Raw genomic sequence first — 56227 nt, forward strand, 5'->3', positions numbered from 1 at the left:
GGTCTGCGTCGGCAGGTCGAAGGCGACCGAGAGGCCGGTCTGACCCTTGGCCAGGTTGCGCCGGTACAGCTCGTTGGACGCCTCGGCGGTCGAGTGACCGGCGTACGTCCGCATGAGCCACGGCCGGTCCTTCTGACGCTCTGTCATGGGGAACCTCAGATGTTCCGGAAGCGGTTGATGGCGTCGATGTGCTTGTCCCGCAGCTCCAGGTCGCGCACGCCCATCCCCTCCTCGGGGGCCAGGCACAGCACGCCGACCTTGCCCTGGTGGAGGTTGCGGTGGACGTCGTACGCGGCCTGGCCGGTGTCCTCCAGCGAGTACACCTTCGACAGCGTCGGGTGGATCTTGCCCTTGGCGATCAGGCGGTTGGCCTCCCACGCCTCGCGGTAGTTGGCGAAGTGCGAGCCGATGATCCGCTTCAGCGACATCCACAGGTAGCGGTTGTCGTACTCGTGCATGTAGCCCGAGGTCGAGGCGCAGGTGGTGATGGTGCCGCCCTTGCGGGTGACGTACACGCTCGCGCCGAAGGTCTCGCGGCCGGGGTGCTCGAAGACGATGTCGATGTCCTCGCCGCCGGTGAGCTCGCGGATGCGCTTGCCGAAGCGCTTCCACTCCTTCGGGTCCTGGGTCTGCTCGTCCTTCCAGAACTTGTAGCCCTCGGCGTTGCGGTCGATGATCGCCTCGGCGCCCATCGAGCGGCAGATGTCCGCCTTCTGGGGGCTGGAGACGACACAGATCGGGTTGGCGCCGCCGGCCAGCGCGAACTGGGTGGCGTACGAGCCGAGCCCGCCGCTGGCGCCCCAGATGAGGACGTTGTCGCCCTGCTTCATGCCGGCGCCGTTGCGGGAGACCAGCTGGCGGTAGGCGGTGGAGTTGACCAGGCCGGGGGCCGCCGCCTCCTCCCAGCTGAGGTGGTCCGGCTTCGGCATCAGCTGGTTGGACTTGACGAGCGCGATCTCGGCCAGGCCGCCGAAGTTGGTCTCGAAGCCCCAGATGCGCTGCTCGGGGTCGAGCATCGTGTCGTTGTGGCCGTCCGACGACTCCAGCTCGACCGAGAGGCAGTGCGCGACGACCTCGTCGCCTGGCTTCCACGAGTTGACGCCGGGGCCGGTGCGCAGCACGACGCCCGCGAGGTCGGAGCCGATGACGTGGTACGGCAGGTCGTGGCGCTTGCTGAGGTCGCTGAGCCGGCCGTAGCGCTCCAGGAAGCCGAAGGTCGACACCGGCTCGAAGATCGAGGTCCAGACCGAGTTGTAGTTCACGGAGCTGGCCATGACGGCGACGAGGGCCTCACCCGGGCCGAGCTCGGGCAGCGCCACGTCGTCGAGGTGGAGCGACTTGCGCGGGTCCTTCTCGCGGCTGGGGAGACCGGCGAACATCTCCGCCTCGTCCTTGTGCACGGTGACGGCGCGGTACGACTCGGGGAGCTTGATGTTGGCGAAGTCGGCGGACGTGGTCTCCGGCGACTGGATCGCGTCCAGGATTTCCTTCACGGGGTTGCCTCCGGCGGTGCGGCGTCTGAGGGAGACGCTGAGGGGTTACGTCGTGGAGTGCTGCTGTGGAGGTGTGCCGTCGGTTCGGCGGGTGGTGCGGTGGCTGCGCCGGGTGGGCGCGGAGGTTGCCTGTGACGCAGGCGTCCGGGCGCACAATCACGATCGCTTGCGGGGACAGCCGGCGCACGAGGAGACCTCAACGCGCCGGCCGCCCGGACAACATCAACGTATGGCACCGCGTGTCACCTGACAAGGCACTGCGTGCCAACAATTTCACTCAGATGCGATCCGCCCGTCACGCATGAGCGATGATCGATCGAAGGGTGGGACGAAAACGGACGAAGGCCGCCCTGGGGGCGGCCTTCGTCGTGCCTCGGTGTGCGGCGGGTCAGCTCTTCGTCAGCGCCTGACGGATGGTGCGCATGACCTCGTCCAGCGGCGCGTCCGTACGCGCCACGGCGATCACCACGTCCTGGGCGGTGGACGCGAGCGCCGCGGTCCCCGCCGGGGCGGAGGAGACCGTCTGCGGGGCCGGCTGCGGCGCCTGCGCCGGCCGGGCGCCTATGCCGGAGCCGAAGGTCTCCCGGACGATGGAGAAGGCGTGGTCGAGCTGCGCCTCCACATCGCCCTGGCCGCCCGCCCGCAGCCAGCGGCGCAGCACGTGGTTGTGGGCCGTGACCACCGCCGACGCCGCCACCTCGGCGAGCAGCGGGTCGTCGTTGCCGTCGTGGTGGTCGCGCTCGTCGAAGTGGCCCAGCAGATAGCGGGTGAACAGCCGTTCGTAGCGGGCCACCGAGGCGATCTCGCGCTCCCGCAGGGTGGGCACCTCGCGGGTGAGCCGGTAACGCTCCACGGAGACCGCCGGGGACGCCGCGTACATCTTCATGACTTCCTTGATGCCCCGGCAGACCGTGTCCAGCGGGTGCTCGTGCGGCGGCGCGGCGTTCAGCACCGCCTCCGCCCGCACCAGGGTGTCGTCGTGGTCGGGGAAGATCGCCTCTTCCTTGGAGCGGAAGTGGCGGAAGAACGTCCGGCGCGCGACGCCGGCGGCCGCGGCGATCTCGTCGACCGTCGTGGCCTCGTACCCCTTGGTCGCGAACAGCTCCATCGCCGCGGCGGCCAGCTCGCGGCGCATCTTGAGCCGCTGGGCGGCCGCGCGGGTGCCCGCCGTGCTCTCCGTGGTGTCGGAGGCGGACGTGGACGTGGCACGGGGTGACTTAGCGGCCTTGGACATGTCCTGAACGTACTGCATCAGCGCGGGAGTGTGCCCAGGTGGGGGAGGGTCGCCGGGGCCTCCGGAGGTGCCCGGTGGACTCAGCAGCCCTCCCCAGCCCGCGGACGGCTCAGCGTCGGGCATATTCGCGGAAGCCGCGACCCGTCTTGCGGCCGAGGCAGCCCGCCGCCACCAGGTGCTCGAGCAGTGGCGCGGGAGCCAGACCCGGGTCGCGGAACTCGCGGTGCAGCACCTTCTCGATCGCCAGGGAGACATCGAGCCCGACGACGTCGAGGAGCTCGAACGGCCCCATCGGATAGCCGCCGCCCAGCTTCATCGCGGCGTCGATGTCGTCCAGGGAGGCGTAGTGCTCCTGGACCATCTTCACCGCGTTGTTCAGGTACGGGAAGAGCAGCGCGTTCACGATGAAACCGGCCCGGTCGCCGCAGTCCACCGGGTGCTTCCTGATCTTCGCGGTGACCTCGCGGACCGTGGCGTGCACGTCGTCGGCGGTCAGGACCGTCCGGACGATCTCCACCAGCTTCATGGCGGGCGCCGGGTTGAAGAAGTGCATCCCGATGACGTCCTGCGGGCGCGAGGTGGCGCGGGCGCAGGCGACGACCGGCAGCGAGGAGGTCGTGGTGGCGAGCACCGCGCCCGGCTTGCAGATCTTGTCCAGGGTCGCGAAGAGCTGCTGCTTGATCTCCAGGTCCTCGGCGACCGCCTCGACGGCGAGGTCGACCTCGGCGAAGGAGTCGAGCGAACCGGCCGGCGTGATCCGTGCCAGCGTCTCGTCGCGGGCCTCGGCGGTCATCCGGCCCTTGTCGACCGAACGGGTGAGCGACTTGGTGATCCGGGCCTTGGCGGTGTCTGCCTTCTCCTGCGACCGGGCCGCCAGCACGACGTCGTAACCGGCCTTGGCGAAGACCTCGGCGATGCCCGAGGCCATGGTGCCGGAGCCGGCGACGCCCACCGAGCGGACCTCGCGGGTCTCCCGGCCGCTCGTGGCCGAGTCCTCCAGCGGCGTGAGCGCGTCCCGGACCACGGTGGCCGAGCCCGGCGCCTCGTACGTGTAGAAGCCGCGGCCCGACTTGCGGCCGGTCAGGCCCGCCTCGCTGAGCTGCTTGAGGATCGGGGCGGGGGCGTGCAGCCGGTCGCCCGACTCGCTGTACATCGCCTCCAGGACGGTCCGCGCGGTGTCGATCCCGACCAGGTCGAGAAGGGCCAGCGGGCCCATCGGCAGACCGCAGCCCAGCCGCATGGCGGCGTCGATGTCCTCACGGGAGGCGTACTTGGCCTCGTACATGGCCGCGGCCTGGTTGAGGTAGCCGAAGAGCAGGCCGTCGGCGACGAAACCGGGGCGGTCGCCGACCGCGACGGGCTCCTTGCCGAGGTCGAGGGCGAGGTCGGTGACGGCCTGGACGGCCTGCGGGGCGGTGAGGACCGAGGAGACGACCTCCACCAGCTTCATCGCCTGGACCGGGGTGAAGAAGTGCAGGCCGAGCACGCGCTCGGGGTGCGCCGAGTCGGCGGCGAGACGGGTGACCGACAGCGCGTTGGTACCGGTGGCGATGATCGCCTCGGGCCGGACGATGGCGTCCAGCGCCCGGAAGACCTCCTGCTTGGCCTCGTACGACTCGGGCACGACCTCGATCACGAGATCGGCGTCGGCCGCCGCGTGGAGGTCGGAGTAGGTACGGAAGCGGGCGAGGACGTCTCGGCGCTCCTCCTCGGTGATCCGCTCACGGCTCACCGCGCGGGCGGTGGAGGCTTCCAGAGCGGCGACGGCCCGGGCCGCGGCGGCGTCGCTGATGTCGATGCCGATGACCTCGCGGCCGGCCCGGGCGAGGACGTCGGCGATGCCCGTGCCCATGGTGCCGAGACCGACGACGGCGATGGTGGAGAGAGGGATGTCCATCAGGGGACTCCAGGGAGGGAAGAGTGACGACTGAGGGCGGCAATGCGGGCGCGTACAGATCGCGCGGAGGAAAAAGCGACGGGCTCTGTCCCGGAGCCACGTCGAAAACTGCCGAACCGACAAACTCGATCCCACAACGGCTGCGTCACCAGGCCGTTGTGAGTGGTGCGGGGGGTGCCCCGCTCACCTGAGATTAACCGGCGAGTAACGAGCGCGCCAGTCCCGGGAAGTTCAGAAAATGTGATCTGGATCGCGGATACGCTGAACGCCATGGATATCGCCCAGGACCCCGAATTCTGCTCGATGATCGATCGATTGCGGAACGAGATCCCCGGCGACTCCGAAACGTTCGAAGAACTCCTCGCGGGTGAGGACCCCGGCGATTTCGCGCGCGTTCTCACCGCGCCCGGACAGCCGCTCTGGGCCCGGGAGATCGCCGCCTTCCGGCTCGGCCTCGCGGGGGACCCGCGCGCCTTCGAAGCCCTCGTCCTCCTGCTCAACCACCGCGACCCGGAGCGCTGTGTCTCCGCCGCCTACGCGCTGGCGCGGCTCGGCGACCCTCGTACGGCCCGGGCCGCCGCGGCCCTCGCCACCAACGAACTCCGCGCCGCCTACGCCCTCTTGCCGGTCCGGCTGCTCACCGAACTGCGCGCCCCCGAGTCCGTACCGGCGCTGATCACCGTCCTGGAGCGGCGGTTGAAGGCCGACGATCCGCACTGGCGGGTCGGCCTCGCTTGCGTCGAGGGCCTGGGCGCGCTCGGCGACGGACGCGCCAGGGACGCACTGGAGGCGGCCCTTCCGCACCCCCGTCTCGGCGCGGCCGCCCGACAGGCCCTCACCCGGCTCGACGGATCCTGACCGACCACCGGGGCCGTGTCCGCGACGTCTCTTAAGAGCTCTCCTCCTCCAGTGCCGGGACGAGCGCGAGCGCCCCGGCCGAGACGGGCTCCTCCTCCCGTTCCGGGACGAGCGCGAACGCCTCGATCTCGATCAGCAGCTCCGGCCGGACCAGCGCGGAGACCTGGACCGCCGAGCTCGCCGGCAGCGGGGCCCCGCCGAAGGCGGCGTCACGCGCCGCCCGGACCGCCGGGAGGTGGGCGACGTCGGTGACGAAGTACGTCAGCTTCACCACGTCCTCGAAGCCGGCGCCGGCCGAGGCGAGACAGCGGCGCAGGTTCTCGAAGACCTGACGGGCCTGCGCTCCCGGGTCGTCCTGCCCGACGACCGCACCCGAGGCGTCGAGGGAGCACTGGCCGGATATCGCGACGAACCGGCCGGTGCCCCACACGACGTGGCTGTACTGGGGGCTCGGGGCGACCCCCGCCGGGGCGGGCACGTGGGAGAGATGCGTACTCATGTCCGACATCCTCGCCCACGCCACTGACAGTCCCGTCACCGGCGGGTCCCGAAGCGTCCGCTCAGCCGCCGTGCCCGAGGAGCCGGTGCAGAAGGGCGCCGCGCGCCGAGGCGCCGTCGTGGGCCGGGGCCACCTCGGAGGCCGGTCCACCGTCACGGGCCGATCCGCCGTCCCGCGCCGATCCACCGTCACGGGCCGCCGGGGTCGTCGCCTCCTTCACGGGCTTCGGCTCCGGGAGCGCCTCGCAGACCGCGTCCGCCTCCGCCCCGGCGGCCGCGCGCGGTACGCGCCCCGTGGAGAAGTAGGCCGCCAGATGCGCGTCCAGGCAGTCGTTCCCGCCCAGCGACACGCCGTGGTTCCCGCCGCCCTGCTCGACCACCAGGCTGGAGCCGCGCACCATCCGGTGCAGCGCCACACCCCCTTCGTACGGGGTCGCGGCATCGTCCGTCGCCTGCAGGATCAGCATCGGCGGCACCGCGTCGTTCGAGACGTCGAGCGGGGTCAGCGGCTTCACCTTCCAGAACGCGCACGGAGCGTTGTACCAGGCGTTGTTCCAGGCGGAGAACGGCGCCTTCGCGTGCACCTCCCAGTTGTCCTTGCGCCAGACGTTCCAGTCCCGCGGCCAGGCCGCGTCCCGGCACTGCACGCTGGTGTAGACGGAGTAGCCGTTGTCGGCCGCGGCGTCCGGCGCCGCCAGGTCCTCGTACGCCTCGGTCAGCGGGCCCGCGTCCTTCTCGTTGACGTACGCCGAGAACGCCGCGGCCAGCCTCGGCCAGTAGCCGTTGTAGTAGCCGCCGGGCAGGAAGGTGTCCTCGAGCTCGCCCGGGCCGACCTTGTCGCCGGCCGGCTCCCGGCTCACCGCGTCGCGCATCCGGTACCAGGCGGCCTCGACCACCGCGGGGTCCGTGCCCAGCCTGTACGTGGCGTCCTGGCGGGCCACCCAGGCCATGAAGTCCTTGTGCCGGGCGTCGAAGGCGTAGTCCTGCGCGATGTTGTCCTCGTACCAGACGCCCCGCGGATTGACGACGGAGTCGAGGGCGAACCGGCCCACCCGCTGCGGGTACAGCCGGGCGTAGACCGCGCCGAGGTACGTGCCGTAGGAGTAGCCCAGATAGTGGATCCGGGGCGCGCCGACCGCCTCGCGGATCGCGTCCAGGTCTCGTGCCGTGCTGACCGTGTCGATGTACGGCAGGACGTCGAGGTACTTCTTCCCACACGCCGCCGCGAAGGACCGTGCCCGCTCGACGTTGCTGGTCTCCCCCTCGACGCCGAGCGGCACGGAGTCCGGCCGTACGGGGTCGAAGTGGCCGGGCCGGCAGTCGAGAGCGGGCTCGCTCCGGCCGACCCCGCGCGGGTCGAAGCCGATCACGTCGTAACGCGCCGCCACCTTCGCGGGCAGCGAGGCCGCCACGAAGCCGGCCATGGCCCGGCCGCTGCCGCCCGGGCCGCCGGGGTTGACGAGCAGCGGCCCCTGGTAGTCCTTCGCGGTGTGCGCGACGCGGGTCAGGGAGAGGGTCACGGTCCGGCCCGCCGGTTCGGCGTGGTTCAGCGGCACCTTCAGGGTGGCGCACTGCAGCCTCGGATACGCCGTCGTGGGGCAGGCGGTCCAGGCGAGCGGGGCGAGGGGACGGGTGGCCGGTTCGGGCCGGGGCTCCGCGGCCGCGGGCAGGACGGTGACCGTCCCGGCGACCAGTGCCCCAGTGGCGATCAGGAGTCCTGCGCGTGGGTTCATAGGGCGTCCGTGCCCGGAAGAGGGTGCGGACGGACCAGTTCCGCCGAGAGCTCACCCGATCAGAGGAGGGTGAGCTGCGTCGGCTCCGCGAGCGCGGGTTCTTCCGGTGGAGGTATCCGGCGCGCCGCTCCCCGGCGGGCCGGGCCGATCCCGAACTCGTCCGCGAACTCGTGCACCTGACGGGTGATCCGGCGCTGGTACCAGGTCGGCGCGTAGGCCCCGTCCGCGTACATCCGCTCGTACCGCCCCACCAGGCCCGGGTGGTGCTGCCGCAGCCATGCCATGAACCACTCCCGCGCGCCGGGGCGCAGATGGAGCACGAGCGGGGTCACGGACGTCGCGCCGGCGTCGGCGATGGCGCGCACCGTCTCGCGCAGCTGCTCCGGCCGGTCCCCGAGGAAGGGGATGACCGGCGCCATGAGCACCCCGCAGCCGATGCCGTGCTCGCCGAGCGTCCGTACGACGTCCAGGCGCCGCTGCGGCGAGGGCGTGCCGGGTTCGACGGTGCGCCACAGCTCCTGGTCGGTGAAACCGACCGAGACGGAGATGCCGACCTCGGTCACCTCGGCGGCCCGCACCAGAAGGTCCAGGTCGCGCAGGATCAGGGTGCCCTTGGTGAGGATCGAGAACGGGTTGGCGTGGTCCCGCAGCGCCGCGATGATGCCCGGCATCAGCCGGTAGCGTCCCTCGGCGCGCTGGTAGCAGTCCACGTTGGTGCCCATCGCGATGTGCGCGCCCTGCCAGCGGCGGGAGGCGAGCTGCCTGCGCAGCAGTTCCGGGGCGTTGATCTTGACGACGATCTGGGAGTCGAAGCCGAGACCGGTGTCGAGGTCCAGATAGCTGTGTGTCTTGCGGGCGAAGCAGTAGACGCACGCGTGCGTGCAACCGCGGTAGGGGTTGACCGTCCACTCGAACGGCATGCGGGAGGCGCCCGGCACCCGGTTCAGGATCGAGCGGGCCCGTACCTCGTGGAAGGTGATCCCCCGGAACTCGGGTGTGTCGAAGGTGCGGGTGGTGACCGCGTCCGTACCGAACAGCGCGCTGTCGGCGGGGGCGGCGGGGTCGTCGCCCAGATTGTCCCAGCGCATGGCCGCCTCCTCGATGGCAGAGTCCCGAGCCGTGCCCCGGCTCTGGCCACAGAATAGAACACATGTTCCCTTGATCGCCGCAACCCGGATTTGGGGGGCCGGGGCACAGGTGGTTGGCTGGTCCCCCACCCCGAGGAACCAAGCTGGAGGAAGTGCAATGGCGCAGGTCGAGGCCACCACGGAGCGGATCATCGCGGCGGACGCGGAGACGGTGTTCGACGCTCTGGCCGACTACACCGGCACGCGCGCGAAGGTGCTGCCGGAGCACTTCAGCGAGTACGAGGTACGGGAGGGCGGCGACGGCGAGGGCACCCTCGTCCACTGGAAGCTCCAGGCGACGAGCAAGCGGGTCCGGGACTGCCTCCTGGAGGTCACCGAGCCCACCGACGGTCAGCTCGTCGAGAAGGACCGCAACTCCTCCATGGTCACCACCTGGACCGTGACCCCCGCCGGCGAAGGCGCCTCCAAGGCCGTCGTCACCACCGTCTGGAACGGCGCCGGAGGCATCGGCGGCTTCTTCGAGAAGACCTTCGCCCCCAAGGGGCTCGCCCGCATCTACGACGCGCTCCTTGCCAACCTGGCCGCCCACGTGGAGAAGTAGCCTCCGCCACGAACACCGCTCACCGATTCGAGTGGTTTCCCCGCGCCCCCCGGGAGAGCGCCCCGCGCGCCCAGGGGGCGCGGGACACTCGTAAACGCGCTGATGAGCGCCCCAAGTGCCACCTGGTGCAGGCGTGTTCACGCCCCTGGGTGCCACCGACCCTCCCTCCCGTCCGACTTGCTCCCGCTTCGCGCCCAATGCGAAGAATGGCGCGGCGCTGACGTCGTGACGAGGGGAGCAACACGTGGGTGCGATCGCGATGGTGAAAGCCGCCGAGGACACGACGCCACTCGTCGAGGGCGATCCACCGTCCGGCCAGGAACCGCCGCCCGACGCGGAACCGGCCCTCGATCCCCGCCGGGTCCGGTGGGTCTTCTCCGGGCTCATGCTCGCGCTGCTGCTCGCCGCGCTGGAGCAGATGATCGTCGCCACCGCCCTGCCGAAGATCGTCGGCGAACTCCAGGGCCTGGACCGGATGTCCTGGGCGATCACCGCCTACCTCCTCACCGCCACCATCGGCCTGCCCGTCTACGGCAAGCTCGGCGACCTCTTCGGCCGCAAGGGCGTCTTCCTCTTCGCCATCGTGGTCTTCGTCATCGGCTCGGCCCTGGCCGGCTGGTCGCGGACCATGAACGAGCTCATCGCCTTCCGGGCCGTGCAGGGCGTCGGCGCCGGCGGCCTCATGATCGGTGTGCAGGCGATCATCGCCGACATCGTCCCGGCCAGGGAACGCGCCCGCTACATGGGCCTCATCGGGGCCGCCTTCGGTCTGGCCTCCGTCGCCGGACCCCTCCTCGGCGGATTCTTCACCGACCACGTCTCCTGGCGCTGGTGCTTCTACTTCAACGTCCCCTTCGGCCTCGTCACCCTCGCCGTCGTCGCCCTCGTCCTCAAGCTCCCCAAGCCCGCGCAGCGGGCGCGGCTCGACGTCCTCGGCGCGCTCCTGCTGGCCGCCGCCTCCACCTGCGTCGTCCTGCTGACCAGCTGGGGCGGGACCGAGTACGCGTGGAACTCCCGGGTCGTCATCGGTCTCGGCTGCGGGGCCGCCGTGACCACCCTGCTCTTCCTGGTCGTCGAGCACGTCGCACCCGAACCCCTCATCCCGCTGCGGTTGTTCCGCGACTCGGTCTTCACCGTCACCAGCCTCGTCGGAGCGGTCGTCGGCATCGCGCTGTTCGGCGCCGCCAGCTATCTGCCGACCTTCCTGCAGATGGTGGAGGGCGCCACCGCCACCGAGTCCGGCCTCCTCATGCTGCCCCTGATGGGCGGGATCGTCGTCGCGTCGATCGTCTCCGGACAGCTCATCAGCCGCACGGGCCACTACCGGATCTACCCGGTGCTCGGCGGCGCCGTCTCCGTCGTCGGCATGTGGCTGCTCTCCCGGATGGAGACGGACACCCCGCGCCTGCACCACAGCGTCTGGCAGGCCGTCCTCGGCGTCGGCATCGGCCTCGTCATGCCGGTCCTCATCCTCGCCGTGCAGAACTCCGTACGCCCCGCCGACCTCGGCACCGCCACCAGCGCCCACAACTACTTCCGCCAGATCGGAGGCAGCGTCGGCGCCGCCGTCTTCGGCACGCTCTTCGCCGCCCGGCTCGACGACGCCCTCGCCGACTCCCTGCCGCGCACGGCGGGAGCGGCCCTGCCCGCCGCCGAATCGATCACCCCGCAGGCGGTGCACGCCCTGCCGCCCGCCCTGCGCGACGCCTACATCCAGGCGTACGCGGACGCGATGCCGCGCATCTTCCTCTACCTCGTGCCGGTCCTCGTGCTCGGCCTCGTTCTCGCCTTCTTCCTCAAGGAGAAACCGCTGGTGTCCCACCACACCCCCGCCGCCGAGGCCACCGCCCCGATCCCCCCGGCCCGGACGGCGCCCTCGTCCGGGCTCCCGGTCTGCGGCACCGTCCAGCACCACGACGGCACCCGCGTCCCGCGCGCCGCCCTCACCCTCATCGACGTCCAGGGCCGGCAAATCGGCCGGGGCGGCAGCGGCGAGGACGGGCGGTACGCGCTCAGCGTGCCGGGCGCCGGCTCGTACGTCCTGATCGCCGCGGCCGGCGGGCACCAGCCGCAGGCCGTCTCCGTCACCGTCGGCGAACGCCCCGTCGAGCTCGACGTGGTCCTCGGCGGCGCGGGCCGGCTGGCCGGAACGGTCGTCACCGCCGACGGTTCTCCCGTACGGGACGCGGCGGTCACCCTCACCGACGTACGCGGAGAGGTCGTGGCCTCCACCCGCAGCGGACGCGACGGCGGTTATGTGATCACCGAACTGGTGGCGGGGGAGTACACGCTGGCCGCCAGCGCCCCCGCCTTCCGGCCCGCCGCCCTCCCGGTGAGCGTGCAGGCCTCCCGCGAGACCCGCCAGGACATCGAGCTGGCGGGCGGCGCGGTGCTGCGCGGCACGGTCCGCGCGGGCGGCGGCCGCCCCGTCGAGGACGCCCGGGTCACCCTCCTCGACGCCGCCGGGAACGTGGTGGACACCCTCACGACCGGCCCGGACGGAATCTTCCGGTTCGTGGACCTGTCCTCCGGCGAGTACACCGTCATCGCCGCCGGCTATCCGCCGGTCGCCACCGTCCTGCGGATGGCCGGCGGCGGGCGCACCGAACGCGACCTGCAGCTCGGCCACGAGGACTGACCCACCCTCGACGGCGCCCCGGCCGGCGTCACCGGTCCACTCCACCGACACTTGTCCACAGGGGTGGTCGTGCCGCCGGTCGCCGCGTACGGTTTCCAGGCATGAAGATCCTGATCAGCGCCGACATGGAAGGCGCCACCGGCGTCACCTGGCCCGCCGACGTGCTGCCGGGGACGCCGCAGTGGGAGCGGTGCCGGTCCATGTTCACCTCCGACGTGAACGCGGCGGTGCTCGGCTTCTTCGACGGCGGCGCCGACGAGGTGCTCGTCAACGAGGCGCACTGGACGATGCGGAACCTGCTCCTCGAACGGCTCGACGAGCGGGCCGAGATGCTCACCGGCCGGCACAAGTCGCTCTCCATGGTGGAGGGCGTGCAGCACGGCGACGTCGACGGCATCGCCTTCGTCGGCTATCACACCGGCGCGGGCGCCGAGGGTGTGCTCGCCCACACCTATCTCGCCAACTCCATCACCGGCGTGTGGCTGAACGGCGAGCGGGCGAGCGAGGGCCTGCTCAACGCCCATGTGGTGGCGGAGTACGGCGTGCCGGTCGTCCTCGTCACCGGGGACGACCTGACCTGCGAGGACGCCCTCGGGTACGCGCCCGAGGCACACAAGGTCGCGGTCAAGGACCATGTCTCGCGGTACGCGGCGGTGTGCCGCACCCCGGCCCGTACGGCCGCCGAGATCCGGGCGGCGGCCAAGGCGGCGGCAAGCCTCGCCGTACGGCACGAGCCGGTGCGGGGCGGGCCGTTCACGGTGGAGCTGGAGTTCGACGCCGAGCATCTCGCGGCCGCCGCCACGGTGGTGCCCGGCACGGCACGGAGCGGCGAACGCCGCGTCGCGTACACCAGCGAGACGATGTACGAAGGCATTCGCACGTTCAAGGCGGTCACGACCATCGTCTCGGCCGCCGTGGAGGAGCAGTATGGCTGAGCCGACCCAGCGGCCCGACGCCGCGGCCCTCGACGAGGTGGTGACCTTCACCTCCGAGCTGATCCGGATCGACACCACCAACAGGGGCGGCGGGGACTGCCGTGAGCGGCCCGCGGCCGAGTACGTCGCCGAACGCCTCGCCGCCACCGGCCTCGAACCCGCCCTCCTGGAGCGGACGCCCGGCCGCACCAACGTGGTGGCCCGGATCGAGGGCACCGACCCGTCCGCCGACGCCCTGCTCGTCCACGGCCATCTGGACGTGGTCCCGGCCGAGCCCGCCGACTGGGCCGTGCACCCCTTCTCCGGCGAGGTCCGCGACGGAGTGGTGTGGGGGCGCGGGGCCGTCGACATGAAGAACATGGACGCGATGGTGCTCGCCGTGGTCCGCTCCTGGGCCCGCCAGGGAATCCGGCCGCGCCGCGACATCGTCCTCGCGTACACCGCCGACGAGGAGGCCAGCGCCGAGGACGGCTCGGGCTACCTCGCCGACCAGCACCCCGGCCTGTTCGAAGGCTGCACGGAAGGCATCAGCGAATCCGGGGCGTTCAGCTTCCACCCGCACCCCGGCATGACGCTCTACCCGATCGCGGCCGGTGAACGGGGCACCGCCTGGGTCAAGCTGACCGCCCACGGCCGGGCCGGCCACGGCTCCAAGGTGAACACCGCCAACGCCGTCACGCGGCTCGCGGCCGCCGTCGCCCGCATCGGCGACCACGCGTGGCCGGTCCGTCTCACGCCGACCGTACGGGCCGCGCTCACCGAACTGGCCGCGCTGTACGGCATCGAGACGGACGTCTCCGCCGACGGCTTCGACGTCGACCGGCTCCTGGAGAAGCTCGGCCCGGCCGCCGCCCTGGTCGAACCGACCGTCCGCAACAGCGCCAACCCCACGATGCTGGAGGCCGGTTACAAGGTGAACGTCATCCCGGGCCACGCCGTCGCCTATGTCGACGGCCGCATGCTGCCCGGCGGCGAGGAGGAGTTCGCCGCGACCATGGACCGGCTCACCGGGCCTGACGTGGAGTGGGAGTTCCACCACCGCGAGGTCCCTCTGGAAGCCCCCGTCGACTCCCCGACCTTCGCCAAGCTGCGGGCCGCCGTGGAGCACTTCGACCCGGCCGGCCATGTCGTGCCGTTCGCCATGTCCGGAGGCACCGACGCCAAGCAGTTCTCCCGGCTCGGGATCACCGGCTACGGCTTCTCCCCGCTGAAGCTCCCCCCGGAGCTGGACTACGGCGCGATGTTCCACGGCGTCGACGAGCGCGTCCCCGTCGACGCGCTGCACTTCGGCGTCCGCGTCCTCGACCACTATCTCCGGTCCGCCTGAGAGGAGTCGGCATGGTACCCACGGGCCCCTACGGCAGCTGGCCCTCTCCCATCGGCGCCGCGCTGGCCGCCTCCCGCGACGGACGCCCCGAGTATCTCGGCGCCGTCGGCGACGAGCTGTGGTGGACGGCGCCGCGCCCCGCCGAGGGCGGCCGGCGCACTCTGATGCGCCGACGCGCCGACGGGGCCGAGGAACAGGCCCTCCCCCTCCCGTGGAACGTGCGCAGCCGGGTGATCGAGTACGGCGGGCAGCCCTGGGCGGGACACGCGCGGGAGGCCGGCGGGCCCCTGATCGTCTTCGCTCACTTCCCCGACCAGCGGCTGTACGCGTACGAGCCGGACGGCGACGGCGCCCTGGCCGCCCCCCGGCCCCTGACGCCCGTCTCCGCCGTCGGCGGCGGCGGCCTGCGCTGGGCGGACCCCGTGATCCGCCCCGAGCGGGGCGAGGTCTGGTGCGTCCTGGAGGAGTTCACCGGGCCCGCGCCGACCGATGTGCGCCGGGTCCTGGCCGCCGTCCCCCTGGACGGATCGGCGGCGGACGACCGGTCGGCCATCCGTGAACTGACCGACGGCCGCCATCGTTTCGTCACCGGGCCCCGGCTCTCCCCGGACGGCCGACGGGTCGCCTGGATCGGCTGGGACCACCCCCGGATGCCCTGGGACGGTACGGAGGTCCTGCTCGCCGACGTCACGGCCGACGGCGCCTTCGCGGACGTCCGGTCCGTCGCCGGCGGGCCCGAGGAGTCCGTGCCGCAGGTCGGCTGGACCGCCGACGGGCAGCTGCTGCACCTCAGCGACCGCAGCGGCTGGTGGAACCTCTACCGCTCGGGCCCGGACGGCGAGCCGGCCGCCCTGTGCCCCCGCGCCGAGGAGTTCGGCGGCCCCCTGTGGAAGATCGGCCTCAGCTGGTTCCAGCCCCTGGAGAACGGCCTGGTCGCCGTCGTCCACGGCAAGGGGGCGACCGCCCTCGGGATACTCGACCCGGACAGCGGCGAGCTCGTCGACGCCGCGGGCCCCTGGACCGAGTGGGCCCCCACGCTCGCCGCGCACGGCACCCGGGTCGCCGGCGTCGCCGCCAGCCCCCGCAGCGGCTACGAGATCGTGGAGCTCGACACCGTCACCGGCCGGGCCCGCGTCGTCGGCTCGGCCCACGACGACCCGGTCGACCCCGCGTACTACCCCGAGCCCCAGATCCGTACCTTCACCGGACCCGACAACCGCGAGATCCACGCACACGTCTACCCGCCGCACAGCCCGGACCGGATCGGCCCCGCCGAGGAGCTGCCGCCCTATGTGGTGTGGGCGCACGGCGGACCGACCGGGCACGCCCCCCTCGTCCTCGACCTGGAGATCGCCTACTTCACCTCCCGGGGGATCGGCGTCGCCGAGGTCAACTACGGCGGCTCCACCGGATACGGCCGCGAGTACCGCGAACGGCTGCGCGAACAGTGGGGCGTCGTCGACGTGGAGGACTGCGCCGCGGTGGCCGAGGCGCTCGCCTCCGAGGGCACCGCCGACCCGGCACGGCTCGCGATCCGCGGCGGCAGCGCCGGCGGCTGGACCACCGCCGCCTCCCTGGCCGGCAGCGACCTCTACGCCTGCGGCACGATCATCTACCCCATCCTCGACCTCCTCGGCTGGGCCACCGGCGAGACCCACGATTTCGAATCCCGCTATCCGGAGTCGCTCATCGGCCCGCTCGCCGAGGTCCCGGCGCGCTACCGAGAACGCTCGCCGCTCCACCGTGTCGAGCGGATCTCCGCCCCGTTCCTGCTGCTCCAAGGGCTCGACGACGTGATCTGCCCGCCCGCCCAGAGCGAACGGTTCCTGGCCGCGATCGCCGGGCGGGGCGTCCCGCACGCCTACCTCACCTTCGAGGGCGAGAGCCACGGCTTCCGGCGCGCCGAGACGATGATCCGGGCCCTGGAGGCCGAACTCTCGCTGTACGTCCAGACCTTCGGCATCGACCGGCCGGACGTCCCGCTCCTGGAGCTGCGGAAGTGACGGCCGACCGGGGGACGCCGGCGAACCCCGCGGCGAGGGCCCGGGAGCTGACCCGGCCCGGCCGGCTGCGCCCCGGGGACCGTGTGGCGGTCGTCGCGCCGAGCGGCCCCGTGCCCGAGGAGCGGCTCGCGGACGGCCTCGGCATCCTGCGCGGCTGGGGTCTTGAGCCGGTGGTGGCCCCCCATGTCCTGCATCGACACCCGGAGTTGGACTACCTCGCCGGTACGGACGCGGCGCGCGCCCGGGACTTCCAGGAGGCCTGGTGCGACCCCGGCGTGGCGGCGGTGATCTGCGCCCGGGGCGGCTACGGCGTCCAGCGGATGGTGGACCTGCTCGACTGGACGGCGATCCGGGCGGCCGGCCCCAAGGTTCTCGTCGGCTACAGCGACATCACCGCCCTGCACGAGGCCTTCGCGGTACGCGCGGGGCTCGCCACCCTGCACGGGCCGATGGTCGCGGCGGCGACCTTCCTCAAGGACCCCCGCACCCAGGAGTCGTTGCGGGCCGCGCTGTTCGAGCCCGAGTCGGTACGCACGCTGGGACTGGAGACCGCGAGGCCGCTGGTGCCGGGCCGGGCCCACGGCGTCACTCTCGGCGGATGCGTCAGCCTTCTCGCCGCCGACCTGTCCACCCCGCACGCCCGCCCCTCCGCCCGGGGCGGCCTGCTGCTCCTGGAAGACGTGGGGGAGGAGCCGTACCGCCTGGACCGGGTCCTCACCCAACTGCTGCGCTCCGGCTGGCTGGACGGGGTCGCGGCCGTCGGCCTGGGCTCCTGGGCCGAGTGCGGGCCGTACGAAGACGTCCGCGCGGTCCTCGCCGACCGGCTCGGCGGCCTCGGGGTCCCGGTGGTGGAGGAGATGGGCTTCGGGCACGGCGAGACGGCGCTGACCGTCCCGCTCGGGGTGCCGGGGGTGCTGGACGCCGGGTCGGGGACGCTCACCCTGGACGTACCCGCGCTGACGTGAACCGGCCTGGCCTCCGGCCGGGTCGAGCCATGGCCCGCGTTGAGCCGAACCGGCTCGTCCGGCGCGTCGGGCCGAACCTGTTCGGTCCGGCGCGTTGAGCCGAACCTGCTCGGTCCCGTCGCGCCGGGCCGAACTCCGCTCGGCTCGGCCCGTGGTGAGCCGACCCTGCTCAACGCCTGCCCCCGCACCTTTACTGAATCTCCGTCAACGACCCTTGTCACAGGCGTTGACGCGGCTATGACAGGCGTCACACCATGGGCCCTGCCCCGTACTGACCAGTCGGTAAGCCGAGGGGCCCGTGCCGTTCATGTGTCCTCAGCGTGGAGGTCTCCGTGTCCCGTGCCCTGCCCCGATCCCGGAAGGCCCTCGCCCTGGTGGCCGGTACGGCGCTGGCGGCGCCGCTCGCGTTCGCGGGGCCGGTGCAAGCGGCCGAGCCCGGCGCGTACACCGTCACCCCGCTGACGTTCACCGTCGAGGCGGGCGGCCGCAGCTGTGTGATCGACGCCGACCTCTACCGGCCCGCCGGAGTGGACGCCGACAATCCGGCGCCCGCGGTCCTCGCCACCAACGGCTTCGGCGGGAGCAAGAAAGACGGATCCACCGACGCCATCGGCAAGGCCTTCGCCGCCCGCGGCTTCGTCGGACTCGTCTACTCCGGCCTCGGCTTCGGCGCGTCGGGCTGTCTGATCTCACTCGACGACCCGCGCATCGACGGACAGGCCGCCTCCCGGCTCGTCGACTTCCTCGGCGGCGCCCGAGCCGCCGACGACGGGACCCGCGCCGACTTCGTCCTGCGCGACGGGGCCTCCGACCCCCGGGTCGGCATGATCGGCGGCTCCTACGGCGGCGCGATCCAGCTCGCCACCGCCTCCGTCGACCCCCGGCTCGACGCCCTCGTCCCCCTCATCACCTGGAACGACCTCGCCTACTCCCTCGCCCCGAACAGTGCCGACCGCGCGACCCCCGGCGTCTTCAAGTGGCAGTGGGCCAACGGCTTCTACCTCATAGGCGAGGGCCAGCCGCTGCTGGCGCCGTCCCTCGACCCCAGCCGGTTCAACTCCCTGCGCTGTCTGCACTTCGTCACCGACGCCTGCGACACCATGCGGCTGCTCAACTCCGGCCGCTACCCGGACGCCGAGACGCGGAAGATGCTCGACTTCGCCCGGAGCGTCTCCCCGATGTCCTACCTCGACCGGGTCAAGGCGCCCACGCTGATCGTCCAGGGCCAGTCCGACAGCCTCTTCACCCTCAACGAGGCCCAGGACACCTACGAACACCTGGAGGCGCGCGGCGTCGACACCAAGATGATCTGGCAGTCCTGGGGGCACAGCGGCGGGATCACCGATCCGGCGGCCGGGGAACTCGACCTCGGGCAGGGCAACCTGGAGACCAGCTACGTGGGCCGGCGTGTGCTCGCGTGGTTCGACCGGTATCTGCTGGGCGACCGGAAGGCCGACACCGGGCCCGAGTTCGCCTACTACCGCGACTGGCGGAGCGGTTACGGCACCGCCGCGAGGGTGCCCGGGCTCAGCCAGCGGCTCTACCTCTCCGGGGACGGCAAGCTCGTCGACAACCGGACCAAGGTCGCCCGGGGCTCACGCCAGTACACCAACTGGCCCGTTCCGACGAGCCACTCGGAGGCCTCGCTCGCCGGTCTGATCGGACTGCCCGACCCCCAGCCGTACGACACCCGGGGCACCTACCTGGGCTGGACCAGCGCCCCGCTCACCGCGCCCGTCGACGTCGTCGGCGCACCGAGGGCCACGCTCCGGGTCGTCTCCCCGCAGACCGAGCGCGTCCAGGACTCCGGCGACGCCGCAGACAAGCTCGTCCTCTTCGCCAAGATCTACGACATCGCCCCGGACGGGAAGAAGACCCTGGTCAACCGGCTCGTCGCGCCGGTTCGGGTGCCCGACGCGACCCGGCCGTTCACGGTCGAGCTGCCGGGGATCGTGCACCGTTACGAGACGGGCCACCGGCTGGAGTTCGTGATCGCCGCCAGCGACACGGCGTACCTGGGCAACCAGGGCGTCAAGCCGGTGACCGTCACCAGCGCCCCCGAGGACACGGGGACACTGGAACTGCCGGTCGTCGAGGGTGTCGTCCGCTGATCCGCTGGGTCCGCTGATCCGCTTCCGCTAGAGCGCCGCGTAGCCCGGGCGGACGACCTCGTCGATCAGCCGCTGCCGCTCCGGCAGCGGCAGGAAGGCGGCGTCGAGCGCGGCGACGGTGAACTCCTCGAAGACCTCCGGGCCGTACCCGAAGGCGTCCACCATGTGCTGGAACTCCTGGCTCATGGTGGTGCCGGAGACCAGACGGTTGTCGGTGTTGAGGGTGATCCGGAAACCGAGCCGGCGCAGCTCGTCGATCGGGTGCGAGGCGTAGTCCTTGGCGGCACCCGTCTGGAGGTTGGAGGTCGGACAGACCTCCAGGGCGATGCGGTTGTCACGGACGTACGCGGCGAGATGGCCCAGGGTGCCGTCCTCGGCGATGTCGTCCGTGATCCGCACGCCGTGGCCGATGCGCTCGCTGCCGCAGATCTGCACGGCCTCGTGGATCGACTCGGCGCCGACCGCCTCGCCCGCGTGGATGGTGAAGTGGCAGTTGTTCCGCTTCAGGTGCTGGAAGGCGGGGAGGTGGCGGGCCGGCGGGTTGCCGATCTCGCCGCCCGCGATGTCGAAGCCGGCGACGCCGTTCTCCCGGTGGGCGACGGTGAGCCGCGCGATCTCCAGCGAGCGGTCGGTGTGGCGCATGCCGGTGAGCAGGGTGCGGACGGTGATCCGGCCGCCGGAGCGGCGCTCGCCCTCGCGGAAGCCGTCGTTGACCGCCTCGACGACCTCGTCGAGGGTCAGCCCGCCCTCCAGGTGCTGTTCGGGGGCGTAGCGGATCTCGGCGTAGACGACCCCGTCCGCCGCCAGGTCCTCGGCGCACTCGGCCGCGATCCGCTCCAGGGCGGAGCGGGTCTGCATCACCGCGCACGTGTGGGCGAAGGTCTCCAGGTACCGCTCCAGCGAACCGGAGTCGGCGGCGTCCCGGAACCAGACCGCCAGCTCGGCCGGGTCCTCGGTCGGCAGCGCGGTGTAGCCGCACTCACGCGCCAGCTCGACGATCGTGGCGGGGCGCAGCCCGCCGTCGAGGTGGTCGTGGAGAACGGCCTTCGGGGCCCGCCTGATCCACTCGGAGACGGTGGGCGCGACGGGTGCGGCGGGGTTGTCAGACAAGTGCATGGCGGGGAAGTGTACGCCAAGCCCGGCCCGGTCGCTGTGACGGCGGCGACAGAGACGTCGGCGGTCGCCCGGAGGGTCAGTCGCCGGGTCAGTTCGACTGGAGGACCGGCAGCGCGGGAGCGCCCGTCGGGAGCATGTGCTTGGCGGCCAGGACCGGGGTCTCGCCCACCCGGACCACCTGGGTGACCAGTACGGCCGGGGTGTCGGCCGGGCGCCCCAGCTGCTCCCCCCGGCGCTGGCCGAGCAGGGTCGCGGTCACACTGCTGTGCGCCCCCAGCGGCACCCCGCGCGAGGCCCCGGCGAGCACCGCCAGCATCGAGGTGCGCCCGGCCGCCGGCTCGGTGCGCAGGGCCCGCGCGAAGTCGGGGTGCGCCCGCTCCAGTACGTCGTCGGCGGCCGCCCACTCCTGGCTGAGCGCGGCCGCCGTACCCTCCCCGGCCAGCAGGGACTCCCAGAACCGCAGCTCCGACCTGGCCGGGGCGAGCAGATGCTGGGTGGTGAAGTCGGTGGGCTCCTCGACTGTCCGCAGCAGCGCCCGGACGGTCAGCGGGGCGCCCGCCCCGATCAGCTCTTCCAGTGGCTGGATGTGCTCGAAACCGCGCCGCGGCGGACGGTCGGCGACGGTCCGGCCGACCCCGCGCCGTACCGAGAGCAGTCCGTCCTCCTGGAGCAGGAGCAGCGCCTCGCGCAGGGCGGGGCGGCTCACCCCCAGTTCGGTCGCGAGCTTGGGCTCCGAGGGGAGGGTCGAGCCCGGGGGATAGGTGCCGTCGTGGATGGCGTCCGCGATCCGTTCGTAGAGCACCACGACGGGTCGCCGTTGCTGTCCGCTGACTGCCACTGCCCCTCCTCCACCGACTTGTCGGCAAGTCAACGGTATTCGGATTCACAGGTCAAAGGGTCTTGACGTGTGACGCGCGTAGAGTCCAGCCTGTCGTGGCACTGCTTGTCAGACAAGCTCGACGAGTGGCGTGCGTAACGACGTGACATCCAAGGCAAAGGGGCCGACATGTCAGCAAAATCCGACCTCAGCGGCCGCGGGCCCATGCTCCTGGCGATGGTGTTGGCCGTCCTCGGCTACCAGATCAACGCCACGATGCTCAGCCCCGCGCTGCCGGATGTCATCGAGCGCCTGGGCACCACCACGGCCGCCGCCGGTCTCTCGCAGACCCTGTTCTTCCTGATGGCGGCCATCGGCCAGGTCACCCTCGCGCGCCTCAGCGACCAGCGGGGCCGCAAGCCGATGATGATCGTCTGCGCCTTCGTGCTGATCGCCGGTAACCTGCTCTGCGTCTTCGCGCCCAACATCGAGGTCTTCATCGCCGGCCGTGTCCTCCAGGGCATCTCCGCCGCGATGTTCACCCTCGCCTTCCTCACCCTGAACCAGCTGCTCACCCCGGCCGGCTTCGGCAAGGCGGCGGGCATCATCACCGCCGTCAACGGCGGCCTGGCGGGCGTCGACGCCATCGCCGGCGGCCAGATCGCCGACACCATCGGCTTCCGCGGCATCTTCGTCTGCTCGACGCTGATCGCGGTCGCGGGCCTGATCGGCGTACGGAAGTACGTCCCCGACGTCCCGGCCACCGCCCCCGAGGGCCGTCTCGACTCCCGGGGCATCGCCGCCCTCGCGCTCGGCCTCACCGGCATCCTCGTCGGCCTCGCCCAGGGCGCCGCCTGGGGCTGGACTTCTGTCCTCACCCTCGGCTTCCTGCTCGGCGGCCTCGCCTCGCTCGCCTTCTTCGTCGTGTCGCAGAAGAGCGCCGCCGACCCCGTCATCGACATCGAGGTCCTGGCCTCCCGCCGCGCCTGGCCGCTGCTGCTCACCACGGTCTGCACCCTCGGCGGCGCCTTCGGAGCCATCGCGCTCACCATCCCGCTGTTCTCCCAGGACGCACGCGTCGGCCTCGGCCTCTCCGCCGTCACCGCGGCCGTCCTCTTCCTCACCCCCATCCAACTGATCGGCGTGGTCTCCGCCCCGCTGACCGGCCGCCTCGGTCCGAAGATCGGCTGGCGCACGATCGTGGTCGCCGGCGCCGTCGCCAACTTCGCGATCTTCCTCTTCGCCACGTTCTTCCTGCACCAGGAGTGGGTCCTGGTCGCCGCGCTGGCCGCGCTCGGTGTCACCTACGGCGGCTTCATGCTCACCGGCCTCAACGGCCTCGCCGTCACCACCGCCCCCAAGGACAAGCCGGGCTCGCTCTCCGGGCTCAACGGGGCCTGCTTCGGTATCGGTGCCTCGCTCGGCATCGCCCTCGCCTCCGCCATGATCACGGCGGGCAGCGACGCCCAGGGCGTCACCGAGGCCGGCTACCAGCACGCGATGTACGCGGCGCTAGCCCTGCTCGGCATCGGCGTCGTCACGGCCCTCCTCATCGAGCGCCCCGACCCGGCGGCCGACGCCTCCGAGGACGAACCGCGGCTGGTGCTCTCGCACCACTGACCGGGCGGCCGGCGGCTCGCGTGGCCTCACCCGGACGCGTCCGGGGGCGGCGTCCGGGGATAGCCTGGCAAGGTGATCGACGACCCTGGGCGATACCTCACCGCGGGCCCCCGTGTGGGGCTGCGGCCCTACACACCGGGCGACGCGGAGGAGTTCACCGCCCACGTCCGCGCCAGCCGCGAGCTGCACCGCCCCTGGCTCTTCCCGCCGGACCACCTCCAGGCGTACGCGGCCTACGCGCGGGCGATGGACGAGGACCCGGCGAGGGAGGGGTTCCTCGTCTGCGAACGCGAGGAGGGCGGTCGGCTCGCCGGATTCGTCAACATCAACAACATCGTCCGCGGCGCCTTCCTCAGCGGAGCCCTCGGCTACGGCGCCTTCGCGCACGCCGCCGGCCGCGGACTCCTGAGCGAGGCGCTGGGACTCCTCCTGCCGTACGCCTTCGGCCCGCTCGGACTGCACCGCCTGGAGGCCAACATCCAGCCGGGCAACGCCGCCTCCCGCGCCCTGGTGCGCCGCGCCGGATTCCGCCTCGAAGGCTTCTCGCCCGCCATGCTCTTCATCGACGGCGCCTGGCGCGACCACGAACGCTGGGCGATCACCGCCCCGCCCTAGGTGTCTTGACCTCACGAGCGGAGTTGCGCGCACGCCCCGGGGGCACCGCCGGCGCGCTCCTCACGGACCTCGTGGTGTCCGCCTTCGCCGGCGCCTGACGAACGAGGAGCCCTACGCGTTCCGGAAGGCGGCCTGGTCCCGGCGCTGGTCGACGTACTCGAAGACCGAGCCGTCCGGGTGGACCGCGATGAGGTTGCGGCCCGCCGGGGTCGGCACCGGGCCGGCCAGGACCTTCGCGCCGGCCTCGGTGAGCGAGGTGAACGCGGCGTCCACATCCTGGACGGAGATGGTGGCCGCCACCTTCCGCAGCACCTCCAGCTCCGACTCCGGGCCGCTCATCAGCAGGAAACACCCGACGGCCGCGACCGAGACGCCACCACGCTCGAAGCGCAGGGCGCGGCCGCCGGTGAGCCGCTCGTAGAAGCCGACCGCCTCGTCGAGGTCGTCGACACAGACACGCAGCGTGGTTCCGAGAATGTCCATACGGACGACCCTAGTTGAACGGGGCGGGCCGTCAGGAGACCCGGCACAGGATCTCGCCGTGCGGCACCATGAACCAGGCGTCCTCCCGCCGGCCCCACTCCCGCCACGCCTCGGCGATCGCGGCAAGCCGTTCCCGGGTGGTGTGGCCGCCGTCCACCGCCAGCTTCGCGTAGACGGACTCGGTCGTACGGTCCGCCCACAGCCCGCTCCACCACGCCCGCTCCTCCGGGGTGGCGAAACACCAGGTCGCCGCGGTCGTCGTGACGTCGGTGAACCCGGCCTGCCGCGCCCAGGCGAACAGCCGCCGTCCGGCGTCCGGTTCACCGCCGTTGGCGCGCGCGACCCGGCGGTACAGCTCGCGCCACTCGGCCAGGGCCGGCGGCTCCGGGTACCAGGCGAAGGAGCCGTAGTCGCTGTCGCGGGCGGCCACCAGCCCGCCGGGACGGCACACCCGCCGCATCTCGCGCAGCGCCCGCACCGGGTCGCCGACGTGCTGCAGCACCTGATGGGCGTGGACGACGTCGAAGGAGTCGTCGGGGAAGTCCAGGTCGTGCACGTCGGCGACCGCGAACTCCACGTTCCGAACGCCCCGTTCGGCGGCGGTGGCGCGCGCCTTGGCGAGGACGTCCTCGGCCGCGTCCACCGCCGTCACCCGGCCCGGCGCGACCAGTGCGGCCAGATCGGCGGTGATGGTGCCCGGCCCGCAGCCCACGTCCAGGACGTCCAGACCCGGCCGCAGCTCCGGGACCAGATACGCCGCGGAGTTGGCGGCGGTGCGCCAGCTGTGCGAGCGCAGCACCGACTCGTGGTGGCCGTGGGTGTAGACGGCGGTCTCCTGGTGCGCGGACTTCTGGGTCATGACCGGACTCCCTTGGGTGAGTGGGTGGGGCCACCGTACGCCGCACCGCCGCATAGTGAGATGCAAATCTTGGAATACGGACAAGGTGCCGGTGGACGACCCGGGTTACTCCCCGGCTGCGTGGGCACCCGCGTGGTGTGCACCGCCGCCAGTGCCCGCCCGCCGCGACAGAAGAACGCGTGGAGGAAGGTCCGCCATGAACGAAACGTTGTCCGCGCTCGCCCAGCAGCTCAGGGTCGACTCCGTGCGAGCCGCCGACGCGGCCGGCTCGGGCCATCCCACCTCCTCGATGTCTGCGGCGGAGATCGGCGCCGTCCTCCTCGCCCGCCACCTACGCTACGACTTCGACCGCCCCGACCATCCGGGCAACGACCGCCTCATCCTCTCCAAGGGCCACGCCTCGCCCCTGCTCTACGCCATGTACCGGGCGGCCGGCGTCGTCGCCGACGGGGAACTGCTCACCTTCCGCCGCCGCGGCAGCCTCCTCGAAGGCCACCCCACGCCCCGGCTGCCCTGGGTCGACGTCGCGACCGGCTCCCTGGGCCAGGGCCTGCCCGTCGGGGTCGGCATGGCGCTCGCTGGGAAGTTCCTCGACCACGTCCCGTACCAGGTGTGGGTGGTCTGCGGGGACAGCGAGATGGCCGAGGGGTCGATCTGGGAGGCCGTGGAGCACGCGTCGTACTGCCGGCTCGACAACCTCACGCTGATCGTCGACGTCAACCGGCTCGGCCAGCGCGGACCCACCCGCCACCAGCACGATCTGGGCGCCTACGCGGCCCGCCTCGAAGCCTTCGGCTGGCACACCGTGCCGATCGACGGGCACGACGTCGACGCCGTGGACGCGGCGCTGCGGGAGGCCCGCGCCACCGTCGGGCGCCCCACCGCGATCCTCGCCGCCACCCGCAAGGGCCGGGGTGTGGCCGCCGTGGAGAACCGCGAGGGCATGCACGGCAAACCGCTCCCGGACGCCGAGGCCGCCGTCGCCGAGCTGGGCGGCACCAGCGACCTCCAGGTCGATGTGACCGACCCGCCCGCCGCACAGGTCCCCCGCCACGAGCGGGGCCGCGCGCCGGACCTCCCGCGCTACGACAAGGGCGGCGAGGAGGTCGCCACCCGCAACGCCTACGGAGAGGCCCTCGCCGCCCTCGGCGCCGTGCGCGGTGACGTCGTGGCGCTCGACGGCGAGGTCGGCGACTCCACGCGCACCGAGTTCTTCGCCAAGGCGCATCCCGAACGCCACTTCGAATGCTGGATCGCCGAGCAGCAGCTCGTCGCGGCCGCCGTGGGGCTCCAGGCGCGCGGATACGTCCCGTACGCCTCGACGTTCGCCGCCTTCCTCACCCGCGCCCACGACTTCATCCGGATGGCGGCCGTCAGCAGGGCAGGGATCAACCTGGTGGGCTCCCACGCCGGTGTCGCCATCGGCCAGGACGGGCCCAGCCAGATGGGCCTGGAGGACCTGGCGATGATGCGGTCGGTGCACGGCAGCACCGTCCTCTACCCCTGCGATCCCAACCAGACGGCGAAGCTGGTCACGGCGATGGCCGACCTGGACGGCGTCCGCTATCTGCGCACGTCGCGCGGCGCGTCCCCGGTCCTCTACGGCCCCGACGAGGAGTTCCCGGTCGGCGGCAGCAAGGTGCTGCGCAGCCACGGCGAGGACGACCGCGCGACCATCGTCGCCGCCGGGGTCACCGTCCACGAGGCGCTGCGTGCCGCCGACCGGCTGGAGGAGCTCGGCCTGCCCGTACGGGTCATCGACCTGTACTCGGTCAAGCCGGTGGACACCGCCACCCTCGACCAGGCGGCCGGCACCACGGGCTGCGTCCTGACCGTCGAGGACCACCGGCCCGAGGGCGGGATCGGCGACGCGGTCGCCGAGGCGTACGCCAACGGCCACGGCGACGTGCCCCGCCTGGCCCGGCTCGCCGTCCGCTCGATGCCCGCCTCCGCGACGCCGGAGGAACAGCTCCACGAGGCGGGGATCGACGCGGACGCGATCGTATCGGCGGTCGAGCTGATGCTGGAGCGGGTCCTGGTGCGCTGACCCCGGCGACCGGTCGCCGGTCCGGGAGGGCCGACGGCGGGCGCACCCGACGGCGGACTGAGGAGGACCGCCCGTGCGGCCGGCCCTCCCGGACCGGGCCCCCGTGACCCGACCCCGGCGACCGGTCGGCGGTCGGGAGGGCCGCCTGTGCCCCCGCCCGGGCAGACGACGACCGCCCCCGCCCCCGAGCCCCCCTCCCGTCACCCCGACGGCGGCGCGTGCCGCGCGCACCGCTCCGCTCCGGCGGCACCCGGCCCGGCGCCCGTCGACCACCCGCCGGCGCCGTCCTTTGCGGCGGCGAGTCCCCATGAATCTTCGTATAAAGGGCAGTGGCGCCATGGGCGTGCGCCGCCCGTGGCTCAGGAGGTACGGAAGATGCGACAGACGGCTCCGGAAGGCCGCGGCCCGGTGCGCTACGGGCCGCCCACGCCGGAGCCCGACCTGCCCGTGCTCCCCGGGCAGGCCGCGATCCTCGCCGCGGCCGCCGGCCGCGGCGCCGTCGAGCCGCCCGGCGGCGGCCCCGTCCTGCGCGAGGCCGCCGGCGGGTACTGGTGGCGGCGCGGACTGCGCACCCACGCCGAGGACGTCGTCGCCGCCCCCGGCGCCCAGCCCCTGCTGCTCGCCCTCCTCGCCGCCCACGGCGGGGACGTCCTGATGCCCCGGCCGTGCCCCGCCTGGTGGACGCCGCAGGCGCGCCTGCTCGGCCGCCCCGCCTACCACGTGCCCACCCCCGCGGAGTGCGGCGGCATCCCCGACCCCTACGCCCTGTTCGAGACCGTGCGGCGGGTGCGCGCCGAGGGCGGACAGCCCCGGCTGCTGCTGATCTCGGTCGCCGACGACCCCACCGGCACCGTCGCCCCACCGGAACTGGTGCGCGAGGCCTGCGAGGCGGCCGTCTCCGAAGGGCTGCACATCATCAGCGACGAGACGTGGCGCGACACCCTGCACCACCCCGAGGACACCGTGCTGGTCAGCCCCGCCGAGATGTGCCCGGACGACGTCACCGTCCTCTACGACCTGGCGGGCGCCCTCGCCCCCGCCGCCTGGCCCTGCGCCGTCGCCCGCTTCCCGCCCACCGCCCCCGCGCGCGACGACCGGTACGCCGACCCGCGGGCCCGCGCCCTGGACGTCCTCACCGCCCTCGGCGCCGTCGTCGCCGGCCCGGTCGCCCCCGCCGCCGCGTACGCCCTCGACGAACCCGAGGAGGTCACCGTACGGGCCGCCCGGAGCGCCGCCCTCCACGCGCGCGTGGGCACGGCCGCCCACCGGGCCGTCCTCACCGCCGGAGCCCTCGCCCTGCCCCCGCAGGCCGGCCGCCATCTCTACGCCGACCTCGGACCGCTGCGGGCCGGGCTCGCCGCCCGGGGCGTCACCGACTCCCTGGAGCTGGAGAACCATCTCACCGAACGGCTCGGCACCCCCGTCCCCGGCGGCCACCGCTTCGGCGACGAACTCGGCGCGCTGCGGGTCAGGTTCGACACCGGAGCGCTCCTGGGCCCGACCGAGGAGGAACGGAAGGAGGCGCTCACCGCGGACGCGCCCGAGGAACTGCCACACGTGAGCCGCGCGTTGGGCTCCTTCGGAGCCGCCCTGGAGGAACTCCGGTGACCCCCGGGGAACTCCGGCACCACCCCAGAACCGGATATCCCCGACGAGCCGCCGAGAACGGAGCCCGCAGATGACGGAACAGACGGCACGCCCGGCCGAGCCCCCGCTCACCCGCCGCGTCCCCACGGCCCCGGTGCTCCAGCCCCTCGGGCGGCTCCGGGAAGACTGGCCGCGCTCCTTCGCCGACCGCCTCACCGCCCCGCTCCCCGGAGTCCGCGCCATGGCCCGGCTGGCCCGCGAGGGCACCATGCGCCCCGGCCGCGACGGGCTGCGCGACATCCCGCTGCTGCCGTACGAGCCCGGCCCGCTGCCGGCCGCCGGACCCGGCACCGTCTCCGTCACCTGGGCCGGACACGCCAGCTGGATCGTCGGCATCGGCGGTCTGACCGTCCTCACCGACCCCGTCTGGTCGCGCCGGATCCTCGGCACCCCGGCCCGGATCACCCCGGTCGGAGTGCCCTGGGAGGAGCTGCCCCGGGTCGACGCCGTCGTCATCAGCCACAACCACTTCGACCACCTCGACGCCCCCACCCTCAAGCGGCTGCCCCGCGACACCCCCGTCTTCGTCCCCGCAGGACTCGGCCGCTGGTTCACCCGCCGGCGCTTCACCCGGGTCACCGAACTCGACTGGTGGGAGGCGTGCGAACTCGACGGCGTACGCGTGGAGTTCGTCCCCGCCCACCACTGGTCGAAGCGAACCCTCCTCGACACCTGCCGCTCCCTGTGGGGCGGCTGGGTCCTCACCGACCCGTCCGGCCGCCAGGTCTACTTCGCCGGGGACACCGGCTACGGCCACTGGTTCACCGAGATCGGCCGCCGCCACCCCGGCATCGACCTCGCGCTGCTCCCCATCGGCGCCTACGCGCCGCGCTGGTGGCTCCGCGACGTCCACACCGACCCCGAGGAGGCCGTCCGCGCGTTCCAGGACCTCGGCGCGCGACGGATGGCGCCCATGCACTGGGCGGCGTTCGTCCTCTCCTCCGAGCCGGTCCTCGAACCCCTCACCCGGGTCCGGGCCGCCTGGGATCGGGCCGGTCTGCCCCGCGAGGACCTCTGGGACCTCCCGGTCGGCGCCTCACGCGTGCTCGCCCCCTGATGTGTTCGCGTCCTCGCCCCGTGCTGCCCGTATCCGACGCCACAACCCAGGAGCCCCGCTGATCAGCAGCGCCAGGACCACCGCCGCCACCACGCCCTGCCACGGCTCGGGGAAGAGCGAGCCGCCCAGAATCCCGATCAGCTGATACGTCGCCGCCCACGCCAGACACGCCGGCAGGTCCCCGCGGACGAACCGGCGCAGCGGCATGCCTGCGAGCAGGCACGCCAGCATCACCGGGATCCGCCCGGCCGGCACAAGACGCGACAGGACGAGCACCGACACCTGATGAGTCTCCAACCGCTCCCTCGCCTGCGCGAGCCGCTCCGGAGCGGCCCGGCCGCGCAGCGCCGCGAGCCACCGCGAACCGTTCTTCGACCGGACACCGCGCTGCCCCAGCCAGTACAGCGCCACATCACCCACGAGCGCAGCGAAGGCCGCCACCAGGAAGACGAAGAGCAGCGCGAGCGGCGCCGTCTGGTGGAAGGCGACGACGGCCGCCGAGCTGACGACCGCGCCCGTCGGCACCACCGGCACCAGCGCGCCCAGCGCCACCAGCAGGAACAGCGAGGGATAGCCGACCGCCTGCTGCGTCGACTCGGGCGGCAGCTCCCGCACCGCCTCCAGCAGCCCGTCGATCACCGGGCGACCTCCGGCCGCACCCGCTCGCCGTGCCCGAGGAGATGCACCGCCACCTTCGGCGCGAGCCGCGCCGCGTGCCGCACGAACTCGTCACCGGGCGCGTGGAACTCGTGCGGCCGCACGGCGTCCATCCCGATCGGCCAGTACGTGCCGTAGTGCACCGGCACCGCCGCGGCCGGCGCGAGCGCCGCCAGCGCCCGGGCCGCCCGCCCCGCGTCCAGATGGCCGTGGCCCAGATACGGCCCCCAACCGCCCACCGGAAGGAGCGCCACGTCCACCGGCCCCACCGCCTCCGCCATACCGTCGAAGAGACCGGTGTCCCCGGCGAAGTACGTCCGCGCCTCGCCCTCGACCACATAGCCGAGGGCGGGGGAGCGGTGCGGCCCCACCGGAAGGCGCCGCCCGTCGTGCAGCGCCGGCACGGCCCGTACGGTCACGCCCTCCACCGCCAGTTCGTCGCCGGGCGCCATCTCGGTCAGCCGCAGGCCGAGGCCGTCCAGCCTCCGCAGCCCCGGCACGGCGCGCGGGGCGCCGTCCGGCACGATCAGCCGGGTCCCGGGCGCGAGCCGGGCGAGCGAGGGCAGATGGAGATGGTCCGCGTGCAGATGGGAGACGAGCACCGCCTCGGCGGCCGCGGCCTCGGGCGGCGGAAGCGCCCCGCGCCGCCGCCGCAGATGCGCGAGCCGGCGCGCGAAGAGCGGATCGGTGAGGAAGCGGACCCCGGAGTCCTCGACCGTGCACGTGGCGTGACCCCACCAGGTGACCTCCACCGGCCCGCCCGCCCTTCCCGTCGACGACGACCTCGGCACTCCGTTACGAGAGTAGATGCCCCGGCGGGCGATGCGGGGGCGTCCCGGGCGGGGCGCGGGGGTAGCCATCCGTCAGCGAGGCGATGGGAGCCGCGGTGAGCACCAAGGGGACGATCGGCAATTCGGCGCAGTGCCCGCGCTGCGGAGGCGTCCTGGCGGTCACCCAGGACGGCTGGAGGATCTGCCACACCTGTGGCTACTCCTCCCCGCCGTGAGCCCGGTCGCACCCTCCTCGCCCGTCCGGCTTCGGAGTAGGGTCGGCCCATGGACGACGTTCGGGTGGCGGCGATCGCCAGCCTCACCCCGCTCGAGGAACTCGACAGCGACCCCTTCCTGGTCGACACCCGCAGCCAGCACGCGATGTGCACCCGCTGGGCCCGCGACAAGGGCTATGTGGTGGCACGGCAGCTGCTCTTCTACGGAATCCGCCCCGACCACGCCGCCCTCTGGGCCGACGTCGAAGCGGGCACGGTCGACCTCTTCGTCGCCCCCAACGAACGCGTCCTCGCACGGGCCTTGACCGACGTCGCCGGCTTCTTCGCGGAGTGCGAGCGGCGGGGCGTACGCCTGGAGACCGCGGGCCTGGACGAGCCTGCGTACGACGCGGCCGGAAAGGCCGACGTCCACCGCCGGCTCTCCATGCCCACCGCCGGATACGACGGCTGCTAGCAAGCCTTCCGCCAGAGCACTTCCGCCCGAGCAGCACTTCCCCCGGGGCAAGCGGTCCGCCCGGCCCGGGCAGGCGCTGTGCCACGCTTGAGGCAGGAAACCGGTGAAGGGTGAACAGGCGTGGGAGACGGGCGAGGGCGGATCGCCGGACGCTGGCGGACCGCGGGCGGCGCGCTGTTGCGGGTGATCGTGGTCTGGGCGGTGTCCACCCTGACCATGCTCGCCCTGGCCGGACTGCTGCCCGACTTCCAGCTCCAGTCCCCCGACGGCGACACCATCACCCGTACCGCGCTCACCGCTGTCTGGGGCGCGGGCGCGTTCGGCCTGCTCGGCGCGCTGGTGTGGCCCGTGATCGTACGGGCCCTGCTGCTCGTACCGGCCCTGATACTGGGCCTGTTGGTGTTCTTCCTCAACGGCTCGCTGCTGCTCGTGGCGCTCTGGCTGATCCCCGACGGGCGGGGCGCCGCCGACCCGGAGACCGCCGTCGTGGTCGCCGCGGTGATGTCCGCCGTCGCCTCGGCCACCTCCACCGCCCTCGCCGTTCGCGACGACGACGCCTACCGCCGCCGCCTCTACCGCCTCGCCGACCGGACCAGGACCCGCCCGGCGAGCGGAGCTCCCGGCGGACCCGGGCCCGAGCCCGTCCACGGCACCCTCTTCCTGCAACTCGACGGCGTCGGCCACCAGGTGCTCCGCGACGCCGTCGCCGCCGGGCTGATGCCGACCGTCGCCGGCTGGCTCGACACCACCCACCGGCTCACGCCCTGGCGCACCGACTGGTCCAGCCAGACCGGCGCCAGCCAGCTCGGCATCCTGCACGGCTCCAACGAGGACGTGCCCGCGTTCCGCTGGTACGAGAAGGACACCGGCCGGCTGATGGTCAGCAACCGTCCGGCCGGCGCCGTCGAACTCCAGCGCCGGGCCATCGAACGCACCGGGGACGGCGGGCTGCTGACGGTCGACGGGGCCTCGCGCGGCAACCTGTTCAGCGGCGGCGCCGACCAGCTCGCGCTCGTGCTCTCCATGGCGGCCCGCCGAGGCCGCCGCAACCGCTCGCGGGCCGGCTACTTCGCCTACTTCTCCGACCCCGCCAACGCCGTACGCACCGCCGGGTCGTTCGTCGCCGAGGCCGCCCGCGAGACGGTCCAGGCGACCCGGGCGCGGCTGCGCAAGGAGACGCCCCGGGTCTCGCGGGGCGGCGCGTACCCCCTCATCCGGGCCTTCGCGACCGTCGTCGAGCGGGACGTGGTCGTCGCCGCGGTGATCGGGGACATGCTGGCGGGACGGACCGCCGTCTACGCCGACCTCGTCGCCTACGACGAGGTGGCGCACCACTCGGGGCCGCACGGCCGGGACACCGACCAGGTCCTCGCGCGGCTCGACCGCTCGATCGCGCTGATCGCGAAGGTGGCGGAGCACGCGCCCCGGCCGTACCGGATCGTGCTCCTCTCCGACCACGGCCAGAGCCCAGGGGAGACCTTCGAGAGCGCCTACGGGCTCACCCTCAAGGACCTCGTACGGGCCGGGTGCGGGCTGCCCGTCCCGCGCAGGGCCGGGCGCACGCCCAGCGGCTCCGAGGCCAGGGACGCGGCGCGCGACGCGCTGCGCAGCGCGCTGCACCGCCCGGTCGACGAGTACGACGAGTACGACGAGTACGACGAGTACGGCGAGGGGACACGGGAGAGCGGGGAGGCGGGGGCACCGGCCGGCCGGTCGTCCGAGCCGCTGGTGCTGGCCTCCGGCAACCTGGGACTGATCTCCTTCCCGGACGTCCCGCACCGGATGACCAAGGAGGAGATCGACCGCCGCCATCCCGCTCTCCTGCGGACCCTGGCCAACCACCCCGGCATCGGCTTCCTGCTGGTCGCGAGCGCCGAGCACGGTTCGGTGGTGCTGGGCCGGGACGGGGCGGAGGTGCCGGTCGCCGAGCTCGCCGACGACGGGCCGCTCGCCGTCTTCGGGCCGGGCGCGGCGGACGCGGTGCGGCGCACGGACGGCTTCCCGCACGTCGCGGACATCATGGTCAACTCGAAGTACGACCCGGCGACCGGCACGGTCCACGCCTTCGAGGAGCAGATCGGCTCGCACGGCGGCCTCGGCGGCGAGCAGGCGTACCCCTTCCTGCTGTCGCCGGTGGAGCTGTCGCCGCCGCCGGCCGATCTGGTGGGCGCCGAGCAGGTGCACCGGGTGCTGCGCGGCTGGCTGAGGGAGTGCGCGGGGCCGCAGGTTCCGCTGCAGATTTCACTGCCCACGGACAATACGGAAGTACTTCTTCCGGTTGATGGCCCGGTCGGGCAGGACAAAACCAGCTGATTTGGACGGGTGTTCGCCGTTGCCCGAGGATATTCGGGTTTGCACGACGGAAGGCACCACCCCCTCATGAGCACGGCGACAACTCCACAGGACACCTCTCCCCAGAACACCTCGCGCGCCACCACGCCGAGCGGCGGGGCCGACGGTGAGCGACACGGCGGGCAGGGCGGGGACCAGGGCGACAGGCACGCCCGGCGCTTCGGACTGCCCATCGCGACGGCCCTGGTCATGGGCAACATCATCGGCGGCGGAATCTTCCTCCTGCCCGCCTCCGTCGCCCCCTACGGCACCATCAGCCTCGTCGCCTTCGGCGTCCTCACCCTGGGAGCGATCGCCCTCGCCCTGGTCTTCGGGCGGCTCGCCCGGCGCCACCCGCGGACCGGCGGCCCGTACGTCTACGCCCGCGAGGCGTTCGGCGACTTCGCCGGGTTCCTGGCCGCCTGGTCGTACTGGATCACCACCTGGGTCTCCAACGCGGCCCTCGCCGTCGCCGCCGTCGGCTACCTCGACGTCCTGATCCCCGTCCACGAGTCGAAGGCCGCCACCATCGCGGCGGCCCTCACCCTCCAGTGGCTGCCCGCCCTCGCCAACCTCGCGGGCACCCGCTACGTCGGCGCGGTGCAGCTCGTGGCGACCGTCCTGAAGTTCGTCCCGCTCCTGGTCGTCGCCGTCGGCGGACTGTTCTTCTTCGACAGCGCCAACCTCGGGCCCTTCCTCGCCGACGGCGACAGCGCGCTCGGCGCCGTCTCCGCCTCCGCGGCGATCCTGCTCTTCTCCTACCTCGGCGTCGAGTCGGCCGCCGTCAGCGCGGGCGAGGTCCGCGACGCACGCCGCAACGTCGGCCGCGCCACCGTCCTCGGCACGCTCGGCGCCGCCGCCATCTATCTCCTCGGCACGCTCTCCGTCTTCGGCACCGTCGCCCACGACCGGCTCGTCGACTCCGGCGCACCCTTCTCCGACGCCGTGAACGCGATGTTCGGCGGCTCGTGGGGCGGGACGGCGATCGCCTGCATGGCGCTGGTCTCCATGGTCGGCGCGCTCAACGGCTGGACGCTGCTCAGCGCCCAGACCCCGTACGCCGCCGCCCGGGACGGCCTCTTCCCGAAGGTCTTCGCGCACAAGCGGCGCGGAGTCCCGACGGTCGGTGTCGTCGTGACCGTCGTCCTGGCGTCGCTCCTCACGGTGTACAACTACACGGCCGACACGAAGGGCGTCTTCGAGATCCTGGTCCTGGTCACCACCTTCACGGCCACTGTCCCGTACCTGCTCTCCACCGCCGCCCAGATCTACTTCCTCCTCTCCGGCCGGTCCGAGCGCGTCGACCGCGGCCGCCTGATCCGCGACGGGGTCCTGGCCGGAGCGGCCTTCGCCTTCTCCATGTGGCTGGTGGCCGGCTCCGGCTACGCCGCCGTCTACCAGGGCGTGCTGTTCCTCTTCGCGGGAGTGCTCGTCTACGCGTGGATGTCGGCCCGCAAGGCGCGCGCGGCGGCCTGAGCGCCTGTGCCGGTCCGGTGAATTCGGACGCCGCGGCGTAGGCCGCCCGAGCGGATCCGGCGCGGGGGAGGGGGCGGTGCGGCCGTACCGGGGCAGTACGGATCTCCATGAGGTCCCTGTCCGCGCTCCCCGCCACCCCGGCGGCCACCCCCAGCGCGCCCGGGCCCCTCATTGCCCGCCCCGACCGGGCCGACCCGTCGGGTCCGGCTGGCCCGCCCGGCCTGTCCTGCCCGGCTGGTCCCTCCGGCCCGGCTGATCCCTCCGACCCGTCCGGAGCGCCCGCGACGGGCGCCCCCGGGCCGACGGTCGTCACCGCCACCGCCACCGCCACCGCCACCGCCACGCCCGTTCGGCGCGGGCGGCCGTGGTGGCGCGTCGGGGTGGTCCCCGTGCTGGCCCTGCTCGTCGCGCTGTTCGGGATCTGCGGCGGGACGGCCGGGGGCGGCGGGGCCGAGGCCGGACACGCCGCTTCCGTCGTGCCCGATCCCGGCGGAGAGGCCCACGACACGGCAGAGTCCGAGGCGGCGGCGCCGGGCCGGGCCCGCTCCCGGAGCCGGGCCGCCGCCCGGCGCGGACGGCCGCCCGCCCCGCCCGCTCCCGTCCGGCGCGCATGGGCCGCCGCGTCCGTGACCCACCCGGCCCCGAGCGACCGCGCCCTGCGCTGCGTGGTGATGCGCTGCTGAGAGGCCCGTACCTCTCACCGCCCCTCACCCCCCACCGCAAGGAGCTTCACCATGCCCGTCGACCCCTTCGCCGTGCTCAACGCCCTGCTGCGCGCCGAGGCCGCCCGCGAGGAACGCCCCGCCCGCGCCACCGAACCGGAACCGGAACGCGCGCCCAGCCGGGAGACCCCGACCGCCCCCGCCGGGAAGGAGAGGCACGTCACCCGCTGACCGACCCGACGCCGAGGACGGGCCCGGCGGGGGTCACGCTCCGCCGGGCCGGTGGACGGCGGAGCCGCCGGTGGTGATCGAGGGGCAACCGAGTCGGCAGGGGCCTGCGGGGGTAGGGCCATGATGTGAGCTATGTGAACCCCGGCGGGGCGTACTCCCGTGACAGCCGCTACATCACCACCCGGATCACCGCCGACGGGCGGGACGGCTTCCCCGTGGAGCCGGGGCGCTACCGCCTGGTGGTCAGCCGGGCCTGCCCCTGGGCCGGCCGGGCGGTCATCGTGCGGCGGCTCCTCGGGCTTGAGGACGCTCTGTCCATGGCCGTCGCGGGCCCGACGCACGACGAGCGCAGCTGGACGTTCGACCTGGACCCTGGCGGCCGTGACAGCGTGCTCGGCATCGAGCGGCTCCAGGACGCCTACCTCGCCCGCGACCCCGGCTACGACCGGGGCGTCACGGTGCCGGCGATCGTCGACGTGCCGACCGGGAAGGTGGTGACCAACGACTTCGCGCAGATCACCCTCGACCTGTCGACGCAGTGGCGGGCGTACCACCGCGAAGGGGCTCCGGCGCTCTACCCGGAAGCGCTGCGCGCCGAGATCGACGCGGTGAACGAGGCGGTCTACCGGGACGTGAACAACGGCGTCTACCGCGCGGGGTTCGCCGGGTCCCAGGAGGCGTACACCGAGGCGTTCACCCGCCTCTTCGACCGTCTCGACCGGCTCTCGGAGCGGCTCGAGACCTCCCGGTACCTCGTCGGCGACACGATCACCGAGGCGGACGTACGACTCTTCACCACGCTCGTCCGCTTCGACGCCGTCTACCACGGTCACTTCAAGTGCAACCGGCAGAAGCTGGCCGAGATGCCGGTCCTGTGGGCCTACGCGCGGGACCTCTTCCAGACTCCCGGATTCGGTGACACGGTCGACTTCGACCACATCAAGCGGCACTACCACCTGGTCCACCGGGACATCAACCCGACCGGGATCGTCCCGGCGGGACCGGACCTGTCGGGCTGGCTCACCCCACACGGCCGCGCGGCGCTGGGCGGCCGGCCCTTCGCGACGGCACCCCGCCCGGTCCGCCCGCGGCCGGGGAAGAGGTACCGCCGGACCACACACCGCCGCACGACTGAGCGTCGCCTCCGCACACCGGCGTGAGTCGCGTCTCATCGCGGGCCGCGCCGCTTGTGTATGCAACTCGTTGCATACGAAGATCGGGGCATGGCACTCGAACACGCGATCCTCGTGTCGCTGCTGGAGAAGCCGGGCTCCGGCTATGAGCTGGCCCGGCGGTTCGAGCGGTCCATCGGCTACTTCTGGACCGCCACCCACCAGCAGATCTACCGCGTGCTCAAGCGCATGGAGGCCGAGGGCTGGGTGGACGTCCGGGAGGTGCCGCAGCAGGGCCGCCCGGACAAGAAGGAGTACTCCGTCGCCCCCCTCGGGCGGGACGCCCTGTCCCAGTGGCTGCACGAGCCGATCGAACCCGAGAGCGTCCGCCACGACCTCGCCGTGAAGATCCGCGGCGCGGCTTTCGACGACCCGGCCGCGCTGATCCGCGAGGTCGAGCGGCACCAGCAGGCGCACACCGACCGGCTCGCCCGGTATCTCGCCGGAGAGCTGCGGGACTTCACGGGAGCGCACGCCCCGGCGCACACCGGGACGCCCGACGCGGGACGGGAGCTCCAGCACGTGGTGCTGCGCGGCGGCATCGCGTACGAGCGGATGATGCTCACCTGGCTCGACGACGTCCTGGCCACGCTCCGACGGCTCGGCCCGCCCGAGCGATGAGCCGGCCGGGGGGCCGCCCCGCGCAATCTCCCGCACTCCTCGAAGCCTGCCCGACCCGACTCGGTCCCGACTCGGACCGACTCGATTCGAGCCGATTCGACCTGACTGATTTCGAACGCGACGACCCGACGCCGGAAAGGCGGACCACCATGACCGACCCGCTGCTGTTCAACCCTCGTACCTACGACCCGGCGCACTTCGACCCCGAGACCCGCCGGCTGCTGCGCGCCACCGTCGACTGGTTCGAGGACCGCGGCAAGCGCCGGCTGATCGAGGACTACCGTTCCCGTGCCTGGCTGGGTGACTTCCTGGCCTTCGCCGCCAAGGAAGGGCTGTTCGCGACCTTCCTCACCCCCGCCTCCGCCGCCGGCGAAGCGGGCGACAAGCGCTGGGACACCGCCCGGATCGCGGCCCTGAACGAGATCTTCGGCTTCTACGGGCTCGACTACTGGTACGCCTGGCAGGTGACCATCCTCGGCCTGGGGCCGGTGTGGCAGAGCGACAACGCCGCCGCCCGCGCCCGCGCCGCCGATCTCCTCTCGCAGGGCGAGGTGTTCGCCTTCGGCCTCTCCGAGAAGGCCCACGGCGCCGACATCTACTCCACCGACATGCTTCTGGAGCCCGACGGCCAGGGCGGTTTCCGTGCCACCGGCTCCAAGTACTACATCGGCAACGGCAACGCCGCCGGACTCGTCTCCGTCTTCGGCCGCCGCACCGACGTCGAAGGACCGGACGGGTACGTCTTCTTCGCCGCCGACAGCCGCCACGAGGCCTACCACCTGGTGAAGAACGTCGTCGACTCCTCCAAGTACGTCAGCGAGTTCCGGCTGGAGGACTACCCCGTGGGGCCGGAGGACGTCCTGCACACGGGCCGCGCCGCCTTCGACGCCGCGCTCAACACCGTCAACGTCGGCAAGTTCAACCTCTGCACCGCCTCGATCGGCATCTGCGAGCACGCGATGTACGAGGCCGTCACCCACGCGCACCAGCGGATCCTCTACGGCCGGCCCGTCACCGCCTTCCCGCACGTGCGCCGCGAGCTGACCGACGCCTACGTCCGCCTCGTCGGCATGAAGCTGTTCAGCGACCGCGCCGTCGACTACTTCCGCTCCGCCGGCCCCGACGACCGTCGCTACCTCCTCTTCAACCCGATGACGAAGATGAAGGTGACCACGGAGGGCGAGAAGGTCATCGACCTGATGTGGGACGTCATCGCGGCCAAGGGGTTCGAGAAGGACAACTACTTCGCACAGGCCGCGATCGAGATCCGGGGACTGCCCAAGCTGGAGGGCACGGTCCACGTCAACCTCGCGCTCATCCTGAAGTTCATGCGCAACCACCTGCTGAACCCGGCCGAGTACGCGCCCGTGCCCACCCGGCTCGACGCGGCCGACGACACCTTCCTCTTCCAGCAGGGACCGGCCCGCGGCCTGGGCTCCGTACGCTTCCACGACTGGCGCCCCGCCTACGACGCGTACGCCGAGATCCCCAACGTCAGCCGCTTCCGCGAGCAGGCGGACGCCCTGTGCGAGTTCGTCACCACGGCCGCGCCCGACGAGGAGCAGAGCCGGGACCTCGACCTGCTCCTCGCGGTCGGCCAGCTCTTCGCGCTCGTCGTCCACGGCCAGCTGATCCTGGAGCAGGCGCGTCTGACCGGACTGGACGCGGACGTCCTGGACGAGCTGTTCGCCGTCCTCGTACGCGACTTCTCCGCGCACGCCGTCGAGCTCCACGGCAAGGACTCCGCCACCGCCGAGCAGCAGCGCTGGGCCCTGGACGCGGTCCGCCGCCCCGTCGTCGACGAGGCCCGCTCGGGCCGCGTGTGGGAGCGCGTCGAGGCGCTCGCCGGGGCGTACGAAATGGGGCAGTGACCGTCGTGTGACCGCCGTCCCAGGTCATGACCCAGGCCCCGGCCGCTGAAGGGCCGGGGCCTGGGGGCGGGGGCTACCGCAGGACGGCTCCGGCCCGCATGGCCAGGAAGTTCGCCTTGTACGCGTCGTGCGCCGCCGCCCCCGCCACGCGGATGAGGGCCTCGTCGTTCTCGCGCAGGGACGAGACGTCCAGGTTGTGCGAGCCGGTGAAGGTCCACTTCGTGTCCCTGTGGCCCGCGTAGTTGCCCTCGACGAGCAGGTACTTCGAGTGGACGAAGTAGCCATCGGCGTCGAGGTGGTAGGGCTTGATCCTGGGATGCCCCTGCAGGGTCGCGAGGTCGTTGGAGTCCTTGTAGACGACCTCGATCCAGCAGCTCTGGTCGGCGAGGGAGCGCAGTTTGGCGGCGATCGCGTCCCGGTGCAGGGCCCAGGCGGCGATCCTCACGATGGTCTTGTGGGAGGCCGTGCCGACGGTCGTGTTCCCGGTGCAGATGACGTTGTCGAGGAACCCGAGCACGATGTCCCCGCTCCGCTGCGGGAAGAAGTAGTACTTGGCGTCGCCGGCCTCGCCCTGCCGGTAGTAGTCGCTCGTCTTGCTCATGGCGGCGAGATCGTTGAAGTAGCCGGTGTACGCCGTGTACAGGGCGGTGTTGCCGACGACGGTGTACGCGTTGTTCCACTGCCGGGTGGTGGCCGAGGCCGTCTGGTTGGCGGAGCTCTGGATCACCACGTCCTCGGCGACTCCCGCGTCACCGACCCGGGAGAAGGTGAAGAACTTGTTGTGGTTGATCGGGTTCGTGCCGCCCGTCGCGATGCACGCGCCGCCGCTGGTGCAGACCCGGACCCAGGAGGGCTGGGTCCTGTCGGTGCCGAGAGCGTTGATGAGGCTCTGCGCGGGCGCCGGGTTCGGAGCCTCGACGGACTTGTGGTCCAGGACGACACGCACGTTGACGCCCCGGCGGTGCGCCGCCACGAGGGCGTCGGCGTAGTCCTGGTCCTGCATGACGTAGAGGGCGGCCCGCAGCGTGCGTCCGCCCTGGGTGCTGTCGATCGCCCCGATGATGTGGTCCTTGACCGCGTTCTGTTCGGCCACCGTCCCCTTCGGGTTGTTGAAGACGGCTCCGGTGACGACCGGCGGAGCCTCAGCGGCGGTGGAGCCGGCGGCGGGCGCGATCGCGGTGAACAGGAGGGCGAGGGCGACCGACACGGTCGCCCAGGAGCGCTGGCGGATGATTCCTCCTCGGCTGGTGGATGGCATGAGGGTGGCATGAGCCTGCCATGGACCGCCGGTGGCCCGTTTGACAGACTGCGCCTCTCTCGGCGGAAAACGCCGGAAGTACACCGAGGAGCGGCAGCGTTGAGCGTCACCATCGAAGGACGGATAGACCTCGCGGGACCGGTGGGCAAACTGCTCCACCGGCGCCCGCTGAAGAACGGCACGGTCATGCAGTCGTTCGGCTTCGACCCCGTGTCGGGCGACATCTTCGTCACCCAGCTGATGGGGGGTGGGATCCAGCTGCCCGGCGAGAGCGAGCCGCTCAGTTACGCCGTTCGCAACGAGCACGGCGACCTGTGCGTCACCCGGCTGAACCGGTCCGGCACGATCACCGGGCACATGTACCTGCGCGGCTTCGGGCACGGCGTCGCCATCGGCGTGGAGAACCGGGCCGGGGTCGTCCATCTGTGGACCGAGACCGCGTCCCAGCCCAACAGCAAGAAGCAGGGGTTCGGAACGGCGGTCACCCACTTCGAGTTCCGCTCGGGCACCGTCCTGGACCACGGCTCCCCGCTGCACGCCACCCCCTACCGGCCCGCGCCCGGCGCGGAGTTCGTCACCTGCACGATCGACCGCGGCGCCGACGAGCTCGTGGTCCGCTTCACCGTCGGGGACAAGAGCTACTTCGAGCGGTACGACCTGGCCAAGGCGTCGGCCGGCGTGTGGGAACCGATCCAGCGCATCCCGCACCCCGACCAGAACGGCTGGTTCCAGGGCTACACCTCCCACGACGGCGTCCTGTACATGCTCTCGGGCATGCCCATCGACCCCGTCCACCACCCCCAGAACCCGCCGCCGGGCAACACCTATCTGACCGCCGTCGCCTGGAGCACCGGCGCCATCCTGGAACAGCGGCTCTGCGTGGCAGCGCCCGGGCTCGCCTTCCGTGAGCCCGAGGGCATGACCGTCGCGCTGCGCGACGGCGTGCCGCACCTCTACTTCGGCTTCGCCGGAGAGCTGGAGGGCCCGCGCACCTGCACCATCATGTTCCTCTCCGGGGCGCCGGAGGTCGACGGCGTGAAGGTGCTCACGGACTGGCAGCCGCTCACCCTGGCCGCCGGTGTCACCGCCGACCAGAACGCTCCCCAGGGCCGGTTGATCTCCCTCGCCGGTACGACGACGCTCCAGCTCAGCGGCGGTGTCAAGGGCTCCTTCGCCACGGGAACCGTCATCGCCACGCTGCCGGACACGCTCACCCCGACCATGACCGCGCGCGCCCCCGTGCCCCGTAACAACACCGGCGGTGTGTGCGTCGCCCGCGTCGAGGCGAGCACGGACCGGCAGCTGCGGGTCTACGGCGGCACCGGCGACAACGTCATCACCTGGGCACAGCTGGACAGTTTCAGCGCCGTCTGGCGCTGACCCCCAGCCTCTTCTCTCCCCTGTCTTCTCACGCCTTGTCAAGGAGTCGATCCACCATGTCGCAGAACCGCCGCAGCCTTCTCGGTGCCGCTCTCGCCCTGCCCGCCGCCCTGACCGTGGGAGGCCTGGCCACCGCCGCCCCGGCGGCCGCCGCCACCGGGGGTGTGGAGGCAGGTGAGTGGGCCGACCTCGTGCTTGAGCCCGGCATCACCCCGCAGACCGGCGCCACCCCGCAGGTCCGCATCCTCACCCTCGCCGGCACCACCTACCTCCAGGCCCGCGGCGTCTTCAGCTGCAACCTCACCACCGACACCAAGGTGGCGACGCTCCCGGCCGGCCTCACCCCGACCTGGTACACGCGCGCCGCCGCGCCCCGCAACAACTCCCAGGGCATCAACGCCTGCCGCTTCGAGATCAGCCCCGCAGGCTCGGTGACCATCTTCGGCGCCAACACCGGCAACCCGATCACCTGGGTCCAGCTCGACTCCGTCCAGACCATCTGGCGCTGAGACCCCATTACCTGGGACGTCATCGACCCCCGCCGCCTGGGGCGGCATCGTGGTGTCCACCGGAGCTCGGGCGGCGCACTCCGCCCGAGCTCCGGCGCCACCACCACCAGCGCGAACGCATCCCACGGAGGGTGATCCGTCATGTCCCAGGCCCTGCTCGCCGGTCTCTCCCGCACCACCCGCCCGCACTCCATGGTGCGCCGCTTCCTCGCCCTCGACGCCGCGGTCACCGGCGCCAACGGCCTCGCCTATCTCGCCGCCTCCCAGCCGCTGGGGGAGCTGCTCGGAGTCGACTCGGCGCTCCTGCTCGGACTCGGCCTCTTCCTCACCGCGTTCGCCGCGGGCGTCGCCTGGCTGGCGAGCCGCCGGCAGCCCCCGGCCCTCGGCGTGAAACTCGTCGTCGACGCCAACATCATCTGGGCCGTGCTCAGCGTCGTCGCCCTCTTCACCTGGCTGGAGCCCACCACCGCGGGGGTGGTGTGGACCCCGTTGCAGGCCGCCACCGTCGCCGGCTTCGCCGCACTGCAGTGGTCGGCCCTGCGGTCCGCGGCGTAGGGCTACCGCGTAGGCCCCGGCGCCGGCAGCGACCGCAGATACGCGACCGTCTCCGGGTCGGCCGGGAGGAACGTCTCGATGGCCAGCTCGGCGACCGTCACGTCCATCGGCGTGTTGAACGTCGAGATCGACGACACGAACGACAGCACCCGCCCGTCGTGCTCGATCCGCATCGGCAGCGCGAAGTACGGGTACGGCTCCGGGTCCTCCCGGTCCTCCGGGTCCCCGGCCCCCTCCGGCAGCGGGTACGCCGCCACCTCCTCGTACAGGGTGCGCAGCGCCTCCGAGCGGGCCAGGCCGATCTGCCGCTCCATCTGGTCCAGCAGATGCCCCCGCCACTCCCGCAGGTTCCGGATCCGCGGGGCGAGACCCTCCGGGTGGAGCGTGATCCGCATCGCGTTCATCGGCGGGGTCAGCAGGTGCTCCGGAAGCCCGGCCATCAGCAGCCCGATGCCCTGATTGGCCGCCACCACCGTGTACGAGCCGTCCACCACGAGCGCCGGATACGGGTCGTAGCCCGCGAGCAGCCGGCCGATCCCCTCCCGCAGCGTCTCCAGGCGCGGCCCGTCGAGCGCCGACTCCGTGAACCGGGGGGCGTAACCCGCCGCGAGCAGCAGCGCGTTGCGCTCCCGTACCGGCACCTCCAGATGGTCGGCGAGACGCAGGATCATCTCCTCGCTCGGCCGGGAACGGCCCGTCTCGATGAACGAGATGTGCCGGGCCGAGGAATCGGCCCTCAGCGCGAGCTCCAACTGGCTCAGCCGCCTCTGCTCGCGCCAGCCCCGCAGAAGCGGTCCTACGCCCGTGTCGGTCGCGAGAGTTGTCATGGTCAGACGGTAACGCAGGTGTCGGCCCGGGTATCGAGTCCCCGGGACCGTATCGTCACCGTCAGCAACCCCGACCGGAGGGAGTACGGACATGCCCACAGAGCCGCTGTCGCAGAAGGAGATCGAGGACCGGCTGCGAGAGCTCCCCGGCTGGTCCCTGACGGACGACCGGATCACCCGCACCTACCGCCTCGGCGACCACTTCGCGGCCACCGCCATGGTCGTCCATGTGGCCCAGATCCAGCAGGAACTCGACCACCACTCCGACCTGACGCTCGGCTACAACACCGTCGCCGTCTCCGTGCAGACGCACTCCGCCGGAGGCGCGGTGACCGAGAAGGACTTCGAGCTGGCCGAGCGCGTGCAGGCGATCGCGCCGACCCACGGGGCCGACTGACGGCCCGTGGCGTCGCCACACACCGGTCAGGCGCTCCAGGCCGCCCCCGCCGCGAAGGCGGTGAAGTCGCGCGGGTCGCGGCAGGACGCGCTTCACCCCGTCCGTCACCGACGCGTTGTTGGCCGTCGAACAGCACCGTGAAGAGCGCCGACAGCCGGCGCGCCTCGGGCTCCGGGAGCCCGAACTCCGCGAGCAGCGCCGCGTACGCGTCCTCGCCCATCGGGACGTACGCCCCTCCCGGCCCGACGCGCCGGAGATCTCCGCCGCCGCCTCCGCGAACGTCAGCAGCCGAGGGCCGGTCACCTCGTGCACCAGGCCCGCGTGACCGTCCTGGACCAATGTCTCGACATCCACGTCGATGAACGGCTCGGGCATCGCGCCCGCCGGGGACGCGAGCGTGCCCGCCGCGACCCCCTCGGCCAGGGCGCCCTCGCTGACGTTCTGGGCGAAGAACGCGGCGTGTACGACGGCCAACTCGGCGCCCGAGGCACGCAGCGCCTCCTCGGCCCGGACCGCCTCCGGCCCGCCGCGGCCGGACAGCAGCGTCAGCCGCCCCGCCCTGCGCCACGGCGAGCTCACGGGCCCGGCCCGCACGGTCGCGCCGCGCGATGCGAGGCGCTCGGCCACGCGCCGCCCGCTCGCCAGGTCGGCTACAGCAGCGCTTTCGCGCTCAGCGCCTCCTTCCGGCGGGTACGGGGAGTCAGCCCGCGCGAGCACCGAGGAACGGGGTGAATTCTTTGCCGGAACGGCAACAATTCTCGCGTTTCCAGCCGCTTCGCCGCACGCTGTCGTCATGAGCCGACACTCTCACCACCACCACGACAGCACCTCTCCCGACTGGGCCGAGATGGCGACGCTCCTGGAGCGCCAGGCCGAGGTCGAAAGCCCCCTCTACACCGAGGCGGCCCGCTGGCTCGGCACCCTCGTCCCGCCGGTCGGCGTCCGCCGGATCCTGGACGTGGGCAGCGGGCCGGGCGTCATCACCACGCTCCTCGCGGAGGCCTTCCCGGACGCCGAGGCCGTCGCCGTCGACGGCACCCCGCAGCTCCTGGAGCGTGCGGCGGCCCGCGCCGAGTCCCGCCGGCTCGGCCACCGCGTCTCCACCCTGCTCGCCGAACTCCCCCAGGACATCGACCGGTTGGGTGAGGCGGACCTCATCTGGGCCGGCAACTCCCTGCACCACATCGGCGACCAGCGGGCCGCGCTCGCCTCCTTCGCCGCCCGGCTGCGTCCCGGCGGCCTCATGGTCCTCGTCGAGGGCGGACTGCCCGGCCGTCACCTGCCGTGGAACCAGGGCATCGGCCGCCCGGGCCTGGAGGCCCGGCTCGACGCGCTGAACGCCGATCGGTTCGGCCGGATGCGGGCGGAGCTGCCCGACTCCACGGACGAGATCGACGACTGGCGCGCCCTCCTCACCGCCGCCGGCCTGACCCCGGCCGGCACCCGCACCTTCCTGGCCGACACCCCCGCCCCTGTCTCCCCGGTCGTCCGGGAGCAGATCCTCGTCCACTTCGAGCGTCAGCGCAGCGTCGACGACGACCACCTCGCGGCCGACGACCGGAAGGCCCTGGACCGGCTCCTCGACCCCTCCGAGCCGCTGTCCCTGCACCACCGCGACGACCTGTTCCGGCTCACCGCCCGCACGATCCACACGGCGCGCAAGGGCTAGGGTCTGTCGTTCGGGTCAGGCCGGCGAACCGCTCACCGCGCGTACTCCTCGTCCGTCGTCCTGTGGAAGGCGCGCCGGTAGGCGGCCGGGGAGATCCCGACCAGGGCGCGCATGTGCTGGCGCAGCGAATTGCCGCTGCCGAAGCCGGTCCGGTCCGCGATGTGATCCACCGTCAGGTCGCTGGTCTCCAGCAACTGCTTGGCGAGCTCGACCCGTTGGGCGGTCAGCCACTGCCCCGGTGTCGTCCCCGCCTCGTCGCGGAAGCGGCGGGTGAAGGTCCGTACGCTCATCCCGGCGTGCGCCGCGAGCTCGGCCAGGGGCAGCGGCCGGTCCAGGCGCCGCAGAGCCCAGGCGCGGGTCGGCGCGGTGGTGGCCGAGGACGGCCCGGGGACGGGCCGCTCGATGTACTGCGCCTGCCCCCCGTCCCGCCACGGCGGGACGACACAGCGCCGGGCGACCTGGTTGGCCGTGGCGCTGCCGTGGTCCCGCCGCACCAGGTGAAGGCAGAGGTCGACCCCGGCCGCCGCCCCCGCCGAGGTCAGTACGTCACCGTCGTCCACGAACAGGACGTTCTCGTCGAGCCGGACGCGCGGGAAGAGCGACCGGAAATGGGCGGCCTCGTTCCAGTGGGTGGTGGCGCGCCGGCCGTCGAGCAGACCGGCGGCGGCGAGGGCGTACGCGCCCGTGCAGATGGAGACGGTCCGCGCACCGGGCCCGATCCGCTCGAGCGCCGACGTCAGCTCGGCGCCCAGCGAGCCGTCCTCCGCGCGTATGCGCAGCTCGTGCGTCGGCGGAACGACGACGGTGCCGGCCTCCGCGAGGATCTCCGGGCCGTGCGCGGCGGTGATCGAGAAGCCGTCGGACGTGCGGACCGGGCCGCCGTCGAGCGCGCAGACGCGCACGTCGTAGAGGGGCGAGCCGTCCTCGGTGAGGGCGGAGCCGAAGATCCGGGACGCGATCCCCAGCTCGAAGGGGATCACACCGTCCAGGGCGAGGACGGCGACCCGGTGAGGCGGCGGGACGGAAGGCGGCGGCATGGCCGGATTCTGTCACATCATGGCCTGCTGGCCAGTACGAGAGCGGTGCCATCTCCCCGAGGCTGGTCGATGCCGGGAACGCACCGGCATCCCTCGCACAGGAGCACCCCCTCATGAACGACATGCCCACCGCCGCCCCGGCCACCATGCGCGCGGTCACCGCCACCCAGTGGGGCGGTCCCGAGGTCCTCGCCGAGGCCCGCGTGGCCCGCCCCGCACCCGGCCCGACCGAGATCCTCGTCCGCGTCCACGCGGCCGGTCTCAATCCGGTCGACTGGAAGTCCCGCGCCACCGGCGGCTTCGGTATGTGGGACGAGACCCCGGTCCTGGGCTACGACGTCTCCGGCGTCGTCGAGGCCGTCGGACTCGGCGTCACCCTCTACGCGCCCGGTGACGAGGTCTTCGGCATGCCCGCGTTCCCGCGCCAGGCGGGCGGTTACGGCGAGTACGTCACCGGCCCGGCCCGCCACTTCGCCCGCAAGCCCGCCGCCCTCTCCCACGTCGAGGCCGCGGCGCTGCCGCTGGCCGGGCTCACCGCCTGGCAGGCGCTGACAGGGACCGCCGAACTCCGCGCCGGGCAGCGGGTCCTGGTCCACGCGGCGGCGGGCGGCGTCGGCCACCTCGCCGTCCAGATCGCCAAGGCCCGCGGCGCGTACGTCATCGGCACGGCCAGCGCCGCCAAGCACGGCTTCCTGCGCGCGTTGGGCGTCGATGAGCCGCTCGACTACACGACGACCGACTTCGCCGAGGTCGTACGGGACGTGGACATCGTCCTCGACTGCTACGGCGGCGACTACGGCACCCGCTCGCTGCGGGTGCTCCGCGACGGCGGCACGCTGGTGACACTGCCGTCGCCCGACGCCGTTCCGCCGGTGACGGAGCGCGGCATCCGCACCGGCTTCACCCTCGTCGAGCCGGACTACGCCGGCCTGCTCGGCCTGGTGGAGCTGGTGGAGACGGGACGGCTTCGCCCCGAGGTCGACACGGTGCTGCCGCTGGCGGAGGCGGCGAAGGCGCACGAGCTGGGGGAGTCGGGCCGCACGCGCGGAAAGATCGTCCTCACCGTCGTCCGAACGCGACCCGAGCCATCGGCGGGCGGGGCCGCCCAGCACGGGGAAGCGGGTGCCGGGCGGCCGTAGCCGAGCCGGCACCCGCTTCGCCCGCTGACGCGGCGCGGCTCAGGCGCCGAGGTTGAACTCGGCGGGGTTCGGGCCGAGGCGCCGCTCCTCGTCGAGGACGGCGATCGCGGCCATGTCCTCGTCGTCCAGGACGAAGCCGAACACGTCGATGTTCTCCCGGATACGGGACGGGGTCACCGACTTGGGAATGACCACGTTTCCGATCTGCAGATGCCAGCGCAGCACCACCTGGGCCGGGGTGCGGCCGTGCTTCTGGGCGATCGCGACGATCGCCGGAACCTCCAGGAGGCCCTTGCCCTGCCCCAGCGGCGACCACGCCTCGGTCGCGATGCCGTGCGCGGCGTGCGCAGCCCGGGAGGCCCGCTGCTGCAGATGCGGGTGGAGCTCGATCTGGTTCACGGCGGGCACGACCGAGGTCTCCCCGATCAGCCGCTCCAGGTGCTCGGGGAGGAAGTTCGAGACACCGATGGCCCGGGCTCGGCCGTCGGCCTGGATCTTCTCGATCGCCCTGTACGTGTCGACATAGGCGTCCTTGGCCGGGACCGGCCAGTGGATCAGGTACAGGTCGACGTAGTCGAGGCCCAGCCTGTCGAGCGAGGCGTCGAAGGCGCGCAGGGTCGAGTCGTAACCCTGCTCGGTGTTCCACAGCTTGGTGGTGACGAACAGCTCGTCGCGCGGGATCCCCGAACCGGCGACGGCCCGGCCGGTGCCCGTCTCGTTCTCGTAGATAGCGGCCGTGTCGATGGAGCGGTAGCCGGCCTCCAGGGCCGTGGTCACCGCCGTCGCCGCCTCGTCGTCCGGCACCTGCCAGACGCCGAAGCCGAGCTGGGGCATCTGCACGCCGTTGTTCAGGGTGAGGGAAGGGACCTTGTTGTCCGTGCTCACGTGCGGTCGATCCTAACGTCGTCGGGGTGGTACTCCCAGGGTCAACGATCGGGGACCGGATCGCATTCCGCACGACCGCCCGGCGCGTCGACCGGGGATCAGCCGTACAGGGCCTCGACCTCCGCCGCGTACGCCTTCTCGATCGCCCTGCGCTTCAGCTTCAGCGACGGGGTGAGCAGGCCGTGCTCCTCGCTGAACGGGTGCGCCAGGATCCGGAACGTACGGATCGACTCGGCCTGCGAGACCAGGGTGTTGGCCGCCACCACCGCCCGCCGGATCTCCGTCTCCAGGCTCGGGTCCCGCACCAGCTCGGCCGGTGGCAGCGGCATCCGCCCCTGCATCGCCAGCCAGTGCTCGACGGCCTCCTGATCCACCGTCACCAGCGCCGCGATGTACGGCCGGTCGTTGCCCACCACGATGCACTGGGCGATCAGCGGATGGGCTCGCACCCGCTCCTCCAGAGCGGTCGGCGAGACGCTCTTGCCGTTCGACGTCACCAGGATCTCCTTCTTCCGCCCGGTGATCGTCAGATAGCCGTCCTCGTCGAGCGCCCCCAGATCCCCCGTGGCCAGCCAGCCGTCGTTGAGTACGGCGGCGGTGGCCTCCGGATCGTTCAGATACCCGGAGAAGATCTGGCCGCCGTGCAGCCACACCTCCCCGTCCTCCGCGATGTGCACCGTCGTCCCCGGGATCGGCTGGCCGACCGTGCCGTACTTCACACGCCCGGGCGGGTTGGCGGTGGCCGCCGCCGAGGACTCGGTGAGGCCGTACCCCTCGAAGACCGTCACCCCCGCGCCCTCGAAGAACAGCCCCAGCCGGCGGTCCATCGCCGAACCGCCCGACATCGCGTGCCGGACCCGCCCGCCCATGGCCTCGCGGACCTTCCCGTACACGACCTTCTCGAAGAACTGGTGCCGCACCCGCAGCGCCGCCGAGGGCCCGGGACCCAGCCCGAACGCCTTGTGCTCCAGAGCCTCGGCGTACGCGACCGCCACCTCCACGGCCTTCTCGAAGGGGCCCGCCTTTCCGTCGCCCTCCGCCTTGCGACGGGCCGCCTGGAACACCTTCTCGAAGACGTACGGGACCGCCAGGATGAACGTCGGCCGGAACGACGCCAGGTCGGGCAGCAGCGCGGACGCCGTGAGGGCCGGCTGATGACCCAGCTTCACCCCGGTCCGCACCGCCGCGACCTCCACCATCCGCCCGAACACATGGGCGAGGGGCAGGAAGAGCAGCGTCGACGCCTCGTCCCCCGGCTTGGAGTGGAACACCGGCTCCCAGCGGCCGACCAGCATGTCGGTCTCGAACATGAAGTGGGAGTGCGTGATCACGCAGCCCTTGGGGCGGCCGGTGGTGCCCGAGGTGTAGATGATCGTGGCGATGGACTCCGGTGTCACCGCCCGCCGGTGCCGGTGCACCACGTCCTCGTCGATCGCCGCCCCCGCCTCGACCAGCTCCGCGACCGCGCCCCGGCCGGCGTCCAGCTGCCACAGCCGCTGGAGCCGCGGCAGCCGGTCGACCACCGATCCGATGGTCATCGCATGGTCCTCGTGCTCCACCACGCACGCCGTGACCTCGGCGTCGTGGAGCATCCAGTAGACCTGGTCGGCGGAGGACGTGGGGTAGATCGGCACGGGCTGCGCCCCCAGGGTCCACAGCGCGAAGTCGAAGAGCGTCCATTCGTAGCGGGTCCTGGCCATGATGGCGACCCGGTCGCCGAACCGCACACCGTGCGCGATCAGACCTTTGGCGAGGGCGAGCACCTCGTCCCTGAACTGCGCGGAGGTCACGTCCCGCCACTGCCCCCACGCGTCCTTGCGGCCGAAGGCGACGTGGGCCGGAGTCTGCTCGGCGCGGTCGAACACGGCGTCCGCCAGGCCGCCGATCTGAGGCGCCGCCTCGACGGGCGGCACGGTGAACTCGCGCAAAGACTGCTCCTCGACCGCTCGTTGTCGCGCTCCGTACGGCGCGGGTGACGGTACCCCACTCGACAGGGCGGAGGGAGTGGGTTCACCAAGTCGGGACATGGGGCATACGCACAGGTCAGGCCTGGAAAGGGGAGCATGCGGCGGAGGTGTGCCGCCCGTTACTGACTGACGGGTAAGCAGGCGGACCGGGAATCTCCACGGAATCTGTACGGACCGATCACGGGCGCGCGCTGCTTGTTGCCACGGGCACAAGCGGAGCCGCGTCTTCAGCGCGGCCGGTGAAGCCGGTCGCCACCCGCCAGGATCGCCGCGGCCAAGGCGTCCGCCGCCTCCTGGGCCGCCCCCCGCCGCCGCCCCTTGCGCAGCACGAAGTCGACCTCGCCGAGCTCCGGCAGCCCGGCCCGCGCGGGCACCCGGCTCAGCTCCGGCGGGACCAGCCCACGGGTGTGGGCCATCACGCCGAGCCCCGCCCGCGCCGCCGCGATGTTGCCGCTCAGACTCGTGCTCGTACAGGCGATCCGCCACGCCCGCCCCTGCGCCTCCAGGGCCTCCAGCGCCCGCGCCCGGGTGATGCCGGGCGGCGGGAAGACGATCAGCGGGACCGGCCGGTCCGGGTCGAGGCGCAGCTGCGGCGAGCCGATCCAGACCAGCGTGTCCTGCCAGACCAGCTCGCCCCCGCTCTCGTCGGCGCGCCGCTTGGCGAGGATCAGATCCAGCCGCCCCGCTTCCAGCCGGGCGTTCAGGGTGCCCGACAGCCCGACCGTCAGCTCCAGATCCACCTCTGGGTGCTCGCTCCGGAAGGACTGGAGGATCTCCGGCAACCGGGTCACCACGAAGTCCTCCGAGGCGCCGAAGCGCAGCCGCCCCCGCAGTCGCGTCCCGGTGAAGAAGGCCGCCGCCCGCTCGTGCGCCTGCAGGATCGTGCGGGCGAAGCCGAGCATCGCCTCACCGTCCTCCGTCAGCTCGACGCTGTGCGTGTCCCGGGAGAACAGCGGACGGCCGGTGGCATCCTCAAGGCGTCGCACGTGCTGGCTCACGGTCGACTGGCGCAGCCCGAGCCGGCGCGCGGCCTGCGTGAAACTCAGTGTCTGGGCGACCGCGAGAAACGTACGGAGCTGGGACGGGTCGTACACGAGCCCGAGGCTATCGCGGAACGTGATGACAGTCAGAGCGCTGTACGGGATTCCCGATCTCCGAGCCCGGGAGCAGGATGGGGAGGACACGACCGCCGTCCGAGCGCACACGACCCCCGTCCGAGAGCACACCGCCCCCGTCCGAGAGCAGCAGTGGAGCACATGAGCAGCCGTACGACCCTTCTGCCGTCCTGGCTGCCGATCGACCCGTACATCCTGGCGCTCCTCGGCACGGTCGGCCTCGCGGCGCTGTTCCCGGCCTCGGGCACGGCGGCCGATGTCGCGAACGGCGCCTCCACGGCCGCCATCGCCCTGCTCTTCCTCCTCTACGGCGCCCGGCTCTCCACCCGCGAGGCCCTCGAAGGGCTGCGGCACTGGCGACTCCACCTCACCGTCCTCGCCTGCACCTTCCTGGCCTTCCCGCTTCTCGGCCTGGCGGCGAAGGGGCTCGTTCCGACGGTGCTCACGCCCGCGCTGTACAGCGGGTTCCTCTTCCTCTGCCTGGTGCCCTCCACGATCCAGTCCTCGATCGCGTTCACCTCGATCGCCCGCGGCAACGTGCCCGCCGCGATCTGCGCGGGCTCCTTCTCCTCCCTCGCCGGGATCGTGCTGACGCCGCTGCTCGCGGCCGCGCTGCTCGGCGGCGGCACGGGGGGCCTCTCCGCCGACGCGCTCCTGAGAATCGTGCTCCAGCTGCTCGTGCCGTTCGTGGCCGGCCAGCTGCTGCGCCCCTGGCTGGGCGGGCTCCTGGTCCGCCACAAGAAGGTGCTCGGCCGGGTCGACCGGGGCTCGATCCTGCTCGTCGTCTACACGGCCTTCAGCCTGGGCATGGTCGCGGGCATCTGGCAGCAGGTCACCCCGGCGCGGCTCGCGCTGCTGCTCGCGGTGGAGGCCGTGCTGCTCGCGGTGATGCTGGGGCTGAGCTGGCACGGCGCGAAGCGGCTCGGCTTCGGACGCGAGGACCGGATCGCGATCCAGTTCGCCGGTTCGAAGAAGAGCCTGGCGGCCGGGCTTCCCATGGCGAGTGTGCTGTTCGGGGCGCAGGCATCGCTCGCGGTGCTGCCGCTGATGCTCTTCCACCAGATGCAGCTGATCGTCTGCGCGGTCATCGCCAAGCGCCGCGCGCGGGACCCGGAGCGGTCCGCGACCGACCGGGCCGACGAGTCGTCCGCCGCCACGGGGGACGCCGAACGGTCCGTCGCCCTCAGCCCCCAGCCCTCCGCCACCGACCTGGACCCGGAGCGGTCCGCGACCGACCGGGCCAACGAGTCGTCCGGCGGCACCGGGGACCCCGAGTCGTCCGGCGCCACCGGGCACCCCGGGCCCGCCCGCACCACCCGGGATGGCCGGATCACCACCGGCCCCCGCCCCTGATGATCAACGGGGCGGCTACCGTGCTCCCATGCCCGCACTCGATCCCGGCCGCACCGCGCTCGTCCTCGTCGACCTGATGGAACGCATCGTCGCGCTGCCCCTCGCCCCCCGCCCCGGAACCGACGTCGTCGCCGCCGCGACCCGGCTGGCTGCGACCTTCCGGGCCGCCGGCGCCCCCGTCGTCCACATCAGGGTGGAGCGCCCCCACATCGACACCCAGCCGCCCGGCAGCGACCTCGTCCCCGGCCCCGTCCACGACGGAGACCCGGTCGTCGTCAAGCGCACCATCGGCGGATTCCAGGACACCGGACTCCACGAGCTGCTGGCCGGGCGCTCCGTCACCACCCTGGTGTTCGGCGGCATCGCCACCAATCTCGGCGTCGAGTCGACCGCGCGCGCCGCCTGCGACCTGGGCTACGACCTCGTCTTCGCCGAGGACGCCATGACGGCCTTCACCGCCGACGAGCACCACGCCTCCGTCGCCCTCGACTTCCCCCGCCTCGGCACGGTCGCCCAGGCCGCGGAGATCACCCTGGGCGGTGCCGCGTGAACCGGGTGCCGATACGTTACGGCGCCCGCCCCTGCTCCCTGGTCGTCTGCCGGGGCTGCTGCTGCGGTGACGCCCGCAAGAACCCCGGCATCGACCACGCCGGCCAGCTCGCCCGGCTCCGCGCGGCCGCCGCGGCCTCCGGCGGCCGGCTGGCCGTCCGTACCAGCGACTGCCTCGGCCCGTGCGCGCAGGCCAACGTCGTCGTGGTCCAGCCCTCCACCGAGGGCCGCCGCCGGGGCGGCCGGGCCGCCTGGATCGGCTGGACGGCGGACGACGACTGCCTCGACGACATCCTCGCCTGGACGGCCGCGGGCGGCCCCGGCCTCGCCGAACCGCCCGCCACGCTCACCCTCCAGATGATCGACCCGCCGAAGAACCAGTAGCCGTACCGACCGCAAGGGGGCGGCAGCAGCGGCCGCCGGGCCGGCCCGGGCGGCGGGCGGCGACCGGTCATCCCCGGGAGGGCGCCGCCTCGTCCAGGGCGATCCGGTGCTCGCCCGCGTACACGTTCATGTCCGGGCCGCGCAGGAAGCCGACCAGGGTCAGACCGGTCTCGGCCGCCAGGTCCACGGCCAGCGCGGACGGCGCCGACACCGCCGCGAGGAGAGGGATGCCCGCCATCACCGCCTTCTGCGCCAGCTCGAACGAGGCACGGCCCGAGACCAGCAGGATCGAGCGGCCCAGCGGCAGCCGGTCCTCGCGCAGCGCGCGGCCCACCAGCTTGTCCACCGCGTTGTGGCGGCCCACGTCCTCCCGTACGTCGACCAGCTCGCCGTCCTCGGAGAACAGCGCCGCCGCGTGCAGGCCCCCCGTCCGGTCGAACACCCGCTGCGCGGCCCGCAACCGGTCGGGGAGGCCCGCGAGGAGCTCGGGCGTGACCCGCACCGGGGGAGCGTCGGCGATCGGGAACCGCGCGGTGGTCCGTACCGCGTCCAGGCTCGCCTTCCCGCACAGCCCGCACGACGACGTCGTGTACACGTTGCGCTCCAGCGTGATGTCCGGGACGGGGACACCGGGCGCCAGCTGGACGTCCACCACGTTGTACGTGTTCGTGCCGTCGTCCTTGACGCCCGCGCAGTACACGATGTTCCGTACGTCGGAGGCCGCGCCGAGGACTCCCTCGCTCACCAGGAACCCGGCCGCGAGCGCGAAGTCGTCACCCGGCGTCCGCATGGTGATCGCGAGCGGTCTGCCGTTCAGCCGGATCTCCAGCGGCTCCTCGGCCACCAGAGTGTCCGGGCGCTCGTTCACCGCCCCCGCGCGGATGCGGACGACGCGCCGTCGCTCGGTGACCCGTCCCATAGTGACTACACCCGATTCTGTCCGTGGCGACCTCGACGGTCTCATTGTCCTGCACATGCGGGCGGAGCCGGGTCACTCGCGCAGCCTCCCTCCATGATCGGCCCCTGCCCGCCCCGCCCGCTTGCTCCGTGTTGTCACGGTCGCCCAACAGGTGCGGGTGT

The 56227-nt window shown here is 72.7% G+C and carries 50 protein-coding genes and 2 pseudogenes (1 of these 52 only partly in view); 32 read left to right on the forward strand and 20 right to left on the reverse strand.

The window, feature by feature from the left end; translation table 11 throughout:
* From ACIRB4_RS15525 to ACIRB4_RS15540, 4 genes are all read right to left on the reverse strand, one after another.
* Positions 1-147, reverse strand: the beginning of a protein-coding gene (locus ACIRB4_RS15525; protein WP_403291493.1) for a protein meaA. Its footprint begins 1866 nt before the window's first position; 147 of the gene's 2013 nt are visible here — the first part of the coding sequence; its start codon is at positions 145-147; its stop codon lies beyond the left edge, outside the window.
* Between the two features lie 8 nt (positions 148-155).
* Positions 156-1493: a crotonyl-CoA carboxylase/reductase gene (ccrA, locus tag ACIRB4_RS15530; protein WP_403291495.1), complete on the reverse strand. Its 1338-nt coding sequence runs from the start codon at positions 1491-1493 to the stop codon at positions 156-158.
* A 388-nt stretch (positions 1494-1881) separates the two neighbouring features.
* The gene (locus ACIRB4_RS15535) at positions 1882-2727 is read right to left on the reverse strand and encodes a TetR family transcriptional regulator (protein WP_403291496.1); all 846 of its coding nucleotides are present in this window, start codon (positions 2725-2727) and stop codon (positions 1882-1884) included.
* Between the two features lie 109 nt (positions 2728-2836).
* Complete coding sequence (locus ACIRB4_RS15540) at positions 2837-4624, reverse strand: 3-hydroxyacyl-CoA dehydrogenase family protein (RefSeq protein WP_403291498.1); 1788 nt, start codon at positions 4622-4624, stop codon at positions 2837-2839.
* A gap of 270 nt (positions 4625-4894) precedes the next feature.
* On the opposite strand from ACIRB4_RS15540, the gene ACIRB4_RS15545 reads away from it, so the two are divergent.
* On the forward strand, positions 4895-5482 hold the full coding sequence (locus ACIRB4_RS15545; RefSeq protein WP_403291500.1) for a HEAT repeat domain-containing protein: 588 nt from the start codon (positions 4895-4897) through the stop codon (positions 5480-5482).
* A gap of 31 nt (positions 5483-5513) precedes the next feature.
* Here the strand turns inward: ACIRB4_RS15545 and ACIRB4_RS15550 are convergent, their stop codons facing one another.
* The 3 genes from ACIRB4_RS15550 to ACIRB4_RS15560 form a co-directional block, all read right to left on the reverse strand.
* Positions 5514-5981 (reverse strand): RidA family protein, encoded by a 468-nt coding sequence (locus tag ACIRB4_RS15550; RefSeq protein WP_403291502.1) that lies wholly within the window; start codon positions 5979-5981, stop codon positions 5514-5516.
* A gap of 61 nt (positions 5982-6042) precedes the next feature.
* Complete coding sequence (locus ACIRB4_RS15555; protein ID WP_403291504.1) at positions 6043-7713, reverse strand: alpha/beta hydrolase; 1671 nt, start codon at positions 7711-7713, stop codon at positions 6043-6045.
* A gap of 59 nt (positions 7714-7772) precedes the next feature.
* Entirely contained in the window at positions 7773-8801 is a 1029-nt protein-coding gene (locus tag ACIRB4_RS15560; protein WP_403291505.1) for an Rv2578c family radical SAM protein, read from the reverse strand.
* Between the two features lie 157 nt (positions 8802-8958).
* Here ACIRB4_RS15560 and ACIRB4_RS15565 point away from each other — a divergent pair, with 157 nt between their 5' ends.
* The 7 genes from ACIRB4_RS15565 (at position 8959) to ACIRB4_RS15595 (ending at position 19381) form a co-directional block, all read left to right on the forward strand.
* Positions 8959-9402, forward strand: a complete 444-nt coding sequence (locus tag ACIRB4_RS15565) for an SRPBCC family protein (protein WP_403291507.1) — start codon at positions 8959-8961, stop codon at positions 9400-9402.
* Between the two features lie 244 nt (positions 9403-9646).
* Positions 9647-12040, forward strand: a complete 2394-nt coding sequence (locus ACIRB4_RS15570; protein ID WP_403291509.1) for an MFS transporter — start codon at positions 9647-9649, stop codon at positions 12038-12040.
* Between the two features lie 101 nt (positions 12041-12141).
* Entirely contained in the window at positions 12142-12975 is an 834-nt protein-coding gene (locus ACIRB4_RS15575) for a M55 family metallopeptidase (protein ID WP_403291510.1), read from the forward strand.
* The gene (locus tag ACIRB4_RS15580) at positions 12968-14302 is read left to right on the forward strand and encodes a M20/M25/M40 family metallo-hydrolase (RefSeq protein ID WP_403291512.1); all 1335 of its coding nucleotides are present in this window, start codon (positions 12968-12970) and stop codon (positions 14300-14302) included. The genes ACIRB4_RS15575 and ACIRB4_RS15580 overlap by 8 nt, the downstream gene beginning before the upstream one ends.
* 11 nt (positions 14303-14313) lie before the next feature.
* The gene (locus tag ACIRB4_RS15585; RefSeq protein WP_403291514.1) at positions 14314-16305 is read left to right on the forward strand and encodes a prolyl oligopeptidase family serine peptidase; all 1992 of its coding nucleotides are present in this window, start codon (positions 14314-14316) and stop codon (positions 16303-16305) included.
* Positions 16302-17270 carry an LD-carboxypeptidase gene (locus ACIRB4_RS15590; RefSeq protein ID WP_403291515.1) on the forward strand — a complete coding sequence of 323 codons (969 nt, stop codon included), beginning with the start codon at positions 16302-16304 and terminating at the stop codon, positions 17268-17270. The genes ACIRB4_RS15585 and ACIRB4_RS15590 overlap by 4 nt, the downstream gene beginning before the upstream one ends.
* 332 nt (positions 17271-17602) lie before the next feature.
* Positions 17603-19381, forward strand: a complete 1779-nt coding sequence (locus tag ACIRB4_RS15595) for a CocE/NonD family hydrolase (RefSeq protein WP_403291517.1) — start codon at positions 17603-17605, stop codon at positions 19379-19381.
* Positions 19382-19408: 27 nt separating this feature from the next.
* Here ACIRB4_RS15595 and ACIRB4_RS15600 read toward each other — a convergent pair whose 3' ends face one another.
* The gene (locus ACIRB4_RS15600; RefSeq protein ID WP_403291519.1) at positions 19409-20497 is read right to left on the reverse strand and encodes an adenosine deaminase; all 1089 of its coding nucleotides are present in this window, start codon (positions 20495-20497) and stop codon (positions 19409-19411) included.
* 88 nt (positions 20498-20585) lie between these two features.
* Positions 20586-21335 (reverse strand): GntR family transcriptional regulator, encoded by a 750-nt coding sequence (locus tag ACIRB4_RS15605; RefSeq protein ID WP_403291520.1) that lies wholly within the window; start codon positions 21333-21335, stop codon positions 20586-20588.
* Between the two features lie 168 nt (positions 21336-21503).
* Here ACIRB4_RS15605 and ACIRB4_RS15610 point away from each other — a divergent pair, with 168 nt between their 5' ends.
* Together ACIRB4_RS15610 and ACIRB4_RS15615 are read left to right on the forward strand one after the other, a co-directional pair.
* Positions 21504-22934 (forward strand): MFS transporter, encoded by a 1431-nt coding sequence (locus ACIRB4_RS15610; protein WP_403291522.1) that lies wholly within the window; start codon positions 21504-21506, stop codon positions 22932-22934.
* A gap of 72 nt (positions 22935-23006) precedes the next feature.
* Entirely contained in the window at positions 23007-23549 is a 543-nt protein-coding gene (locus ACIRB4_RS15615; protein WP_403291524.1) for a GNAT family N-acetyltransferase, read from the forward strand.
* A 111-nt stretch (positions 23550-23660) separates the two neighbouring features.
* Here the strand turns inward: ACIRB4_RS15615 and ACIRB4_RS15620 are convergent, their stop codons facing one another.
* Both ACIRB4_RS15620 and ACIRB4_RS15625 read right to left on the reverse strand, forming a co-directional pair.
* The gene (locus tag ACIRB4_RS15620) at positions 23661-24032 is read right to left on the reverse strand and encodes a VOC family protein (RefSeq protein ID WP_403291526.1); all 372 of its coding nucleotides are present in this window, start codon (positions 24030-24032) and stop codon (positions 23661-23663) included.
* 31 nt (positions 24033-24063) lie between these two features.
* Entirely contained in the window at positions 24064-24891 is an 828-nt protein-coding gene (locus ACIRB4_RS15625; RefSeq protein ID WP_403291528.1) for a methyltransferase domain-containing protein, read from the reverse strand.
* Between the two features lie 196 nt (positions 24892-25087).
* On the opposite strand from ACIRB4_RS15625, the gene ACIRB4_RS15630 reads away from it, so the two are divergent.
* The 3 genes from ACIRB4_RS15630 to ACIRB4_RS15640 all read left to right on the forward strand — a co-directional run bounded on the left by ACIRB4_RS15630 (position 25088) and on the right by ACIRB4_RS15640 (position 29642).
* On the forward strand, positions 25088-26938 hold the full coding sequence (locus ACIRB4_RS15630; protein WP_403291529.1) for a transketolase: 1851 nt from the start codon (positions 25088-25090) through the stop codon (positions 26936-26938).
* Between the two features lie 375 nt (positions 26939-27313).
* Positions 27314-28546, forward strand: a complete 1233-nt coding sequence (locus ACIRB4_RS15635) for an aminotransferase class I/II-fold pyridoxal phosphate-dependent enzyme (RefSeq protein ID WP_403291530.1) — start codon at positions 27314-27316, stop codon at positions 28544-28546.
* Between the two features lie 70 nt (positions 28547-28616).
* Positions 28617-29642: an MBL fold metallo-hydrolase gene (locus ACIRB4_RS15640; protein ID WP_403291532.1), complete on the forward strand. Its 1026-nt coding sequence runs from the start codon at positions 28617-28619 to the stop codon at positions 29640-29642.
* On the opposite strand, the gene ACIRB4_RS15645 is transcribed toward ACIRB4_RS15640, so the two are convergent.
* Complete coding sequence (locus tag ACIRB4_RS15645; protein ID WP_403291533.1) at positions 29622-30281, reverse strand: DedA family protein; 660 nt, start codon at positions 30279-30281, stop codon at positions 29622-29624. The genes ACIRB4_RS15640 and ACIRB4_RS15645 overlap by 21 nt on opposite strands.
* On the reverse strand, positions 30278-31051 hold the full coding sequence (locus tag ACIRB4_RS15650) for an MBL fold metallo-hydrolase (RefSeq protein ID WP_403291851.1): 774 nt from the start codon (positions 31049-31051) through the stop codon (positions 30278-30280). Before ACIRB4_RS15650 ends, ACIRB4_RS15645 begins: the two co-directional genes overlap by 4 nt.
* Before the next feature lie 303 nt (positions 31052-31354).
* Here ACIRB4_RS15650 and ACIRB4_RS15655 point away from each other — a divergent pair, with 303 nt between their 5' ends.
* The 8 genes and pseudogenes from ACIRB4_RS15655 (at position 31355) to ACIRB4_RS15690 (ending at position 40123) form a co-directional block, all read left to right on the forward strand.
* Positions 31355-31759 carry a recombinase family protein gene (locus ACIRB4_RS15655; RefSeq protein WP_403291535.1) on the forward strand — a complete coding sequence of 135 codons (405 nt, stop codon included), beginning with the start codon at positions 31355-31357 and terminating at the stop codon, positions 31757-31759.
* Positions 31760-31879: 120 nt separating this feature from the next.
* Positions 31880-34072, forward strand: a complete 2193-nt coding sequence (locus ACIRB4_RS15660; RefSeq protein ID WP_403291537.1) for a phage holin family protein — start codon at positions 31880-31882, stop codon at positions 34070-34072.
* A gap of 66 nt (positions 34073-34138) precedes the next feature.
* Complete coding sequence (locus ACIRB4_RS15665) at positions 34139-35566, forward strand: amino acid permease (protein ID WP_403291539.1); 1428 nt, start codon at positions 34139-34141, stop codon at positions 35564-35566.
* A 107-nt stretch (positions 35567-35673) separates the two neighbouring features.
* Complete coding sequence (locus tag ACIRB4_RS15670; protein ID WP_403291541.1) at positions 35674-36249, forward strand: hypothetical protein; 576 nt, start codon at positions 35674-35676, stop codon at positions 36247-36249.
* Positions 36250-36300: 51 nt separating this feature from the next.
* The gene (locus ACIRB4_RS15675; protein WP_403291542.1) at positions 36301-36459 is read left to right on the forward strand and encodes a hypothetical protein; all 159 of its coding nucleotides are present in this window, start codon (positions 36301-36303) and stop codon (positions 36457-36459) included.
* A 134-nt stretch (positions 36460-36593) separates the two neighbouring features.
* Positions 36594-37594: pseudogene (locus ACIRB4_RS15680) on the forward strand (glutathione S-transferase family protein).
* Between the two features lie 88 nt (positions 37595-37682).
* Positions 37683-38252, forward strand: a complete 570-nt coding sequence (locus ACIRB4_RS15685; RefSeq protein ID WP_403291544.1) for a PadR family transcriptional regulator — start codon at positions 37683-37685, stop codon at positions 38250-38252.
* 149 nt (positions 38253-38401) lie between these two features.
* Complete coding sequence (locus tag ACIRB4_RS15690; protein WP_403291546.1) at positions 38402-40123, forward strand: acyl-CoA dehydrogenase family protein; 1722 nt, start codon at positions 38402-38404, stop codon at positions 40121-40123.
* A 73-nt stretch (positions 40124-40196) separates the two neighbouring features.
* Here the strand turns inward: ACIRB4_RS15690 and ACIRB4_RS15695 are convergent, their stop codons facing one another.
* Positions 40197-41381: a phosphatidylserine/phosphatidylglycerophosphate/cardiolipin synthase family protein gene (locus tag ACIRB4_RS15695; RefSeq protein ID WP_403291547.1), complete on the reverse strand. Its 1185-nt coding sequence runs from the start codon at positions 41379-41381 to the stop codon at positions 40197-40199.
* 99 nt (positions 41382-41480) lie between these two features.
* On the opposite strand from ACIRB4_RS15695, the gene ACIRB4_RS15700 reads away from it, so the two are divergent.
* The 3 genes from ACIRB4_RS15700 to ACIRB4_RS15710 all read left to right on the forward strand — a co-directional run bounded on the left by ACIRB4_RS15700 (position 41481) and on the right by ACIRB4_RS15710 (position 43825).
* Positions 41481-42761, forward strand: a complete 1281-nt coding sequence (locus tag ACIRB4_RS15700; RefSeq protein WP_403291549.1) for a hypothetical protein — start codon at positions 41481-41483, stop codon at positions 42759-42761.
* 56 nt (positions 42762-42817) lie between these two features.
* Entirely contained in the window at positions 42818-43270 is a 453-nt protein-coding gene (locus ACIRB4_RS15705; protein WP_403291550.1) for a hypothetical protein, read from the forward strand.
* A 141-nt stretch (positions 43271-43411) separates the two neighbouring features.
* On the forward strand, positions 43412-43825 hold the full coding sequence (locus ACIRB4_RS15710) for a hypothetical protein (RefSeq protein WP_403291552.1): 414 nt from the start codon (positions 43412-43414) through the stop codon (positions 43823-43825).
* Positions 43826-43827: 2 nt separating this feature from the next.
* Here the strand turns inward: ACIRB4_RS15710 and ACIRB4_RS15715 are convergent, their stop codons facing one another.
* Positions 43828-44652 (reverse strand): helix-turn-helix domain-containing protein, encoded by an 825-nt coding sequence (locus tag ACIRB4_RS15715; protein WP_403291553.1) that lies wholly within the window; start codon positions 44650-44652, stop codon positions 43828-43830.
* A 91-nt stretch (positions 44653-44743) separates the two neighbouring features.
* On the opposite strand from ACIRB4_RS15715, the gene ACIRB4_RS15720 reads away from it, so the two are divergent.
* The 4 genes and pseudogenes from ACIRB4_RS15720 (at position 44744) to ACIRB4_RS15735 (ending at position 46718) form a co-directional block, all read left to right on the forward strand.
* Positions 44744-45049, forward strand: coding sequence for a 4a-hydroxytetrahydrobiopterin dehydratase (locus tag ACIRB4_RS15720; RefSeq protein ID WP_403291555.1), 306 nt, complete (start codon positions 44744-44746; stop codon positions 45047-45049).
* A 118-nt stretch (positions 45050-45167) separates the two neighbouring features.
* Positions 45168-45374 carry a hypothetical protein gene (locus ACIRB4_RS15725; RefSeq protein WP_403291557.1) on the forward strand — a complete coding sequence of 69 codons (207 nt, stop codon included), beginning with the start codon at positions 45168-45170 and terminating at the stop codon, positions 45372-45374.
* 311 nt (positions 45375-45685) lie between these two features.
* A pseudogene (locus ACIRB4_RS15730) lies at positions 45686-45781 on the forward strand (AraC family transcriptional regulator); the annotation flags it as partial.
* Positions 45782-45842: 61 nt separating this feature from the next.
* The gene (locus ACIRB4_RS15735; protein ID WP_403291558.1) at positions 45843-46718 is read left to right on the forward strand and encodes a class I SAM-dependent methyltransferase; all 876 of its coding nucleotides are present in this window, start codon (positions 45843-45845) and stop codon (positions 46716-46718) included.
* 32 nt (positions 46719-46750) lie between these two features.
* Here the strand turns inward: ACIRB4_RS15735 and ACIRB4_RS15740 are convergent, their stop codons facing one another.
* Positions 46751-47755 (reverse strand): GlxA family transcriptional regulator, encoded by a 1005-nt coding sequence (locus ACIRB4_RS15740; protein ID WP_403291560.1) that lies wholly within the window; start codon positions 47753-47755, stop codon positions 46751-46753.
* Positions 47756-47868: 113 nt separating this feature from the next.
* Between ACIRB4_RS15740 and ACIRB4_RS15745 the strand changes: the two genes are divergently transcribed.
* Positions 47869-48894 carry an NADP-dependent oxidoreductase gene (locus ACIRB4_RS15745; RefSeq protein WP_403291562.1) on the forward strand — a complete coding sequence of 342 codons (1026 nt, stop codon included), beginning with the start codon at positions 47869-47871 and terminating at the stop codon, positions 48892-48894.
* A gap of 39 nt (positions 48895-48933) precedes the next feature.
* Here the strand turns inward: ACIRB4_RS15745 and ACIRB4_RS15750 are convergent, their stop codons facing one another.
* The 3 genes from ACIRB4_RS15750 to ACIRB4_RS15760 form a co-directional block, all read right to left on the reverse strand.
* On the reverse strand, positions 48934-49728 hold the full coding sequence (locus ACIRB4_RS15750; protein ID WP_403291853.1) for an aldo/keto reductase: 795 nt from the start codon (positions 49726-49728) through the stop codon (positions 48934-48936).
* A 149-nt stretch (positions 49729-49877) separates the two neighbouring features.
* The gene (locus ACIRB4_RS15755) at positions 49878-51707 is read right to left on the reverse strand and encodes an AMP-dependent synthetase/ligase (RefSeq protein ID WP_403291564.1); all 1830 of its coding nucleotides are present in this window, start codon (positions 51705-51707) and stop codon (positions 49878-49880) included.
* Positions 51708-51973: 266 nt separating this feature from the next.
* Entirely contained in the window at positions 51974-52840 is an 867-nt protein-coding gene (locus ACIRB4_RS15760) for a LysR substrate-binding domain-containing protein (protein ID WP_403291566.1), read from the reverse strand.
* Between the two features lie 162 nt (positions 52841-53002).
* On the opposite strand from ACIRB4_RS15760, the gene ACIRB4_RS15765 reads away from it, so the two are divergent.
* Genes ACIRB4_RS15765 through ACIRB4_RS15775 form a run of 3 tightly spaced genes read left to right on the forward strand, consistent with a single transcriptional unit; the run spans position 53003 to position 55147 of the window.
* On the forward strand, positions 53003-54214 hold the full coding sequence (locus ACIRB4_RS15765) for a bile acid:sodium symporter family protein (protein ID WP_403291567.1): 1212 nt from the start codon (positions 53003-53005) through the stop codon (positions 54212-54214).
* A gap of 28 nt (positions 54215-54242) precedes the next feature.
* Entirely contained in the window at positions 54243-54764 is a 522-nt protein-coding gene (locus ACIRB4_RS15770) for an isochorismatase family protein (protein WP_403291568.1), read from the forward strand.
* Entirely contained in the window at positions 54761-55147 is a 387-nt protein-coding gene (locus ACIRB4_RS15775; protein WP_403291569.1) for a (2Fe-2S) ferredoxin domain-containing protein, read from the forward strand. The genes ACIRB4_RS15770 and ACIRB4_RS15775 overlap by 4 nt, the downstream gene beginning before the upstream one ends.
* A gap of 67 nt (positions 55148-55214) precedes the next feature.
* On the opposite strand, the gene fdhD is transcribed toward ACIRB4_RS15775, so the two are convergent.
* Positions 55215-56066 carry a formate dehydrogenase accessory sulfurtransferase FdhD gene (gene fdhD / locus ACIRB4_RS15780; RefSeq protein ID WP_403291570.1) on the reverse strand — a complete coding sequence of 284 codons (852 nt, stop codon included), beginning with the start codon at positions 56064-56066 and terminating at the stop codon, positions 55215-55217.
* Positions 56067-56227: the final 161 nt, after the last annotated feature.

The sequence above is a fragment of the Streptomyces sp. NPDC093600 genome (genome assembly GCF_044764755.1).
GTDB lineage: Bacteria > Actinomycetota > Actinomycetes > Streptomycetales > Streptomycetaceae > Streptomyces.

Excerpts from the sequence above, each read along its gene's own strand:
- ACIRB4_RS15735 (WP_403291558.1), top strand. The coding sequence starts at position 45,843 with ATGAGCCGACACTCTCACCACCACCACGACAGCACCTCTCCCGACTGG.
- ACIRB4_RS15710 (WP_403291552.1), top strand. The coding sequence starts at position 43,412 with ATGTCCCAGGCCCTGCTCGCCGGTCTCTCCCGCACCACCCGCCCGCAC.
- ACIRB4_RS15535 (WP_403291496.1), bottom strand. The coding sequence starts at position 2,727 with ATGTCCAAGGCCGCTAAGTCACCCCGTGCCACGTCCACGTCCGCCTCC.
- ACIRB4_RS15705 (WP_403291550.1), top strand. The coding sequence starts at position 42,818 with ATGTCGCAGAACCGCCGCAGCCTTCTCGGTGCCGCTCTCGCCCTGCCC.
- ACIRB4_RS15610 (WP_403291522.1), top strand. The coding sequence starts at position 21,504 with ATGTCAGCAAAATCCGACCTCAGCGGCCGCGGGCCCATGCTCCTGGCG.
- ACIRB4_RS15665 (WP_403291539.1), top strand. The coding sequence starts at position 34,139 with ATGAGCACGGCGACAACTCCACAGGACACCTCTCCCCAGAACACCTCG.
- ACIRB4_RS15575 (WP_403291510.1), top strand. The coding sequence starts at position 12,142 with ATGAAGATCCTGATCAGCGCCGACATGGAAGGCGCCACCGGCGTCACC.
- ACIRB4_RS15555 (WP_403291504.1), bottom strand. The coding sequence starts at position 7,713 with ATGAACCCACGCGCAGGACTCCTGATCGCCACTGGGGCACTGGTCGCC.
- ACIRB4_RS15545 (WP_403291500.1), top strand. The coding sequence starts at position 4,895 with ATGGATATCGCCCAGGACCCCGAATTCTGCTCGATGATCGATCGATTG.
- ACIRB4_RS15690 (WP_403291546.1), top strand. The coding sequence starts at position 38,402 with ATGACCGACCCGCTGCTGTTCAACCCTCGTACCTACGACCCGGCGCAC.
- ACIRB4_RS15695 (WP_403291547.1), bottom strand. The coding sequence starts at position 41,381 with ATGCCATCCACCAGCCGAGGAGGAATCATCCGCCAGCGCTCCTGGGCG.
- ACIRB4_RS15540 (WP_403291498.1), bottom strand. The coding sequence starts at position 4,624 with ATGGACATCCCTCTCTCCACCATCGCCGTCGTCGGTCTCGGCACCATG.
- fdhD (WP_403291570.1), bottom strand. The coding sequence starts at position 56,066 with ATGGGACGGGTCACCGAGCGACGGCGCGTCGTCCGCATCCGCGCGGGG.
- ACIRB4_RS15620 (WP_403291526.1), bottom strand. The coding sequence starts at position 24,032 with ATGGACATTCTCGGAACCACGCTGCGTGTCTGTGTCGACGACCTCGAC.
- ACIRB4_RS15565 (WP_403291507.1), top strand. The coding sequence starts at position 8,959 with ATGGCGCAGGTCGAGGCCACCACGGAGCGGATCATCGCGGCGGACGCG.
- ACIRB4_RS15560 (WP_403291505.1), bottom strand. The coding sequence starts at position 8,801 with ATGCGCTGGGACAATCTGGGCGACGACCCCGCCGCCCCCGCCGACAGC.
- ACIRB4_RS15640 (WP_403291532.1), top strand. The coding sequence starts at position 28,617 with ATGACGGAACAGACGGCACGCCCGGCCGAGCCCCCGCTCACCCGCCGC.
- ACIRB4_RS15630 (WP_403291529.1), top strand. The coding sequence starts at position 25,088 with ATGAACGAAACGTTGTCCGCGCTCGCCCAGCAGCTCAGGGTCGACTCC.
- ACIRB4_RS15670 (WP_403291541.1), top strand. The coding sequence starts at position 35,674 with ATGAGGTCCCTGTCCGCGCTCCCCGCCACCCCGGCGGCCACCCCCAGC.
- ACIRB4_RS15750 (WP_403291853.1), bottom strand. The coding sequence starts at position 49,728 with ATGCCCCAGCTCGGCTTCGGCGTCTGGCAGGTGCCGGACGACGAGGCG.
- ACIRB4_RS15625 (WP_403291528.1), bottom strand. The coding sequence starts at position 24,891 with ATGACCCAGAAGTCCGCGCACCAGGAGACCGCCGTCTACACCCACGGC.
- ACIRB4_RS15635 (WP_403291530.1), top strand. The coding sequence starts at position 27,314 with ATGCGACAGACGGCTCCGGAAGGCCGCGGCCCGGTGCGCTACGGGCCG.
- ACIRB4_RS15675 (WP_403291542.1), top strand. The coding sequence starts at position 36,301 with ATGCCCGTCGACCCCTTCGCCGTGCTCAACGCCCTGCTGCGCGCCGAG.
- ACIRB4_RS15600 (WP_403291519.1), bottom strand. The coding sequence starts at position 20,497 with ATGCACTTGTCTGACAACCCCGCCGCACCCGTCGCGCCCACCGTCTCC.
- ACIRB4_RS15655 (WP_403291535.1), top strand. The coding sequence starts at position 31,355 with ATGGACGACGTTCGGGTGGCGGCGATCGCCAGCCTCACCCCGCTCGAG.
- ACIRB4_RS15550 (WP_403291502.1), bottom strand. The coding sequence starts at position 5,981 with ATGAGTACGCATCTCTCCCACGTGCCCGCCCCGGCGGGGGTCGCCCCG.
- ACIRB4_RS15715 (WP_403291553.1), bottom strand. The coding sequence starts at position 44,652 with ATGACAACTCTCGCGACCGACACGGGCGTAGGACCGCTTCTGCGGGGC.
- ACIRB4_RS15770 (WP_403291568.1), top strand. The coding sequence starts at position 54,243 with ATGCCCGCACTCGATCCCGGCCGCACCGCGCTCGTCCTCGTCGACCTG.
- ACIRB4_RS15685 (WP_403291544.1), top strand. The coding sequence starts at position 37,683 with ATGGCACTCGAACACGCGATCCTCGTGTCGCTGCTGGAGAAGCCGGGC.
- ACIRB4_RS15585 (WP_403291514.1), top strand. The coding sequence starts at position 14,314 with ATGGTACCCACGGGCCCCTACGGCAGCTGGCCCTCTCCCATCGGCGCC.
- ACIRB4_RS15580 (WP_403291512.1), top strand. The coding sequence starts at position 12,968 with ATGGCTGAGCCGACCCAGCGGCCCGACGCCGCGGCCCTCGACGAGGTG.
- ACIRB4_RS15765 (WP_403291567.1), top strand. The coding sequence starts at position 53,003 with ATGAGCAGCCGTACGACCCTTCTGCCGTCCTGGCTGCCGATCGACCCG.
- ACIRB4_RS15740 (WP_403291560.1), bottom strand. The coding sequence starts at position 47,755 with ATGCCGCCGCCTTCCGTCCCGCCGCCTCACCGGGTCGCCGTCCTCGCC.
- ACIRB4_RS15745 (WP_403291562.1), top strand. The coding sequence starts at position 47,869 with ATGAACGACATGCCCACCGCCGCCCCGGCCACCATGCGCGCGGTCACC.
- ACIRB4_RS15720 (WP_403291555.1), top strand. The coding sequence starts at position 44,744 with ATGCCCACAGAGCCGCTGTCGCAGAAGGAGATCGAGGACCGGCTGCGA.